The sequence below is a fragment of the Mesorhizobium sp. M0854 genome, assembly GCF_040319815.1.
Lineage (GTDB): Bacteria > Pseudomonadota > Alphaproteobacteria > Rhizobiales > Rhizobiaceae > Mesorhizobium.
This window is the reverse complement of record NZ_JAMYOL010000006.1, coordinates 170,370-222,898: the sequence shown is the minus strand read 5'-3', so window position 1 is coordinate 222,898 and position 52,529 is coordinate 170,370. Positions and strand designations below refer to the sequence as shown.

The 52,529-nt window shown below is 62.4% G+C and carries 64 protein-coding genes and 4 pseudogenes (1 of these 68 only partly in view); 37 read left to right on the top strand and 31 right to left on the bottom strand.

Annotation, left to right across the window (positions count from 1 at the left end):
* Positions 1-162 precede the first annotated feature (162 nt).
* The 3 genes and pseudogenes from NKH99_RS13305 to NKH99_RS32730 all read left to right on the top strand — a co-directional run.
* Positions 163-1,059: a LysR family transcriptional regulator gene (locus tag NKH99_RS13305; protein ID WP_352502130.1), complete on the top strand. Its 897-nt coding sequence runs from the start codon at positions 163-165 to the stop codon at positions 1,057-1,059.
* Between the two features lie 460 nt (positions 1,060-1,519).
* Positions 1,520-2,155 (top strand): NAD(P)H-dependent oxidoreductase, encoded by a 636-nt coding sequence (locus tag NKH99_RS13300; RefSeq protein ID WP_352617777.1) that lies wholly within the window; start codon positions 1,520-1,522, stop codon positions 2,153-2,155.
* Between the two features lie 96 nt (positions 2,156-2,251).
* Positions 2,252-2,416: pseudogene (locus NKH99_RS32730) on the top strand (GMP synthase (glutamine-hydrolyzing)); the annotation flags it as partial.
* Between the two features lie 429 nt (positions 2,417-2,845).
* Here the strand turns inward: NKH99_RS32730 and NKH99_RS13290 are convergent.
* Positions 2,846-3,073, bottom strand: a pseudogene (locus tag NKH99_RS13290) (hypothetical protein); the annotation flags it as partial.
* On the bottom strand, positions 3,069-3,719 hold the full coding sequence (locus NKH99_RS13285) for a TetR/AcrR family transcriptional regulator (RefSeq protein ID WP_353014365.1): 651 nt from the start codon (positions 3,717-3,719) through the stop codon (positions 3,069-3,071). The pseudogene NKH99_RS13290 and the gene NKH99_RS13285, both read right to left, overlap by 5 nt.
* A gap of 285 nt (positions 3,720-4,004) precedes the next feature.
* Between NKH99_RS13285 and NKH99_RS13280 the strand changes: the two genes are divergently transcribed.
* Positions 4,005-4,898: an NAD(P)/FAD-dependent oxidoreductase gene (locus NKH99_RS13280; protein ID WP_352612032.1), complete on the top strand. Its 894-nt coding sequence runs from the start codon at positions 4,005-4,007 to the stop codon at positions 4,896-4,898.
* A 731-nt stretch (positions 4,899-5,629) separates the two neighbouring features.
* On the opposite strand, the gene NKH99_RS13275 is transcribed toward NKH99_RS13280, so the two are convergent.
* The 4 genes and pseudogenes from NKH99_RS13275 to NKH99_RS13260 all read right to left on the bottom strand — a co-directional run bounded on the left by NKH99_RS13275 (position 5,630) and on the right by NKH99_RS13260 (position 8,775).
* Positions 5,630-6,175, bottom strand: coding sequence for a dihydrofolate reductase family protein (locus NKH99_RS13275; protein WP_353014364.1), 546 nt, complete (start codon positions 6,173-6,175; stop codon positions 5,630-5,632).
* Between the two features lie 281 nt (positions 6,176-6,456).
* A pseudogene (locus NKH99_RS13270) lies at positions 6,457-6,540 on the bottom strand (dihydrofolate reductase family protein); the annotation flags it as partial.
* Positions 6,541-6,707: 167 nt separating this feature from the next.
* The gene (locus NKH99_RS13265) at positions 6,708-7,169 is read right to left on the bottom strand and encodes a N,N-dimethylformamidase beta subunit family domain-containing protein (RefSeq protein ID WP_353014363.1); all 462 of its coding nucleotides are present in this window, start codon (positions 7,167-7,169) and stop codon (positions 6,708-6,710) included.
* Complete coding sequence (locus NKH99_RS13260; protein WP_353014362.1) at positions 7,132-8,775, bottom strand: N,N-dimethylformamidase beta subunit family domain-containing protein; 1,644 nt, start codon at positions 8,773-8,775, stop codon at positions 7,132-7,134. The genes NKH99_RS13265 and NKH99_RS13260 overlap by 38 nt, the downstream gene beginning before the upstream one ends.
* Positions 8,776-8,974: 199 nt before the next feature.
* Between NKH99_RS13260 and NKH99_RS13255 the strand changes: the two genes are divergently transcribed.
* The 9 genes from NKH99_RS13255 to NKH99_RS13215 all read left to right on the top strand — a co-directional run bounded on the left by NKH99_RS13255 (position 8,975) and on the right by NKH99_RS13215 (position 17,817).
* A complete protein-coding gene (locus tag NKH99_RS13255) occupies positions 8,975-9,748 on the top strand; it encodes an SDR family NAD(P)-dependent oxidoreductase (protein WP_352473450.1) in 774 nt (257 codons plus the stop codon).
* Between the two features lie 80 nt (positions 9,749-9,828).
* Entirely contained in the window at positions 9,829-11,151 is a 1,323-nt protein-coding gene (gene hisD, locus NKH99_RS13250) for a histidinol dehydrogenase (RefSeq protein WP_352612040.1), read from the top strand.
* A gap of 15 nt (positions 11,152-11,166) precedes the next feature.
* The gene (locus NKH99_RS13245; RefSeq protein ID WP_352502217.1) at positions 11,167-12,189 is read left to right on the top strand and encodes a zinc-dependent alcohol dehydrogenase; all 1,023 of its coding nucleotides are present in this window, start codon (positions 11,167-11,169) and stop codon (positions 12,187-12,189) included.
* Positions 12,190-12,220: 31 nt separating this feature from the next.
* The gene (gene hutC, locus NKH99_RS13240) at positions 12,221-12,952 is read left to right on the top strand and encodes a histidine utilization transcriptional repressor HutC (RefSeq protein ID WP_352502138.1); all 732 of its coding nucleotides are present in this window, start codon (positions 12,221-12,223) and stop codon (positions 12,950-12,952) included.
* Between the two features lie 226 nt (positions 12,953-13,178).
* The gene (locus tag NKH99_RS13235) at positions 13,179-14,180 is read left to right on the top strand and encodes an ABC transporter substrate-binding protein (protein WP_502893732.1); all 1,002 of its coding nucleotides are present in this window, start codon (positions 13,179-13,181) and stop codon (positions 14,178-14,180) included.
* A 97-nt stretch (positions 14,181-14,277) separates the two neighbouring features.
* On the top strand, positions 14,278-15,075 hold the full coding sequence (locus tag NKH99_RS13230; protein WP_502900042.1) for an ABC transporter permease: 798 nt from the start codon (positions 14,278-14,280) through the stop codon (positions 15,073-15,075).
* Positions 15,076-15,085: 10 nt separating this feature from the next.
* On the top strand, positions 15,086-15,868 hold the full coding sequence (locus tag NKH99_RS13225; protein ID WP_352451005.1) for an ABC transporter ATP-binding protein: 783 nt from the start codon (positions 15,086-15,088) through the stop codon (positions 15,866-15,868).
* Positions 15,869-16,072: 204 nt separating this feature from the next.
* The gene (locus tag NKH99_RS13220; RefSeq protein WP_051406115.1) at positions 16,073-16,474 is read left to right on the top strand and encodes a YciI family protein; all 402 of its coding nucleotides are present in this window, start codon (positions 16,073-16,075) and stop codon (positions 16,472-16,474) included.
* A gap of 86 nt (positions 16,475-16,560) precedes the next feature.
* The gene (locus tag NKH99_RS13215) at positions 16,561-17,817 is read left to right on the top strand and encodes an RNA polymerase sigma factor (RefSeq protein WP_353014361.1); all 1,257 of its coding nucleotides are present in this window, start codon (positions 16,561-16,563) and stop codon (positions 17,815-17,817) included.
* 282 nt (positions 17,818-18,099) lie between these two features.
* Here the strand turns inward: NKH99_RS13215 and NKH99_RS13210 are convergent, their stop codons facing one another.
* Both NKH99_RS13210 and NKH99_RS13205 read right to left on the bottom strand, forming a co-directional pair.
* Positions 18,100-18,528 carry a type II toxin-antitoxin system VapC family toxin gene (locus tag NKH99_RS13210; protein WP_353014360.1) on the bottom strand — a complete coding sequence of 143 codons (429 nt, stop codon included), beginning with the start codon at positions 18,526-18,528 and terminating at the stop codon, positions 18,100-18,102.
* Positions 18,525-18,767 (bottom strand): type II toxin-antitoxin system Phd/YefM family antitoxin, encoded by a 243-nt coding sequence (locus NKH99_RS13205; RefSeq protein WP_352502143.1) that lies wholly within the window; start codon positions 18,765-18,767, stop codon positions 18,525-18,527. Before NKH99_RS13205 ends, NKH99_RS13210 begins: the two co-directional genes overlap by 4 nt.
* A gap of 194 nt (positions 18,768-18,961) precedes the next feature.
* Here NKH99_RS13205 and NKH99_RS13200 point away from each other — a divergent pair, with 194 nt between their 5' ends.
* The 6 genes from NKH99_RS13200 (at position 18,962) to NKH99_RS13175 (ending at position 21,430) form a co-directional block, all read left to right on the top strand.
* On the top strand, positions 18,962-19,285 hold the full coding sequence (locus tag NKH99_RS13200; RefSeq protein ID WP_023716560.1) for an ArsR/SmtB family transcription factor: 324 nt from the start codon (positions 18,962-18,964) through the stop codon (positions 19,283-19,285).
* The gene (locus tag NKH99_RS13195) at positions 19,282-19,692 is read left to right on the top strand and encodes an SRPBCC family protein (RefSeq protein WP_352473443.1); all 411 of its coding nucleotides are present in this window, start codon (positions 19,282-19,284) and stop codon (positions 19,690-19,692) included. Before NKH99_RS13200 ends, NKH99_RS13195 begins: the two co-directional genes overlap by 4 nt.
* A gap of 71 nt (positions 19,693-19,763) precedes the next feature.
* Positions 19,764-20,156 carry a VOC family protein gene (locus NKH99_RS13190; protein ID WP_352502145.1) on the top strand — a complete coding sequence of 131 codons (393 nt, stop codon included), beginning with the start codon at positions 19,764-19,766 and terminating at the stop codon, positions 20,154-20,156.
* Positions 20,157-20,243: 87 nt separating this feature from the next.
* A complete protein-coding gene (locus tag NKH99_RS13185) occupies positions 20,244-20,474 on the top strand; it encodes a hypothetical protein (protein WP_352612050.1) in 231 nt (76 codons plus the stop codon).
* Positions 20,475-20,478: 4 nt separating this feature from the next.
* The gene (locus NKH99_RS13180) at positions 20,479-20,940 is read left to right on the top strand and encodes a DUF1801 domain-containing protein (RefSeq protein WP_353014359.1); all 462 of its coding nucleotides are present in this window, start codon (positions 20,479-20,481) and stop codon (positions 20,938-20,940) included.
* 109 nt (positions 20,941-21,049) lie between these two features.
* Positions 21,050-21,430, top strand: a complete 381-nt coding sequence (locus NKH99_RS13175) for a DUF1801 domain-containing protein (protein ID WP_352612052.1) — start codon at positions 21,050-21,052, stop codon at positions 21,428-21,430.
* Here NKH99_RS13175 and NKH99_RS13170 read toward each other — a convergent pair whose 3' ends face one another.
* Positions 21,431-22,339 carry a dihydrodipicolinate synthase family protein gene (locus NKH99_RS13170; RefSeq protein ID WP_352971145.1) on the bottom strand — a complete coding sequence of 303 codons (909 nt, stop codon included), beginning with the start codon at positions 22,337-22,339 and terminating at the stop codon, positions 21,431-21,433.
* 265 nt (positions 22,340-22,604) lie between these two features.
* On the opposite strand from NKH99_RS13170, the gene NKH99_RS13165 reads away from it, so the two are divergent.
* The 6 genes from NKH99_RS13165 (at position 22,605) to NKH99_RS13140 (ending at position 28,350) form a co-directional block, all read left to right on the top strand.
* Positions 22,605-23,702 carry a Gfo/Idh/MocA family protein gene (locus NKH99_RS13165; protein WP_352971143.1) on the top strand — a complete coding sequence of 366 codons (1,098 nt, stop codon included), beginning with the start codon at positions 22,605-22,607 and terminating at the stop codon, positions 23,700-23,702.
* Between the two features lie 11 nt (positions 23,703-23,713).
* A complete protein-coding gene (locus tag NKH99_RS13160; RefSeq protein ID WP_352971141.1) occupies positions 23,714-24,373 on the top strand; it encodes a ThuA domain-containing protein in 660 nt (219 codons plus the stop codon).
* Between the two features lie 153 nt (positions 24,374-24,526).
* Positions 24,527-25,726: a mannonate dehydratase gene (gene uxuA / locus NKH99_RS13155; RefSeq protein WP_352971139.1), complete on the top strand. Its 1,200-nt coding sequence runs from the start codon at positions 24,527-24,529 to the stop codon at positions 25,724-25,726.
* Entirely contained in the window at positions 25,723-26,637 is a 915-nt protein-coding gene (locus NKH99_RS13150; protein WP_353014358.1) for a PfkB family carbohydrate kinase, read from the top strand. The genes uxuA and NKH99_RS13150 overlap by 4 nt, the downstream gene beginning before the upstream one ends.
* Before the next feature lie 98 nt (positions 26,638-26,735).
* Entirely contained in the window at positions 26,736-27,518 is a 783-nt protein-coding gene (locus tag NKH99_RS13145; RefSeq protein ID WP_352451506.1) for an SDR family NAD(P)-dependent oxidoreductase, read from the top strand.
* A gap of 70 nt (positions 27,519-27,588) precedes the next feature.
* On the top strand, positions 27,589-28,350 hold the full coding sequence (locus NKH99_RS13140) for a GntR family transcriptional regulator (RefSeq protein WP_352768239.1): 762 nt from the start codon (positions 27,589-27,591) through the stop codon (positions 28,348-28,350).
* On the opposite strand, the gene NKH99_RS13135 is transcribed toward NKH99_RS13140, so the two are convergent.
* Together NKH99_RS13135 and NKH99_RS13130 are read right to left on the bottom strand one after the other, a co-directional pair.
* Entirely contained in the window at positions 28,336-28,524 is a 189-nt protein-coding gene (locus tag NKH99_RS13135) for a hypothetical protein (RefSeq protein ID WP_352768241.1), read from the bottom strand. The two genes, NKH99_RS13140 and NKH99_RS13135, sit on opposite strands and share 15 nt — an antisense overlap.
* Before the next feature lie 142 nt (positions 28,525-28,666).
* A complete protein-coding gene (locus NKH99_RS13130) occupies positions 28,667-28,882 on the bottom strand; it encodes a DUF2934 domain-containing protein (RefSeq protein WP_352768244.1) in 216 nt (71 codons plus the stop codon).
* A 219-nt stretch (positions 28,883-29,101) separates the two neighbouring features.
* On the opposite strand from NKH99_RS13130, the gene NKH99_RS13125 reads away from it, so the two are divergent.
* From NKH99_RS13125 to NKH99_RS13100, 6 genes are read left to right on the top strand one after another with little or no spacing between them, the layout of a single operon-like run.
* Complete coding sequence (locus tag NKH99_RS13125; RefSeq protein ID WP_352768247.1) at positions 29,102-29,500, top strand: hypothetical protein; 399 nt, start codon at positions 29,102-29,104, stop codon at positions 29,498-29,500.
* Positions 29,497-30,717: an NRAMP family divalent metal transporter gene (locus tag NKH99_RS13120; RefSeq protein WP_352768250.1), complete on the top strand. Its 1,221-nt coding sequence runs from the start codon at positions 29,497-29,499 to the stop codon at positions 30,715-30,717. The genes NKH99_RS13125 and NKH99_RS13120 overlap by 4 nt, the downstream gene beginning before the upstream one ends.
* On the top strand, positions 30,717-31,079 hold the full coding sequence (locus tag NKH99_RS13115) for a hypothetical protein (RefSeq protein WP_352768253.1): 363 nt from the start codon (positions 30,717-30,719) through the stop codon (positions 31,077-31,079). Before NKH99_RS13120 ends, NKH99_RS13115 begins: the two co-directional genes overlap by 1 nt.
* Positions 31,079-31,417: a hypothetical protein gene (locus tag NKH99_RS13110; protein WP_352768255.1), complete on the top strand. Its 339-nt coding sequence runs from the start codon at positions 31,079-31,081 to the stop codon at positions 31,415-31,417. Before NKH99_RS13115 ends, NKH99_RS13110 begins: the two co-directional genes overlap by 1 nt.
* A gap of 34 nt (positions 31,418-31,451) precedes the next feature.
* On the top strand, positions 31,452-32,738 hold the full coding sequence (locus tag NKH99_RS13105) for an SDR family oxidoreductase (RefSeq protein WP_352768257.1): 1,287 nt from the start codon (positions 31,452-31,454) through the stop codon (positions 32,736-32,738).
* A complete protein-coding gene (locus NKH99_RS13100; RefSeq protein WP_352768258.1) occupies positions 32,738-33,211 on the top strand; it encodes a DUF2269 family protein in 474 nt (157 codons plus the stop codon). Before NKH99_RS13105 ends, NKH99_RS13100 begins: the two co-directional genes overlap by 1 nt.
* Positions 33,212-33,250: 39 nt before the next feature.
* Here NKH99_RS13100 and NKH99_RS13095 read toward each other — a convergent pair whose 3' ends face one another.
* Genes NKH99_RS13095 through NKH99_RS13055 form a run of 9 tightly spaced genes read right to left on the bottom strand, consistent with a single transcriptional unit; the run spans position 33,251 to position 41,785 of the window.
* Entirely contained in the window at positions 33,251-33,820 is a 570-nt protein-coding gene (locus NKH99_RS13095) for a c-type cytochrome (protein WP_352768260.1), read from the bottom strand.
* Positions 33,801-34,685, bottom strand: coding sequence for a cytochrome c oxidase assembly protein (locus tag NKH99_RS13090; protein WP_352768263.1), 885 nt, complete (start codon positions 34,683-34,685; stop codon positions 33,801-33,803). The genes NKH99_RS13095 and NKH99_RS13090 overlap by 20 nt, the downstream gene beginning before the upstream one ends.
* A complete protein-coding gene (locus tag NKH99_RS13085) occupies positions 34,682-35,023 on the bottom strand; it encodes a hypothetical protein (RefSeq protein WP_352457440.1) in 342 nt (113 codons plus the stop codon). Before NKH99_RS13085 ends, NKH99_RS13090 begins: the two co-directional genes overlap by 4 nt.
* Before the next feature lies 1 nt (position 35,024).
* Positions 35,025-35,630 (bottom strand): cytochrome c oxidase subunit 3, encoded by a 606-nt coding sequence (locus NKH99_RS13080; RefSeq protein ID WP_352457412.1) that lies wholly within the window; start codon positions 35,628-35,630, stop codon positions 35,025-35,027.
* A complete protein-coding gene (gene ctaD / locus NKH99_RS13075) occupies positions 35,627-37,603 on the bottom strand; it encodes a cytochrome c oxidase subunit I (protein ID WP_352768266.1) in 1,977 nt (658 codons plus the stop codon). Before ctaD ends, NKH99_RS13080 begins: the two co-directional genes overlap by 4 nt.
* Complete coding sequence (coxB, locus tag NKH99_RS13070; RefSeq protein ID WP_352768269.1) at positions 37,600-38,616, bottom strand: cytochrome c oxidase subunit II; 1,017 nt, start codon at positions 38,614-38,616, stop codon at positions 37,600-37,602. Before coxB ends, ctaD begins: the two co-directional genes overlap by 4 nt.
* A complete protein-coding gene (locus NKH99_RS13065; RefSeq protein WP_352768271.1) occupies positions 38,613-39,146 on the bottom strand; it encodes a c-type cytochrome in 534 nt (177 codons plus the stop codon). The genes coxB and NKH99_RS13065 overlap by 4 nt, the downstream gene beginning before the upstream one ends.
* Position 39,147: 1 nt before the next feature.
* Complete coding sequence (locus NKH99_RS13060) at positions 39,148-40,011, bottom strand: substrate-binding domain-containing protein (protein ID WP_352451521.1); 864 nt, start codon at positions 40,009-40,011, stop codon at positions 39,148-39,150.
* Positions 39,992-41,785, bottom strand: a complete 1,794-nt coding sequence (locus NKH99_RS13055) for a methanol/ethanol family PQQ-dependent dehydrogenase (protein WP_353014384.1) — start codon at positions 41,783-41,785, stop codon at positions 39,992-39,994. Before NKH99_RS13055 ends, NKH99_RS13060 begins: the two co-directional genes overlap by 20 nt.
* Positions 41,786-42,091: 306 nt before the next feature.
* On the opposite strand from NKH99_RS13055, the gene NKH99_RS13050 reads away from it, so the two are divergent.
* From NKH99_RS13050 to NKH99_RS13035, 4 genes are all read left to right on the top strand, one after another.
* Positions 42,092-42,922, top strand: coding sequence for an SIR2 family NAD-dependent protein deacylase (locus tag NKH99_RS13050; RefSeq protein WP_502900039.1), 831 nt, complete (start codon positions 42,092-42,094; stop codon positions 42,920-42,922).
* Between the two features lie 84 nt (positions 42,923-43,006).
* Positions 43,007-43,192: a hypothetical protein gene (locus NKH99_RS13045; RefSeq protein ID WP_352971112.1), complete on the top strand. Its 186-nt coding sequence runs from the start codon at positions 43,007-43,009 to the stop codon at positions 43,190-43,192.
* Positions 43,193-43,196: 4 nt separating this feature from the next.
* Complete coding sequence (locus NKH99_RS13040) at positions 43,197-43,829, top strand: LysE family translocator (RefSeq protein WP_353014356.1); 633 nt, start codon at positions 43,197-43,199, stop codon at positions 43,827-43,829.
* An 84-nt stretch (positions 43,830-43,913) separates the two neighbouring features.
* Positions 43,914-44,411, top strand: a complete 498-nt coding sequence (locus NKH99_RS13035; protein ID WP_352768279.1) for a hypothetical protein — start codon at positions 43,914-43,916, stop codon at positions 44,409-44,411.
* Here NKH99_RS13035 and NKH99_RS13030 read toward each other — a convergent pair.
* From NKH99_RS13030 to NKH99_RS13020, 3 genes are all read right to left on the bottom strand, one after another.
* Positions 44,399-44,746, bottom strand: a complete 348-nt coding sequence (locus tag NKH99_RS13030; RefSeq protein ID WP_352818916.1) for a DUF982 domain-containing protein — start codon at positions 44,744-44,746, stop codon at positions 44,399-44,401. The genes NKH99_RS13035 and NKH99_RS13030 overlap by 13 nt on opposite strands.
* Positions 44,747-44,779: 33 nt before the next feature.
* On the bottom strand, positions 44,780-45,184 hold the full coding sequence (locus tag NKH99_RS13025) for a DUF982 domain-containing protein (RefSeq protein ID WP_353014355.1): 405 nt from the start codon (positions 45,182-45,184) through the stop codon (positions 44,780-44,782).
* Between the two features lie 61 nt (positions 45,185-45,245).
* Positions 45,246-45,449, bottom strand: coding sequence for a hypothetical protein (locus tag NKH99_RS13020; protein WP_292657608.1), 204 nt, complete (start codon positions 45,447-45,449; stop codon positions 45,246-45,248).
* A 316-nt stretch (positions 45,450-45,765) separates the two neighbouring features.
* Between NKH99_RS13020 and NKH99_RS13015 the strand changes: the two genes are divergently transcribed.
* Together NKH99_RS13015 and NKH99_RS13010 are read left to right on the top strand one after the other, a co-directional pair.
* The gene (locus tag NKH99_RS13015; RefSeq protein WP_352488584.1) at positions 45,766-46,329 is read left to right on the top strand and encodes a sigma-70 family RNA polymerase sigma factor; all 564 of its coding nucleotides are present in this window, start codon (positions 45,766-45,768) and stop codon (positions 46,327-46,329) included.
* 50 nt (positions 46,330-46,379) lie between these two features.
* Positions 46,380-46,508: a hypothetical protein gene (locus NKH99_RS13010; RefSeq protein WP_352451525.1), complete on the top strand. Its 129-nt coding sequence runs from the start codon at positions 46,380-46,382 to the stop codon at positions 46,506-46,508.
* A 188-nt stretch (positions 46,509-46,696) separates the two neighbouring features.
* Here the strand turns inward: NKH99_RS13010 and NKH99_RS13005 are convergent, their stop codons facing one another.
* From NKH99_RS13005 to NKH99_RS12970, 8 genes and pseudogenes are all read right to left on the bottom strand, one after another.
* A complete protein-coding gene (locus tag NKH99_RS13005; protein ID WP_023676213.1) occupies positions 46,697-46,915 on the bottom strand; it encodes a hypothetical protein in 219 nt (72 codons plus the stop codon).
* A gap of 225 nt (positions 46,916-47,140) precedes the next feature.
* Positions 47,141-47,842 (bottom strand): annotated as a pseudogene (locus tag NKH99_RS13000) (class I SAM-dependent methyltransferase); the annotation flags it as partial.
* Positions 47,843-47,901: 59 nt separating this feature from the next.
* Positions 47,902-48,891, bottom strand: a complete 990-nt coding sequence (locus tag NKH99_RS12995; protein WP_352971105.1) for a GNAT family N-acetyltransferase — start codon at positions 48,889-48,891, stop codon at positions 47,902-47,904.
* Positions 48,892-48,898: 7 nt separating this feature from the next.
* Positions 48,899-49,963 carry a glycosyltransferase family 4 protein gene (locus NKH99_RS12990; protein ID WP_353014354.1) on the bottom strand — a complete coding sequence of 355 codons (1,065 nt, stop codon included), beginning with the start codon at positions 49,961-49,963 and terminating at the stop codon, positions 48,899-48,901.
* A gap of 20 nt (positions 49,964-49,983) precedes the next feature.
* Positions 49,984-50,916, bottom strand: coding sequence for a glycoside hydrolase 5 family protein (locus NKH99_RS12985; protein WP_352768292.1), 933 nt, complete (start codon positions 50,914-50,916; stop codon positions 49,984-49,986).
* The gene (locus NKH99_RS12980) at positions 50,909-51,670 is read right to left on the bottom strand and encodes a TIGR04290 family methyltransferase (RefSeq protein ID WP_352768295.1); all 762 of its coding nucleotides are present in this window, start codon (positions 51,668-51,670) and stop codon (positions 50,909-50,911) included. The genes NKH99_RS12985 and NKH99_RS12980 overlap by 8 nt, the downstream gene beginning before the upstream one ends.
* Positions 51,671-51,672: 2 nt before the next feature.
* Positions 51,673-52,473 carry a nucleotidyltransferase family protein gene (locus tag NKH99_RS12975; RefSeq protein WP_353014353.1) on the bottom strand — a complete coding sequence of 267 codons (801 nt, stop codon included), beginning with the start codon at positions 52,471-52,473 and terminating at the stop codon, positions 51,673-51,675.
* On the bottom strand, positions 52,473-52,529 hold the 3' portion of the coding sequence (locus tag NKH99_RS12970; protein WP_352472875.1) for a CgeB family protein. Its footprint extends 1,047 nt past the window's final position; only the last 57 of its 1,104 coding nucleotides appear in the window; its start codon lies beyond the right edge, outside the window; its stop codon occupies positions 52,473-52,475. Before NKH99_RS12970 ends, NKH99_RS12975 begins: the two co-directional genes overlap by 1 nt.

Here is a 52,529-nt window from a genome sequence, read left to right as displayed (position 1 = left end):
AATCGATCCGGCTGGACGACTGACGCCAGCCGCGACGATCGGCGTCCGCCGTTCGGAATTGAGCCGCGCGCGTCGACATAGGCTATGATGACCGCCCGTACTGCTGTTCGATGTGTTAGATACGGGCTTTGGAAGGCGCACCGCGCGGTGCCGGATTGCACCATGATCGACTGGGATGACGTTCGCTACTTTCTTGCCGTCGCGCGCGGAGGCTCGGTGCGGGCCGCCGCCGAGCGCCTCGGTGTGAACCACTCGACCGTGCTGCGACGTGTCGCCCAGCTCGAGGAACGCCTCGGGGTGCACATGTTCGAAAAGCTGCCTTCGGGCTACCGCCTGACGACTGCGGGCGAGGAGGTCCTCGAGTTCGCGGACCAGATGGAAGTGTCGTCGCACCTGCTGGAGACGCGCGTCTTCGGGCGCGACCAGAGCGTGCGCGGGCTTCTGCGGGTGACGCTGGCACCGCCCCTCGCGACACACCTGCTCATGCCGGACTTCGCCGACTTCGCGCGTCTGCATCCGGACATCGAGATGGAAATCTTGTCGTCCGGCGAGCTGGCAAATCTGACCAACCGAGAGGCCGACGTCGCGATCCGCGTCGTCTACGACCGCAAAACCCTGCCGCTCAATCTTCACGGCCTGAAGGGACCGGAGCTGTTCGGCGGCGTCTATATGTCCTGCGATCGACTAGCCGCGTGGCGTGCGGGCGCACCTGATCCCATCCGGTGGATCGTCATAAGCATTCATGGAATTCCGGAATGGGCCAGCGAGGGTGAGGTTCGCACCACGGCGGTTCCCTTCAGGACCACGGACGCCGAGGCGCAGATCGTTGCTGTACGGCAAGGGCTCGGGATCACGACACTGCCCTGCTTCGTCGGCGATGCCGACCCCCTGCTGGCGAGGGTGCCGGGCACCGACCTGCACATGTACGGAACGCTCTGGCTTCTCACACAGGGGGAGACACGCAAGACGAAGCGCGTACGGCTCTTCACGGAGTTCGTATCCCGCAGGCTCGCCGCGTACGCGCCGCTTCTCGCGGGGCTGTCCATATCGCGCGACTGACGCCTGGCAGGTCGCCGATGGCGCTGTCTCGAGCGGTCGGCGGCCGTCAGAAAGAAATCGACCGATTGATACCGATAGTCGCCGAAACGAGCAAATCGTGGACCGTCGAAATTGGTGTTTGAAATCAAGAGCGCAAATTTCTGACGGATCGCAAGAGGGTTCTTCGTCATGCGCAAAGGATTTGCGATAGCCAAATCAGCGAGTTACCATAGCTATGAACCATCGAGTGGGAATGAGGGGGAGTCTTAGCGAGCTGCCGAGAGCAGAGTGGCGGAAGCGATAATACCCCGGCAGATGTAGGCGATTGTCCTTGCATGGTGGCCTCTAGTCCCTCAAGGCGACGAGAAGGGCCATTCTCGGCGTTGAAAAGCAATTGCTCTTTGAAGACTGTGGCGCGTACAGCTATTTCGAAATCCCATGATTGGTATGAGAAGCTTTGCCCGAGCACCGCGCCGCACGAATGATGACGCGCAGCGCAACCAAATTGGGGAGGATTCAAAATATTAGTATGCGATGTTTGATTGTCACGGCTCATCCACTCAATCCAAGCCTTTGCCAAACGCTTTCGAACGCAGCTATCGACACCCTGGTGGATGCGAAGCACCAGTGCCGACATGTTGATCTGTATCGATCTGGCTTCTTCCCGGCTCTTACACCGGCGGAGCGTGCGAGCTACTATTCCGGATTCGAGACCACAGAGGTAGCTAAAGAGATTGAGGATCTTCTCTGGGCCGAGACTATCGTCTTGATTTTTCCCACGTGGTGGTTCGGACCTCCAGCTATATTGAAGGGCTGGTTCGACAGGGTATGGGTGCCTGGTATTGCATACGATCACGCAGCCGATCTTGGTGCCATACAACCGCGACTTCACCAGTTAAGGAAGGTGGTTGCAATAACAACTTTGGGCTCACCTTGGTGGGTCGATTGGCTGATCCTCAGGCGGCCAATGCGGCGTGTTCTCAAGACAGCTATTCTGAATACCTGTGCTCCTCAAGCCTCGCTTACGTTCCTTTCATTTTACAAGGTTGAAAGTCTGCCTAGGCAAGGCGTCGATGCTGCGATAAATCGCATTAGATCAATGCTACAGCGTCTATAGCTAAGCCCCGTCACAATGCTCCTTTTCCTTGAAGGGCGCACGTAGAGCAATGCCCGTGGGGACAGCGCGGCTCGTGACCGCTGCCCTTATCGGTATGTACGCGCATCACCATCGGTAGATGGCAGCACCGCGGATATCTACCGTCACGAGATGGCATGCCTGGGCGCAGCCGCCACCGGCATCATCAACGAGGTGCGCGGCATCAACCGCGTCGTCTATGACGTGACGAGCAAACCGCCAGGCACAATCGAGTGGGAGTGAGGGAAACGGCGATGATAGGCGGCTCTAGCGTAGAATTTCGCAGAAAATACAATGATTTGCGGGCAGAGAAGACTGCTAGCCAGGGCACATTATCAATGGAATTGACAAACCTATCAAATCATTGAAATCGTTAAGTTTATCGGAGCGCCTGGCGCGGCTCGCAGCTTGTAGCAGATCACTCTGACGGTACTTTTGACGGTGTTTTTCGTATCCGACAGAGCATTCTAAAAAGTACCGTCATTCGTTTTTAGGGTTTGACGGTACTTTTTCTGTGTGTCAACGCTTTGAAATATATAACGAAAATGCCCCGTAGCATGACATTTCCGCGCTGACGGTACTTTAGTTATCGACATACATAGTTTCAGCTTTGGCTGCGGTACCGATCGATGTTCCGGACCCGATCGCATATCGTCGGATGGCACCGTCGCATCACCTATCAAATGTTGTCCCGACTGCTGCCGGATCTGCGATGGAGAGAAGCGTCGACCGCATCCAGGCGGGAGCTTGGACCGCGGTAGATGCGAGCGTCTTTTTATCGTTGGGAGAAAGATGAGGTGCCGCGATCTGTGCAAGCTCGGCCGCGCGCGCCGGCCCAATATGACGAAGCGCCTGGACGACGGTCCCGGCCAAGCTGCCCGGAGCAATCAAATGCTTATCCGCCCGCGTGGTCGTTGCCACCGTGCGCGGCGATGAACAGGGCGACGGCCGACCGGCAATAGGATTCGATTTCGTTGTCGTCCTCTGCTCTCGCCTCATCGAAGCGTGCGATAATCAGGAGATCGGATCCTTTGAAAAGCGCGGCAAACAAGCGGGCGGACCGGAGAGGATCGGGCACGTTCAGAACCGCCTTCGCGTGCAACTGACGCAACAGGGCCTCGATTTGGGCGATGACATGGGCGGGGCCGGCTTCGTAATGGAGCTTGCTTAACGACCTTTGATTCGTCTTGTCGGCCATGATCATGGCTTCGACACTGCGGACGTCCGAGCTCAACAGCGTGCGAAGCAGGGATGATCCCACCGCCATGAGCTGATCTTCGGCCGAACCGTCGACGCCTTCAAGAAGGGCCTGTGGTGCAAACAACTGATGGCAGCCGGCCGCGATGGCCGCGCTGAACAGCGCCTCCTTGTTCTCGAAGTGCCGATAGATGCTGAGCTTGGATATCTTCGCCCGCTGGGCGACCTTGTCCAATGTCGTCGCTTGAAAACCCAATTCCACAAAGAGTTCGCACGCGGCGTCGACTATCGTTTGGCCAAGCGCCTCGTTGGCGGGCCGGCCGCGCCGGCCCTGGCTGTTTACGGTCACGACAATTCCAGTACTTGACAGTATCCTAATTCTTGCATTACGATACCATGTAGTATCTGAAATGTGCAAGCCAATGGGTAGGTTTCAACCTGTCCTCCAAATCAAGTTTCCCGGGGCGCCCGGCGATATCGAATGCGGCATTGTCCGGCCGGTCAACACAGATGGGCGACTTTCTCGCAGAGGCCGAAGCCCTGCTAGCTGCCGGTGTCGAGCGCGTATCGCTGGACGATATTGCGCGCCAGGCCCAGCCCAACCCCCTCCATCGACAACACGGAGCTTATCACCATGGATGACGTCATCATCATCGGCGGCAGCTTTGCCGGTCTCGCCGGCGCCCTGCAGCTCGGCCGTGCCCGCCGCAAGGTCACAGTTCTCGATACCGGCCTGCCGCGCAATCGCTTCGCCGGCCACTCGCATGGCCTGCTCGGTCACGATCACAAGCCACCGCTGGACATCCTGGCCGAGGCGCGGCAGCAGCTGGCGCGTTATCCCACGATCAGGCTGGTCAGTGCCCGGGCCGACAGCGTCTCCGGCGCCATCGACGATTTCTCCGTCCTCACTGGCGATGGCGAAAGCCTTGGGGCGCGGCGCCTGATCCTGAGCTATGGCGTCGCCGACCAGATGCCTGATGTTCCGGGCTTTGCCGAAAGCTGGGGCACGTCCATCGTACCCTGCCCCTATTGCGACGGCTTTGAAGCCGCCGGCCAGCATTGGGGCCTCGTCTGGTCCGGCCCGCAGTCGCACAATTATGTCAGGCTGTACCACGATTGGACCGACACGTTGACGCTCTTCGCCGATGGTCACGACATTCCACCCGATATCCGGGCCGATCTGGCGCGCCGCAACATACCTGTCGTCGATGGCCGGATCACCGAGATCGCCCATCACGGGGGCCATATCGCCACCGTCAATCTCGATACCGGCCGCAATGTCGCGGTCGACATCCTGTTCGCCCATCCGCGCAACAAGCCGTCCGCAAGCCTGCATGAATCACTGGGCCTCGCCACGGTCGATACGCCCCTCGGCATCGCCCTCAAGGTCGACGAGCGCCGCGAAACTAGCATTCCCGGCATCTACGCCGCCGGCGACCTCGCCAACCCCCTCATGGCCTCGGTCACCCTGGCAACATCGCATGGCGCGACGGCGGGTATCTCCGCCCAGCAGTCGATGCTGGTTTGAGAGCACAGATTCCCTTCTCCGGTTGCCGCGGGCTATCATATTCTGAAGGTTGCGGGCCGGTGCCACGGAACGCGGGGCCCCTCTCCCCTGAGGGACGTCTTTGGCCGGTCAGCCGTCTCGAAGGGGCAGTTGAGCAAAACGATTCCTAGGCTCAGGCCGGTCCGCAAACGGTCCCAAAAAGACCCACAGGCTTTCCACAGGTTATTCAACCTCCCCCGGCCCCCTCCGGGAAGAAGTTCAGCAAGTGGAGGGCGCGACATTGCACCTTGAACCATGCTGTCGCGTCCTCGGAGCGGGTGGGTCTTGAGGTGTCCAGTTTATGCTGCCGGGAGTGCCCAGTTTGCACTGCCAGCGGTGTCCAGTTCACCTACAAACGGAGAGGGATGGCGCTTGGATGACGCTGCCGCGGCGGGTCGCGTTGTGGCGCGCTGTGCTATGAAAGTTAGTGACGGTACTTTCTTGGTTCGCTGTGAAACCCACCTGAGTTGCCCAAAGTGGGTCGGGAAAAGGCGATCGACTTCGATAGATGCCGAAACCGCACAAAAAATTTTCGTGCTATTTTTCCATTTGAAATCAAGACTGTAACGTTTTGACGGCCCATGGGTCGGCTTCTTGCGCGGCAACGAATAAAAAACCTAGCTATATCAATGGCCTAACTAGATTTGGAACAATCGAGTAGGAATGAGCTCAAATTCGGTCCGACGGACGTTAGGGTGTCGGGTGGGTTGTGATCAGGCGGGAACGTACGTCACTCTGATCGCGTCCTCGCCAACCCGGTCGCTGGCCACGAGACGCAGCGGCGGCCGCGGGCCGGCGAAGAATGGCTTGCCGCGACCAAGCACGATGGGACGGAAGTAGAGCCGGTACTCATCGACAAGGCCAAGCTCGGTCAGACTACCCGCAAGCTCCGGTCCGGCGACTTCGATCTCGCCCTCGTGTTCGGCTTTAAGCGCCCTAACGAACCCTTTGAGATCGTCGTCCACCAGCGTCGCGTTCGGCCCGACCGACTTCAGGGTGCGAGAGACGACCCATTTCGGCTGCGCCCGCCAGGCCGCCGCAAAGTCGCGCCCGACCTGGTCCTGTCCTGGCTGACCCTCGTCCCAATAGCGCATTACCTCGTACATGCGCCGGCCGTAGAGGCTGCCGGCGATCCCGCGCACATGGGCGTTGAAGTGGCGATGGAGCGCCACGCCCGGCATCGGCAGCCCGGGCTCGCCCTCGGCGCCAGCGACATAGCCGTCGAGCGACTGCATCATTCCGAACACAAGCTTCGCCATGCACAGGCTCCTATCGATCGACGACGATCCGAAGGGATCGCATTCATTTATACCTCGCCCTTACTTCGTCGGTTCGTTGGCTGCACACATTCTCTGACCTGTTCACGTTGGCCGGTAAATCTGCGCCACCGCGGCCCCCGGAAAGGCTTTCGAGCTCACCAGCTTGAGAGACATCGGCGCGGCGAGTTCGGAGAACAGCGGCAGGCCTTTGCCCAGCGCCACGGGGCCACCATCAGGGCGAGCTGGTCGACCAGTCCTTGGGCGACGAGACTGCGGGCGAAGCTCACTCCGCCGTGGGCGATGATCGGCTTGCCCTCTTGGGCTTTCAACTTCGCGACTTCCTCCGCCAAGTCACCGCTCGCCACATAGGCCTCCGCCCAACTTTCACCACCGGGCTGCAATTTCGCCGGCTGGTTGCGGCTGAGGCAACTGCCGTCCGCCAGGTGGCGAGAGGCATGTGAGACGAAGCCGGTGCACGCCGACTGATTTGATTTCCCAAGACCGGATACGGGTCTTTCCGTAACGGCGCCAATCAGCTTATCGATTTTTCTCGGCCTGGTTCTCCTTTCGTCGCACCGAGGCGGGTAAGCAGATTGAGCGTGATCCTGCCGACATCGTTCATGGCGCCTGCGGCTGGCAGCGCGCCGCACCAGGCAACCGAGCTTGCGGAAAAGATCAAGCCGCCTGCTGCGAGCTTTCGCAGGGTCATTTCGGCGCAGCGGCGGGCGATGCGTTGCTTATCCCCGCCCTCATACCAGCGCGTCGGATCCTGGAAGAAGCTGTCGGGAAATCCCGTCGCCCGCGCGATCACGACGGTGTCAGCGGAAGTGCCGAGGGCTGGATACGTCGCATCCACTTCGTAGCCCGCGGCACCGCCCAGCACCATGCCGTCGGTGCCGAAGGTCGCATTTTCAACGCCTTCGAACAGCCATGCGCATCCTGCTTCATGGCTTTCCTCAGTGCGCGTGAAGGGGCGTGCGCCATCGAAACCCATCAATGAGATTTGCACCGCCGATCAGCGAGAATTCGCCTCGGCCGCGGCAGCGGAGATAGCCGCCTGGTTCGTTGGTGATCGACAGCGCCTGTTCGGCGACAGGGCCGTCCCAGGTGCGGCCGGCCTCCAGCGGCGAGCGCCGCAACTCCATCAGGTCGTCCTTGAAAGCCACAGTGGCAGCAAAGCCGTTTCCGCCGAGATAGGCGATGCTGCCGCCTTCGGCTACAAACTGCCGCAGCGCCTGCTCCATCTCGATCGACATATATTCGGGATGACTGCCGGTGACGACGGCTTGATGTCGACGCAAACCGTCTATGCCGCATTCGTGCAAATCGTGATCGGTCATGACGTCAAACACGATTCCATTGTCGTGGCAGAATCGGAGGAAATGCAGATCGACCGGCAAATTGTGTGGGCAGCCGCAGAGCGGATAATCGTAATCGTCCCTGAGCGTCACTTTCGGCTTTTTGTAGGAGCAGATGGAAACACCGCTAAGGTCGGAATGGTAGTCGTAAAGGGATTTCAGATTGTTGGCGATCGCGAAGCGATGTCCCCGGTCGTCGCCTTTCCATTCATAAAGATGATCCGGGAGATATTCGTCCGCATAAGCGAGATAGGTGGCCGTCGGCACGAGATACAACAGCGGCGACGAAACCTGTGAAGAGGTGACGAAGAACACCACGCGTTCGTAGCCACCCTCCCATTCGGCCTGGAACGCGTAGACGCCTGGGTGTGCGTTTTCGGGGATCGTCACGCGGTGCGAGACCGGCCACTCAAGCGGGCCGATGTCGTCGTCGTGGCAATGGATAGCGTCGTAGTGCGACGGCACCAAGCGAGGCTCGAAGCTCGATCCGTCCCAGCGTGCCGAAGTCACGCAGAAGGCTGGCTGATTGATCACGTCGAGGAGCAACGGATCTGCTCCGCCCGACGTCAGGATCGCCTGCGTTGGTAACAGCGTCGGGAAATCCCAGGCAACAGTCCCCTGTGGGGTGTCGAGCCGGATCGCAGCAAATTTCGCGTTGAGGGTAGGTTCGTGGTTGGTGGCGCTTGCGCCGAAATGGATGCCTTGCGCCTGGAGGTTCCGCGCCGGGCCGGCAAAACCTTCATGGAGTTCGTAAGGCGCGAGACGGTCATGGGATTTGATGCGCAGACGCGATTGATCCTGCCGCAGATCCAACTCGACGGTGAGCCACACACCAGTTGGCGCCTTCTTCTCGACAAGGGTTTCGCCGCCGATTTCCACGACAAATGCGCCGTCGCGGAGGCGCAGCCCGAGGGCGCCTGCTTCCAGGATCGTGCGCGCACCTTCGTTGCGCGTGAGGAACAGCTCGAAACGAATGCCGTGGACGGCTTGTACTTTGGCCAGTTCGCCGGCTCGCACGAACAGGAACGACCCCTGGTCGAAATGCCGATGCCGTGCTTCACCTATCGTTTCGATGGGCCAGGCGAGAAATTCCGGAGCCGGCTTGTCGAGCCGGCAAATTCGTGTGGCCTTTATCGGCCGATCGCATGACAGGCTGAGGTTGATCCGCTGGCCTGCTTTGGCACTCCAGGGGGTGGTATAGCCGACCACGCTCATCGCGTCGTGGTCTACTGCGCGCTTCATCTATCCCCTCCCGATGAACTCCAGATGGGCTGGGGCGAACCGCGTAGACCGGTCCGATGTCGGTCAATGCGCTGCCGCTCTGACAAGCAAAGTTCCGCATGGCGCACTACAGCCATGATGTACATGCTTGTATAGATAAGCTGCATTCGGATAGTCTCGACGCGATCGGTCCAAGCGCGACATTACCAAGGAGGATGACATGCGCAACGCATCTCTCTTCGATCTGTCAGGCAGGAAGGCGCTTGTAACCGGCGCAAGCCGTGGCATCGGGCGCAGCATCGCCGAGGCGCTCAGCGCGGCCGGCGCCGACGTCGCGGTCGCGGCGCGCAGCGTGGCCTCGCTCGAGAAGACGATGGCCGCCATCCGCACCGCCGGCGGGGTCGCGCACGCCGTCGCCCTGGATGTCACCGATGTCGACCGCTGCCGGGCGGCGACAGCCGAGGCCGGCAGCCTGCTCGGAGGTCTCGATATTCTCGTCAACAATGCGGGGGTGGAAGAGGTCCGGCCTTCACTCGATGTCGACGAGGCCTTGTGGGACCGGATTGTCGATACGAATCTCAAAGGCGCCTTCTTCTGCGCCCAAGCCGCCGCGCGGCAGATGAGAGACGCCGGGCGGCCCGGCGTCATTATCAATCTCTGCTCGCTGACCTCCGAGGTTGGGGTTCCCACGGCGGTGCCGTACGGCTCGTCGAAATCAGGCCTCCTCGGCATGACGCGGGCGCTTGCTGCAGAGTGGGCCGATCTCGGGATCCGGGTCAACGCCATTGCGCCTGGCTATTTCAGAACAGCGATGACAGACGTGTTCTACAGCAACGAGGCATGGCAGCAATCGATGCTCGCCAAGATTCCGCAGCGCCGTTTTGGTGATCTCTCGGACCTGCACGGAATCGCGGTGTTCCTCGCTTCGGATGCGGCAGCCTACATAACCGGCCAGTCCATTCCCGTGGATGGAGGCTTTCTCGCATCGATTTGAAGGCTTCAGGGGCCGGAGACGTGTCCCAGAAGTGATCGACAAGCGCTAATCGTAATTGCGTTCTAACAAAAGGAGCCGCCATGTCTGACGTCAGCTTCCACCGCCTGTCATCCCTCAGTGTCGATCAGCGGGCCAGTTTACTGAAACGCGCCGAAGGAGATCTGTCTTCCTTCATCGAAAAGGTCCGTCCAATCATCCAGGCCGTCAAGGATGAAGGTGACGCGGCACTGCTCCGGTTTGCACGCGAACTCGACAAAGCCGATGTTGCCGACGGTGGACTGAAAGTTTCGGAAGCGGAGTTCGACGCGGCATTCGACAAGGTCGACAAGGACGTCGTGGAGAGTATCCGGTTCGGCATTGAGAACATCCGGCATTTCCACGAGGAGCAGCGCCCGGAAACGATGTGGCTCAAGGAAGTTCGGCCGGGCGCCTATGCGGGCGACCGATACACACCGATTGCTTCCGTTGCGCTTTATGTTCCGCGCGGCAAAGGCGCCTTTCCCTCGGTGACGATGATGACCTCGGTTCCGGCGGTGATTGCCGGGGTTCCCCAGATCGCGATCGTGACGCCTGCGACTTCGGATGGTTCCGTCGACGCCGCGACGCTGGTTGCTGCCCGCATCGCCGGCGTGGAGACCGTGTACAAGTGCGGCGGCGCCCATGCGGTCGCCGCCGTCGCCTATGGGACCGAGACTGTGAAGCCTGCCGTCAAGATCGTCGGGCCGGGGAGCCCCTGGGTGGTGGCGGCAAAGAGCGTGTTGTCCCCGATCATCAACACAGGTCTCCCCGCCGGTCCTTCCGAAGCGATCATTTTTGCCGATCACAGCGTCGACGGCGGCCTGGCTGCTCTTGACCTGTTGATCGAGGCCGAGCACGGGCCGGATTCCTCGGCCTACCTGGTGACGCACAGCCGCAAGGTCGCCGAAGCCGCATTGATTGCGATACCGGAACATTGGTCCCGGATGAGCGAACAGCGTGTGGAGTTCTCGCGCGCGGTGCTGACTGGAAGGCGCGGCGGCATCGTGCTGACCGAGTCGCTGGAGGACAGCTACCGGTTCATCAACGACTATGCGCCGGAGCACCTCGAGATTCTGTCAGCGGAGCCATTTGCGCATCTCGGACGTATCACGGAAGCTGCCGAGATCCTCATGGGTCCGCATACGCCGGTGACCCTCGCCAACTTCGTCCTGGGACCCAATGCGGTGCTGCCGACCAGCCGGTGGGCGCGAACCTTTGGACCGCTTTCCGTGACGGATTTCGTCAAGAGATCGTCGGTCGGCTATGTGACCTCGGCGGCCTATCCGGAACTCGCCCTGCATGCCCGCAGGCTCGCCCGCTACGAAGGATTCAGCTCGCATGAGAACGCGGTTTCGGAGATCCGCGATCGCTATCTCGCCGGCTGAGCGGAAACGATGACGATGAGGGCGGCGCGGCTCCATGGACCCGGCGACCTGCGCGTCGAGGATATCGCCGCGCCAGGCGCTCCCGAGCCAGGCTGGGTGAAGCTGAGGGTCGATGCCGCAGGCATTTGCGGTTCCGATCTCCACAACTTCCGCACGGGCCAATGGATAAGCCGATCGCCTTCCACGGCCGGCCATGAGCTGACAGGCACGGTGATTGCCATCGGCGAGGGCGTGGATACCGTCGGTGTTGGCGACCGAGTGGTCGCCGATTCCCGTTTCTGGTGCGGAGAATGCGCGCAATGCCATGCAGGCAAGCGGCATCTTTGCACGTCGCTGGGCTTTGTCGGCGAGATATGTGACGGCGGATTTGCCGAACAGGCGGTCCTGCCCGCACGCCTCCTGCACATCGTCGATGCCGTGCTTGACGAACGGGTCGCGGCGATGGCCGAGCCGCTGGCTGTAGCGTTGCACGCAGTGCGGCGTCTGCCGAAAACGGCCGGTTCCGTTCTTGTCGTCGGCTGCGGGACCATTGGCGGGCTTGCCGCACTGCTGCTTTCCCGGACATTCGCAGGTACCGTGCTCGTCGCCGACCGCAATCAGGGCCGCTGCGCCCGCGTGGCGCGGGTCACCGGCGCCAGCATCGTCGATTTGAACCGGAACGCCATCGCCGCCGCCACCGCGGATGCCCCCTTGCTCGCTGCCGTCGAAGCGACCGGCAGCATCGCAGCACTCGGCCAGTTGCTCGGCGTTCTCGACGCCGGCGGCACCGTTGCGATGGTCGGCATATTCCACGGCCGCCTCGATATCGATCCCAACATCCTGGTTGAACGCGAAATCGCATTGCTGGGATGCCACGCCTTTGCCGATGAGCTTCCCGACGCCATCCGGATGCTCGGCGAATTGACCGAGCCCATGGTCGAACTGATCGACCGGGAGATCGGCCTGGATGATGTTCCCGCAGCCTATAAGCGGTTGTTGGCGGGACAGGGCGATGGCTTGAAAACAATCATCCGGATGCGGTCTGCCGGGCGCGTGTGATTTCCGAACCTTGCCGGAAAGGATTTTTGTAATGATCACTTTGCCCGACACCGCCAGCCCTCTTTACGAGAAGGTCAAGGACTACATCCTGACGAATATCGGAACGGGGCGATGGAGCAAGGACCGCAAGCTGCCGTCCGAAAATGAATTCGTGGCGACACTCGGCGTGTCTCGGATGACGGTCCATCGTGCCTTGCGGGAGTTGACCTCTGCGGGTTTTCTGATCCGGCTCCAGGGCGTCGGCACATTCATCGCGCCGCCTCGACCGCAATCCGCACTGATCGAGATCAACAACATCGCGGCGGAAATTGTCGCGCGGGGAAACAGGCATCGCTCCGAGGTTATCGTCCTCGAAAAGATCACGCCGACAAAGGAGCTCGCGCTTTCGTTTGAGTTTGCAAAGCGCGTGTCGGTCTATCATTCCATCGTCGTCAACTTCGAGAACGACCTGCCTGTGCAACTGGAAGAGCGCTTCGTCAACCCGGGCCTGATACCCGACTATGACAAGCAGGATTTTTCCAAGACAGCGACCTACGACTACCTCATGCAGAAAACCCCCGTGACGGAGGTCGAGCACATCATCTCGGCGACCCCTGCCGATGCCGAGACGGCGCGGTATCTGGGCATCGACGTCGGTAGCTGCTGCCTGTTTCTGCATCGCCGGACATGGACGGGCGCCGTCGTTGCCACGATCAGCAAGCTGACTTACGTTGGCAGCCGCTACTCGCTTGGCAGTCGATATTCTCCATCCAAAAAAACCTGATCGCAGTGAAGCGAATCAGAGTCGGAAGGAGGGGGGCTAACTTGTATATGCATGTATGTATTTAGCCTTGACATCCGCTGTTGCTGACGTTGAAGTATCGTCGCACTTTCGTTGAACGGACAGCTAAGATGCCGAGGCACGGTGCCGCAAGAGCAGAAGCCCGCATTCTCACCAGGCCGGATGTTTGGTTCAAAAAAGCGGCCTGATCATCAAGGGGAACAAGATGATGCGTAACCTAGCAGGACAATTTCGGGCACTCGTTATGGCTGCTGCCGTCGGGTTTGCCCCGGCGGTCTACGCGGCCGACACGACAATTCCGGCGACGCCTGAGGCAGGAACATTCAAGATAGGCATCGAGCCATGGCTTGGCTACGGCCAGTGGCACGTCGCCGAAGCCAAGGGTCTGTTCAAGGCAAACGGGCTGTCCGACGTGCAGATCGTGAACTTCGCCGAGGACAAGGACATCAACGCCGCCCTGGCGAGCGGCCAGCTCGATGCCGCCAACATCGCGACCCACACGGCTATGGGCATGGTTGCGGCCGGCCTGCCGGTGAAGATCGTGCTTCTGCTCGACGTCAGCATGACGGCGGACGCCATGATCGCCGGCAAGGACATCGCCTCCGTCGCCGACCTCAAGGGCAAACAGGTGGCTTTCGAGGAAGGCACGACGAGCGACATCCTGCTCAAATACGCGCTCGCCAAGAACGGCATGTCCATCGCCGATGTCCAGCCGGTTCCAATGCCGGCGGCGGATGCCGGCAGTGCGTTGATCGCCGGCCAGGTCCCGGTCGCGGTTACCTATGAGCCCTATCTCACCGCGGCCAGGGCACAGAACAAGGACGTCAAGCTGCTCTTCACCGCAGGCGAAGATCCCGGCCTGATCAGTGACGTGTTGGTGGTGCGCGATGAGGTGATCAAGTCGCGTCCCGGCCAGGTGCTTGCCATGATCAAAACCTGGGATGCGGCCCTGAAGGCTTACAATGCCGACACGCCCGACGGCCGGGCGATCATCTCCAAGGCGGTTGGTTCGAGCGTCGAAGACCTCAACACCGCCTTTGATGGCGTGCGTTACTATACTCTCGCCGAAAACAAGGATGCGCTGACGGGCGAATTTTCCACCAAGACATTCGCCGATGTCGAGGCAGCCGCCAAGAACGCCGGGCTGCTTCAGGCGGACGTGACGCCGGAGCAGATGATCGACCCGTCATTCGTCAAGGCCGCGAAATGACGAGGGCCGGCTCGCGGTGGTGACGCAAATGTCCGAGCAGCGTGCGACCAAGCCAAGCCCGTCTCACGCAGCGCCGGGGCAGGTGATCAAACAGCCGATGCGCCGTCGCCTATCCTCCGGGTTGGGCGCGCCCATCGCACGCTCGCGCTTCCTGATGATAGCAGTGGCGGTTTTTGCCGGCCTCGGCCTCGCCTGGTGGGCGGCAACGGGGTTGGGGCTGGTAAAGCCGATTTTCCTGCCCTCGCCGGGGAGCGTGGTGACCCAGCTCGGCAAGCTCTCGGGTGACGGCACGCTGTGGCTGGATCTCAGGACCTCAATATACCGTATTTCTGTTGGCTTCCTCATCGCCTCGGCATTGGCGATTCCGATTGGCGTGCTGATCGGCAGCTTCAGGACTTGGGAAGCGGCGATCGAGCCGCTTGTGGATTTCATCCGCTACATGCCTGTGGTCGCTTTCGTGCCCCTTTCCATCCTGTGGTCGGGGACCGGCGATGCCCAGAAGTTCCTGATCATCTTCATCGGCACCTTCTTCCAGCAGGTGCTGATGATCATGGACAATGTGAAGCGGGTTCCCGCTGATTTCATCGGCCTTGGCAGGACGCTCGGCCTGCCGGATCGCAGGATCCTGACGCGCATCGTGGTTCCCAGCGCCTTGCCAGGCATCTGGGATACGTTGCGCATCAGTCTCGGCTGGGCATGGACCTGGCTGGTGTTGGCGGAACTTGTCGCGGCGACATCAGGGCTCGGCTACCGCATCACCGTGTCCCAGCGTTATTTCCAGACAAACACCATCATCGGCTACATCCTGCTGCTGGGCGTGCTTGGCCTCATTACCGACCAGGCTATGAAGGCACTGGGAAAAGTGCTGTTCCGGCAGGAGGGCCACGTGCAATGAGGCCGGGCCGATGAGTTTGCCCAAATTGCGGATCGAGGGTCTCCACAAGAGCTTCGGCACGGGCGCGCGGCGCACGGAAGTGCTGCGCGATATCAATCTCGATCTTGCCGACAACGAGTTCGTCTCGCTGGTGGGCACGTCGGGTTGCGGCAAGAGCACGCTGCTGTCGATCGTTGCCGGACTGCAGGATTTCGACGCGGGAGATCTTGCCATCGATGGCGCGCCGATCCTGCAGCCGGGCCTCGACCGCGGCGTCGTCTTCCAGTCCTACACCCTGCTTCCCTGGCTGACGGCGCAGCAGAACATCGAGTTCGCCCTCAAGGCCGCGGGTCATGATCGCGCGACCTGCCGCAGGATAGCACGCGAGCATCTCGATCTGGTCAAGCTCCCTCACAGCGCCAATCGTTATCCGTCTGAGCTTTCGGGCGGCATGAAGCAACGGGTGGCCATAGCGCGTGCTCTTTCCTATCGACCCAAAATGCTTCTGATGGACGAGCCCTTTGGCGCGCTCGATGCCTTGACCAGGCATCAGATGCAGGAACTCCTGACGCAGATCTGGGAGGAGCACAGGCTCACCGTGCTCTTCGTCACCCATGATGTGGAAGAAGCCGTCTACCTGTCGGACCGCATCGTCGTGATGGGGATCGGCCCGGGACGCATCATGCAGACCTTCAATGTCGATATCGAGCGCCCGCGCCGGGAAGAGGTCATGGAAACCCCGGCCTTCATGGATTTGCAGCGCAGCGTACACAAGGCGATCCGCGAGGCTTCAAAACGTCCCGAAATGGTTTAGGCGGGCCACTCAATTACTTACAATCGGCGACCAGCGTTGCGCCCAATCTCGATATCGCGCCATCGCGATTCCTGACCAGGGGAGCCGCGATCGGCGGCTTCTCCTCAACCTCGAAAAAAATTTGCAGGACAATGTCGATTTCCTAAACTCCGTTCGTCGTTTCGATGCCGGGCCGGTGAGTCCGGCTCAACAAGGAGACAGACGATGCGTGTGATGGTGCTCGTGAAGGCTACCGAGGACAGCGAAAAGGGCTTTGTCCCCACGCCCGAGGCGAAGGAGGCGATGGAGGCGATGGGCAGGTTTAACGACGAGCTGCGCAATGCCGGCATCTTGCTCGACGCCGATGGCCTCAAGCCCTCCTCGCAGGGCAAGCGCGTTGCCTTCGATGGCCCCCGCCGGACGGTCATCGACGGGCCTTTCGCCGAGACCCGCGAACTGGTCGCCGGCTTTTGGCTCTGGGAAGTCAAGGACATGGACGAGGCGGTCGCCTGGGTGAAGCGCTGCCCCAATCCCATGCCGGGACCGAGCGAGATTGAAATCCGGCCGCTGTACGAGATGGCTGATTGGCAATGGGAATCTGACGCCGGAGGTCACGGAAATCCATGACCGGACGCGCGAGAAGCTCAGCGGCAACTGAACCTGTCGGCCGCAACCTGCTTTGCCTTCGTTATGGCTTTGGCCGATAAGGCAGCATGACGGCAGGCGAGACGCAGCAGGCGATCGAGGCGATTTTTCGCATTGAACGGGCCCGGCTCATCGCGGGCCTGGCCCGCCTCGTGCGCAATGTCGATCTTGCAGAGGAACTGGTGCAGGACGCCCTCGTCATAGCCCTATCCGAATGGTCCAGGACCGGCGTTCCGGCCAATCCTGGCGCTTGGCTGATGACAGTCGCCAAACACCGCGCCATCGATGCGATCCGTCGCGACAAGATGCGCGAGCGCAAGCATGAGGAGATCGCGCGGGAGCTGGACGGCGAGTGCGACGGTACGGCCGAGGGAAACGAAATGGCCATGAACAACGATCTTGGCGACGAGCTGCTGGGTCTCATCTTCACAGCCTGCCACCCCATACTTTCGGCCGATGCCCGCGCGGCCCTCACGCTGCGTGTCATCGGCGGCCTGACGACGGACGAGATCGCCCGTGCTTTCCTGTCGAGCGAGGTGACGATCGCCCAGCGCATCGTCCGCGCAAAGAGGACGATCGGAAAGGCCGGGCTCAGCTTCGAAGTGCCGCGCGGCGCCGAGCGTGCGGCGCGTCTGTCCTCGGTGCTGGAGGTCATCTATCTCATCTTCAATGAAGGCTATGCTGCCACGGCAGGCGACGACCTTGTCCGGCCGAGCCTGTGCCTGGAGGCACAACGGCTCGGCCGCATGCTGGCGGGGTTGATGGCCGAGGATGCCGAGGTGTTCGGCCTGCTGGCTCTGATGGAAATCCAGGCATCGCGCCTGCCGGCACGCATCGGGCCGGACGGCGCCCTCTTGACCCTGACCGAGCAAAACCGCGCGCGCTGGGACCAGCTGCTGATCCGCCGAGGCCTTGACGCGCTGGCCCGTGCCGAAGCCCTCGGGGGCGATGGCCCCTATGTGTTGCAGGCCGCGCTTGCAGCCTGTCACGCGCGGGCGCGCACTCCGGCCGACACCGACTGGCTCCGCATCGCAGCGCTCTACGACCGGCTGCGTGCAGTGATGCCCTCGCCGGTGGTCGATCTCAATCGAGCGGTCGCCCACAGCATGGCCTTCGGGCCCGAAGCGGGCCTGCGGCTGGTAGACGAGATTGCCGACGCCGCCGCCTTGCGCAATTATGCGCCATTGCCGGCGGCGAGGGGCGATTTTCTGTTTCGGGCCGGCCGGCTGGCCGAGGCCCGCGCCGAATTCGAGGCTGCGGCCAAGCTCACCCGCAACGTGCGCGAAGCGGCCTTTCTCCTCGCCCGCGCAGACGCTTGTGGTTGACAGCATCGCTCTCCGTGCCCGACGCGCCGCTCGGCAACATCGAAAGCCGCCAGTTCGCTCCCGGCCAGCCCCCTTCAATGAGCGTGATCAGCTCGCAACGCGAAAGGGATTAACGATGCGCAAGCCTTCGTCGAGCGCCATTCCGTGCTGCATGTCCTCTGACCAGAGTGTATCGCAGCCAGCGTGAACCGCCGCGGAGGCGATCATCGCTTCATAGGTGGAAAGGCCGTACCGCTCGGCGAGCCTCAATCGGTTTATTCATTTTGGAGGAGAGGGCCTCGATCATGCCAGCAACTGCGTCGGCACGCCGAGAATCGGTCCTGCCTCGGCGAGCCGCTGGTCGAGGGTCCACACCGTGGCGCCATGCTCCGATGCCGTCGCGAGGTGCAGGGCGTCGCCAGCACGAAGCCCGAGGATATGCTGATCGGCGAATTTCGCGGCGACCCGAAAATGCCCGCCCGTCACCGGCAGCACGGTGAAGCTCTCAGCGACAAGCTTATTGAACATCGCGAGCGCTGCCGCGCGTTGATCCAGGTCGATCTGTCCGGTCCGAAGCTTGACCGCCATGGCGGAGGACATCTCGGTGATGGTCCAGTCGCTGATCACAAGTTGCGCAGGGTCCTGCTCCGCCAGCCAGCCCTGAACGCGCGCGGTCACGGCTTCGTTGGATAGCGCCGCGATGATCAGCGAAGTATCGAGATAGGACGTCAATAGCGATCGCCATCTCGCATCGATCGCACCAGATCGGTGGCAGCCTGAGCCTGCAGAGACATGGTTGCGGTCAGGGATTGGAGCAGGACGGCGTCGATCCGTTTGCGAGGGCGGGCCACGGCCGTGAGCCTGGCGACCGGCTTGCCACGCCGGGTTATGTCGATCGAGTCTCCAGCTTCAACCCGGTCGACGAGCTCACTCAGATGTGCCTTGGCGTCCGCCAGATTGACTGCATCCATGTCACGCTCCTGACCATGTAGATGGTCATGTAGCGCATAACGCGTGACAATTCCAGTGCAGAGCACGGCGAATAAGCAACTGGCTGCGTGAGCGAAGCAGGTGACCTGCAACGAGAATTATGCCGCTTCCCGCTTGACTCACACATATCCCGGCGGTTATACATCGATCAATAGCCGAAGAGTTATCGATCCCAATGCCAAACGCTCACGATGTACTCTTCAGAACGCTTGCCGATCCGACTCGGCGCGCTATTTTTGAGCGGCTGTGTCGCGAAGGAGAGCAGACGGTCGGGGCTCTGACGGCTCAGGCCGGAATTTCGCAACCGGCCGTGTCAAAACATCTCGGCGTTTTGAGGCAGGCCGGGCTCGTGCGCGACCGCCATGCAGGGCGACAGACCCATTATAGCGCGCAGCTTGCTGCGCTTGCCCCCCTGATCGACTGGACAAGCCAGATGACCGGGTTCTGGCAGAGCCGGTTCGACGACCTCGAAGACCTGCTCAAAAGGATGGACCAGTGAACCGAACGTCGACCGAAACGCTCTCCGTCGTTGTCGAACGGGAAATCGCTTATCCGCCCGAGAAGATCTGGCGCGCGCTCACGCAACCACACTTGATCGAGGAGTGGCTCATGAAAAATGACTTCAAACCTGTCGCGGACCACCGTTTCAATCTTCACGCAGACTGGGGCGCTGTCGAATGTCAGGTGCAGACGGTCGAGCCGAACAGAACACTGACTTACACGTGGGATACCAAGGATCTCAAGAGTGTCGTCTCCTGGACCCTCACCCCCACGAGCACCGGAGCCCGCTTGCGCATGGAACAGTCGGGCTTCCGGCCGGATCAGCAGCCTTACTTCCGGGGTGCCAAAGTCGGCTGGCCGAGGTTCTTTGACGATCTGGAGCAGGTTCTGGCGCGGACGGACTGAGATCCGCTGGGCTATCCAGGCAAGGGCTCTGTTACAGAGCGACATCACGAGGCGATAATGGAGGCAAGCCAATGAAGATCAAGTTGGCCAAAGTATACGTGGACGACCAGGAAAAGGCACTGGGCTTTTACACCGAAACGCTCGGCTTTACCAAGAAGGCCGATTTCAGCAATGGGCCGTTTCGCTGGCTGACCGTCGCATCACCCGACGAGCCGGACAGTGCCGAGCTGCAACTCGCGCTCAATGACAACCCCGCTGCAAAGACCTACCAGCAAGCCATTTTCCAGCAGGGCCAGCCCGCGGTCATGTTCTTCACCGATAACGTCAAGGGCGACTACGAGCGCATCAAAGCGCGCGGCGCCGAGTTCACGATGCCGCCGACCGAAGTAACCGGCTCGACCATCGCCCAGCTGAACGACAACTGCGGCAATCTCGTTCAAATCACCCAACTGGCGCGCTGGTAAAGCATGCGTTCAGTGGCGTGGCTGCCCGGCGGGAGTCGCCAAACGGGCTGCCCGATCCGCTTCGGTTCGTCTTCAGAGGAGGTCTCAATGGATTGGAACAAATGGGTTCGGCAGATCCACCGCTGGCTGTCGATCATCTTTGCGGCGGTCGTCGCCGCCATCTTCATCAGCCTGGGAGTAGGCAAGGAACCCGCCTACTGGGTATACCTCTTGCCGCTGTTTCCACTCTGCTTGCTCCTGCTTACCGGACTGTACATGTTCGTGCTGCCTTACGCTCCCAAGTGGCGCAACGCAGGGGGCACCGGCGCATTGGAGTGACCGCATGGCCAACAAGACGTCCATCAAGTCAGCGGCGGTCGCGAAGAAGCCCGCCGCCAAGCCTGCAACCGCCAAGCCGGTCCTCCTCGCAGGCGGCAACCCGCAGATCCCGAAGGGTGATGGTGACGCTCCTGTGCAGGCCTACATCGCGGCCATGCCGGGCTGGAAACGCGACGTCGGCCGCCGCCTCGACGCACTCATCGAACGCAACGTTCCCAACCTGCGCAAGGCCGTCAAATGGAACTCGCCCTTCTATGGCGTAGAGGGTCAAGGCTGGTTCCATTGCTTCACAAAGTACATCAAGCTGGCTTTCTTCCGCGGCACGTCGCTGCATCCTTTCCCTCCAGGCGAGTCCAAGCACAAGGACGTGCGCTACCTCGACATCCGCGAGGACGACCAGCTCGACGAAGCTCAACTCACCGACTGGGTAAAGCAAGCCAGCCAGTTGCCTGGCGAGCGAATGTGAGTGGAATGCCAGTCATTCCCGCAAACCCGGTGCCGACTAGCGGTATTCATGTGACGGGCGAGCGGCAACAACCCTAGGGAAAGCGACAATGGTGATGAAGAGTGGCTCTATGGAAGGAAATGCAGAGAGCTCCCCCTCGCAGCTGATAGATGCGAGGATCAGTGAGCTGGGCGATTGGCGAGGCAAGACGCTTTCCCATGTCCGCGCTCTCGTCAAGCAGGCTGACCCGGAAGTGGTCGAGGAGTGGAAGTGGCGAGGCGTTCCGGTGTGGTCGCACGCCGGAATAATCTGCACCGGCGAGACCTACAAGAACGTCGTGAAGGTGACCTTCGCAAAGGGCGCCGCCCTGCAGGATCCTTCAGGCCTGTTCAACTCCAGCCTCGAAGGCAACACCAGGCGCGCCATCGATATCCGTGAGGGCGAAGACATAGATGAGAATGCGTTCAAGGCGCTGATACGCGCCGCCGCCGCCCTGAACACGGCCCGATAGTCAGCTCCGGCCGATATGGTCGGCTAGCGGGCCGAGAGCGGCGAGCAAAGCTTCGCCGGTGGCTTGCGTCGCGTTCTCATGCGGTGCGCGCAGGTTCAGCCAGCGTCTGTCGCCGGACCGTACCGCCAGCACTGCCTTCATCGCGGAGATGAGGCCGGCGTCCTGGATGATTTTGCGGAACGCCTTGATGGCGGCATCCGCGTCAGTAATGTCCTCTCCCGCCAGCGCTGCGTCGTAGAGGGCCCGGATCGCTGCGGCATTCAGATTGACCGTCGCCGAGATGCACCCTGCAGCACCGTTGGCGAGGCCTTTCGTCAGCTGTGCTTCCGAGCTCGGGAACACCGCGACCCCTGGAGCTGCCGCAATGACCGCCGCGGTGTTGTTCCAATCGCCGGCGCTGTCCTTGTAAGCCACCACGACATCCGGAAACGCTTGGCTCAAGCGGGCGGTCAGCGCCGGGCTCACCGGTACGCCGGAATTCTGCGGGATGTGGTAGAGGATCATCCTCATCGCCGGGTTCGCCACCCGTTCGATCAGCTCGCCATAGTAGCGGACCTGTCCGTTGTCGCCGGCGGCCGTATAGAAGAACGACGGCAGCACCATCACCCCGGCACAGCCGAGCCCGACGGCATGCGCCGTCAGCTCGACGGTCTCGGCAAGTGCCGTGACACCGGTGCCGGGCATCAGATGGCTTGGCGAAATGCCGGCCTCGACCAGCCACTCCAGCGCTTGCATGCGCTCGCGCAACGAGACGGACAACGCCTCGCCCGTGGTGCCGAACGGCGACAGGAAATGCGCTCCCTGATCCAGCACCCACTTGGCGTGTGATATCCAGAGGTCGCGGGCAATGCGGCCGTCGTTTTCGAACGGCGTCAGGATCGGTGCGATGGTTCCTTGTGGGCGGATCATGTGCGTCCTTCTACCGGTGAAAATCTGTGCTGTGCTCAAAGCCGGCATCAAAAATGTCGAGCAAGCTACATGAAGCAATGTTGCTGAGTACCGGCCGTTCGACCTCGAAAGCAAGCGGCTCGCGCATAGGCGCGCGATTGTGATCGGGCGGCGGTTCTGAGGCTCTCGAGGTATATCCTTGTCACGGGATAACCTCGTCCGGCCGAAAGGGGGGTGACAAACGAGTTCTGCTGTTTCATCAATGCCGCCTTTTGAGGAGAAGCCCATGCGGAGGATCGGCGTCGGCATTATCGGCTGCGGCAACATTTCGGATGCCTATCTGAAGGCATCGCCACAATTCCCGGTGCTCGACATTGTCGGCGTCGCCGACATCAACCGGGCGGCAGCCGAGGCGAAAGCAGCGACCTACGGCCTGGCTGCCATGCCGGTCGACGCGCTGTTGGCCGATCCGCGCGTCGAGATCGTGCTCAACCTGACGACGCCGCAGCATCATGTGCCGGTCGGCCTGCAGGCTGTCGGGCAACGCAAGCACGTCTATTCCGAGAAGCCGCTGGCAACGACGCTCAGCGACGCCGAGCGGCTGGTCGCGGCCGCGCGCGAAAAGGGCGTGCGCGTCGGCTGTGCACCCGACACCTTTCTTGGCGGCTCCCACCAAACGGCGCGGCGGCTGGTCGATAAGGATACGGTCGGGACCATTGTCGCCGGCTCTGCCTTCATGCAGGTGCCCGGCCACGAGCTCTGGCATCCCAATCCGGATTTCTACTATCAGCCCGGCGGCGGGCCGATGCTCGACATGGGACCGTACTACCTGACCTGCCTGGTCAATCTCCTGGGTCCGGTAAAATCCGTGACCGGGCAGGCGAAGTCATCCTACGCCACCCGCACCATCGGTTCTGGACCGCGCCAGGGCGAGACCATCCGGGTCGAGGTGCCGACCCATATTTCCGGCCTGCTCGCATTCGAGAATGGCGCCGCGGTCTCGATCACCACCAGCTTCGACGTCTGGAAGCATGAACACAATCACATCGAACTTTACGGAACCACGGGCTCGATGATCGTCTCCGATCCCAACCAGTTCCAGGGCGACATCAGGACCAGCCAGCGCAAGGGCGACTGGACGGTGGCCGATCAGATCCATTCCTATGGCGACGGCAATTACCGGGGCCTCGGCCTTGCCGACATGGCGCAGGCGATCGTCTCGGGCAGGCAACACCGCGCCAGTCTCGACCTTTCCCTCCATGTCCTGGAAATCATGGAATCGATCATCTCTTCAGCAGACGTAGGGCAGCGTATCGATCTCAGATATGGCTGCGCCCGGCCGGCGCCGATGCGCGCCGATCTGCCTTTCGGAATTCTGGAATAGGGAACAATGCGATGAGCAAGACGGCACTGATTTTCTGGGGCGGCTGGGAAGGTCACACCCCGGCTCGAAGCGCCGAAATCGTCAAGGAGATGCTGGCCGGCAACGGCTTCGACGTGCAGCTGGAGCAGGGGACTTCGGCGCTTGCCGATCCGCAGCTGAGCAAGCTCGATCTCATCGTCCCGGTGATCACGATGTCGACGATCGAAAAGCCGGAGCTGCAAAACCTGACCAGCGCCGTCGGGGCCGGCACCGGCCTTGCGGGCTTTCACGGCACGATGTGCGACAGCTTCCGCAACGAGCCGGAATACCAGTTCATGACCGGCGGCCAGTGGGTCGCCCATCCCGGCAACATCATCGACTATCACGTCGATATCACCAGGCCAGACGATCCGGTCATGCAGGGCATCGACGGCTTCGCCTACCGTTCAGAGCAGTATTACATGCATGTCGATCCGACCAACGAGGTGCTGGCGACGACTACTTTCACCGGCGAGCATCTCGATTTCATCGCCGGCGTCGTCATGCCGGTCGTCTGGAAGCGCCGCTACGGCAAGGGCCGCGTCTTCTACAGCGCGCTCGGCCACACCGCCGACGAGTTCGCCGTGCCGCAAATGCGCACGATGTTCGAACGCGGCACGATTTGGGCCAGCCGAAACTCGGACCTTGCATAGCCGTTCAATCTGAACGCCACGTACAGTTGTAATCTCTCATAGGGGGCGGCCCGAACGCAGACACAGGCACTGGGCTGCGGCAAGCAAGGACTGCCATGGTAGTATCCAATACATCAGCGGTCCTCATCGAGAAATTCCGCAGCTGGAGGTCGAATGGAGCAGACGTGGCGATGGTTTGGGCCGAGCGACGCGGCAACGCTTGCCCATGCCAGGCAGGCCGGCGCGACCGGCATCGTGACGGCACTGCACGACATCCCTTACGGCGAAGTCTGGCCGATCGACGCTATTAGGCAGCGCCAGGCGCTTATCGAGGCGGATCCGGCGATGGGCCTGAAATGGAGCGTCGTCGAGAGTGTGCCCGTGCACGAGGACATCAAGCTCGGCCGCGGCGATCTCGACCGGCTCTACGACAATTTCAGGCAGACCTTACGCAATCTCGGCGCCTGCGGTGTGCGCACGGTCTGCTACAACTTCATGCTGATCCTCGACTGGACCCGGACCGACCTGGCTGCGCCGCTGCCGGGCGGCGGACGGGCGCTCCGCATGAACATGCACGAGCTTGCCGCGTTCGATTGCTACATGCTGCAGCGCAAGGGCTCGGAGCGCGACTATGCGCTCGATGTTCTCCAGCGGGCGAGCGAATGGTTCGAGACGACGCCGGATACGTCAAAAGAACGTCTGCTCGCCAACATCATGGCCGGCCTGCCGGGCGCCTTCAAGCGCTACGACATAGCAGAATTGCGCGAAGTGGTGGCCGAGCAGTCGGGCCTGTCGCACGACCGGCTGCGCGAGAACCTCGTCCGTTTTCTCGAAAACGTGCTGCCGGCGGCCGAAGAGGCGGGCGTCACGTTGGCGATCCACCCGGACGATCCGCCGCGCGATCTCGTCGGCCTGTGCCGGATCGTCAAGAACGCCGACGACATCGCCCTTATCCTGGACGCCGTGCCATCGGCCCATAGCGGCCTCACCTTGTGCACCGGGTCGCTGGGCGCCAACCCGGCCAATGACGTGCCCGCAATCGCCAGGCGCTTTGCGCACAAGATAAAGTTCGTGCATCTGCGCAATGTCAGCATGGACCCGGACGGCTCGTTCATGGAATCCGAGCATCTGAGCGGCGATGTCGACATGGTCTCGGTGGTCTCGATCTTGCTCGACGAGCAGCAACGCCGCCGCGATGCCGGTGAACCGGCGGCGCTGCTGCCGTTTCGCCCGGATCATGGCCACGAGCTGATTGATGACGCCGCGCGGCGCACCCATCCCGGCTACCCCGTGATCGGCCGTCTTCGCGGCCTTGCCGAATTGAGAGGCGTGATGACAGCGATTGCCCATCAGCGCGGCTACCGGCTGCGATGACGGCGCCCCGCCTGCTCTGCGTCGGCGCGCTCACCTACGACACGATCTTGCGCCTCGATGTCCTGCCCTCCGGCGCCGGCAAGTTCCTGCCGAGCGAGGCTATACAGATCGCGGCCGGGATGGCGGCAAGCGCCGCCGCGTCAGCCAGCCGCCAGGGCGGGCAGGTCTGGCTATGGGCAAGCGTCGGCGACGATGCTGTCGGCCGCGATGTCATCGGCCAGATGGAGGCGGAGCGGGTCGACTGTTCGCTGGTGCGCAGGGTTGAAGGTGGCCGCTCGGCCATTGCCACGATCCTGGTCGATGCCGCCGGCGAACGCATGATCGTGCCCTTCTACGATGCCGTCACGCAAGCCGATCCTGACCGTCTTCCGCCCGCGGATTTTTCCCGCTTCGACGTCGTGCTGGTTGATGTCCGCTGGCCTGGAGCCGCGGCCCTGGCGCTGGCGAAGGCTCGCGAGTGCGGCATCCCGGCGATCCTTGACGCCGATGTCGCGTCGCGACCGGTGCTCGACCGGCTGCTGCCGCTCGCCTCGCATGTCGTTGCTTCGCTGCCGGCGGCACGCATCCTTTGCGGTCCGGAGATATCCGCTGGTTCCGCCGTCGCCATTCTCGGCCAACGGACCGGCGCCTTCGTGGCGGTCACCGATGGCGCGAACGGCACCGTGTTCCAGCACCCGGGCGGCAATGATGTCCGTCATCTGCCGTCGCCGCGGGTCGAAGCCGTCGACACCCTGGCGACGGGCGACGTGTTTCACGGCACCTTCGCTCTCGGCCTGGCCGAAGGTTGGGACGAAGAGCGGGCGATAGCAGTGGCCAGCGCCGCCGCCGCGCTAAAGTGCCTGCGCTTTGGCGGACGGCTCGGCGCACCGACGCGCGCGGAAACGCTGGCTTTCATGCAAGGATCGACATGACGCCGAACACGCTTGGGCCGGTTCGGCAAAGAAGGCACGTCAAGTGGCGCCGATCGACTACCATGGTAGTCACTGCGCAACTGTTCGAGGGAGAATAAATGGCTGAGTTCAAAAAACGCGCACTGGTCACGGGAGCGGCCATGGGCATCGGCCGTGCTGTCGCCGAAAGACTGGCCGGGCAAGGCGTCGACCTGATTCTGTTCGACCGGGCGGGCGATCAGCTGGATGACGTCGCGGCGCAGCTTTCGGCGCGCGGCGTGACCGTGCACACCGTGCTTGGCTCGACCGCCGACACTGAAGCCTGTGGCCGCGCCGTCGAGCTTGCCCGGTCCGCGTTCGGCGGGCTCGACATGCTCTCCCACAATGCCGGCATCCAGCGTTACGGAACGGTGGAGACCACGGACGAGGCGCTTTGGGACGAGGTGATGAACGTCAACCTCAAGGCTGCCTACCTGCTCTCCCGCGCGGCGATGCCGCTGCTGCGGCAAAGCCGCGGCGCCATCGTCCATATGAGCTCGGTGCAGGGTCTGGCCAGCCAGGAAGGGGTTCTGGCCTACAGCACGGCCAAGCACGGCCTGATCGGGCTGGTCAAATCGATGGCCGTCGATTATGCGCCGCTCGGTGTGCGCGTCAATGCCGTCGCTCCGGGCGCGGTCGACACGCCGATGCTGCGGGATGCGGTCAAGCTCAACGATAAGCCCGACGAGATCCTGCGCATCCTCGACAACATGCATCCGCTCGGCCGTACCGCCCAGCCGCAAGAGATTGCCGCAGTCGTCGCCTTCCTGCTGTCCGACGATGCCTCCTTCGTCACCGGCGAGGTCGTACGCGTCGATGGCGGCCTGCTGGCGCGCATCGGCGGTTCTCCGCGCAAGGAATAACGTCGGCGCTGCTGCTTGCGCAGGCATTTCATGAACGGCTTGAAGCTGCAGAGCCTATAAGGGGTCGCCGATGGCACGGCTTTTGGGAACGCGGACCATCACCGAGGGGCGGCTCGACGAAACCGCCCCCGGCGCTTCAGTCGCGGCTAGGACGTTCGAGGTTTTGCTCGACCAGATCCTGACCTTCCGCCTGAAGCCGCACGAGCTGATTTCTGAAAAGGCGATGTCGGAAGCCCTCGGCGTGAGCCGCACGCCGGTCAGGGAGGCGCTCGCCCGGTTGGCCGGTCTTGGCTTGATCGACATTTATCCGCAGCGCGGCAGCATGGTGGCGCCGCTCCGAATTGCCGATCTCGAAAAATCGCAGTTTCTGCGCGAAGCGCTCGAAGTCGGCCTGATCAAGCGCGCGGTCGAGAGCCCGCGCCGTGCCGACCTGCTTGCCGTGCTCAAAGGCGAACTGGCCGTCCAGGAGACGTTCGCCTCCATCGCGGACGACAGGCGCTTCTTCAAGTCGGACGAGCTGTTCCACCAGCACATCGCCAGTCATGCCGGGTTTCCCGGAATCTGGGCCGACATCAGCGCGGCGAAGCTGCACATGGACCGCTTCCGCTTCCTGTCTTTTCCGCGCCTCGACAGCATGTCGGTGGTCCTCGGCCAGCATCGGCGGATTGTCGATGCGCTTGAGCAGGCCGACGCGTTTGCGGCGGAAGAGGCGATGCGAACGCATCTTCGCCGCATCTTCGAGGTGCTCGAAATCGTCCAGGAGCGCTATCCCTATTATTTCGAGGCAAACGGCAGTGTGAGCCCGCTTTCGGCCGGCTCAATCCAAGCCTGAGCCTTTCTTGCGCGCTTCCGAAGGTGTCTTGGTCTTGCTGCCGGATTTGTCGGGAGCTGGCTCGGCTTTGCGATCTTGACCCTCGCCGCCTTGCTCGTTGCGGAGCTGCTTTTCCACTATCGATCGCGATCCTTCCGCCGGGTCTTGTTCAGGATGAGTATCGGTTCCCGTCATGTCGGCTCCTATCCATTTTGATCAATTGCGTGCGGCGTGGGCTGACCTCCGCCGCCGGTTCTGTCGCGCCCGATCATAAGCCAGGCGGCGAACAGCACGACCAGTACGACCACGATCCAGGCGACGAAACGAGGCATCGGCCTCATGTCCCTCGCCGCCGCTTGCTGCCGCGTGCCTCCGGATCGGAGCCGGCCTCGACCGTTGGATCGGGCACGACCGGGCCGCGTTCGGCCTCGGAACCCTCAGCTTCGATCTCCTGCACGGCCTGATCCCAGTGCTCGCGCTCGCGTCCTTGCGGACGGCCTTCGCGCTCCCAGATCTCGTGGGCTCGCTGCTTGATACGCTCTTCCCTGTCCATGGCCTTTGCCTCCTCATCCCCTAATCCGGCGATCGCTGGTTTGTTCCGCGGTGCCAGCGCCGTTCATCACGGTTCAGTTGACCTGATCACCCAGCGCTCTAGATCAAACTTCGCGCCGAAGTCGCTTGGTGCGGGGAGAACAATCGTGTGGCAGCAACGCTACAAGCACGTATTGTAAATGCCGTTACAGCCGTCGGTCCTCGACCAGACCGCCTGTGCTTGCTGCTGGTAATATTTGTACTGACGGCATGCTCGCCTTCCGGCCAGGTCGAGCAGCAGTCGAAAACCGCGGCTTCCGCCGCACAGACCGCATCGCTGGTCCTGGAGAGCTGGATCGCTGGGGGAGCCCCGTCGGAATACACGTCGCGCACTTTGCAATCGGCCGGCAAGGCGCTCGCCGATGCCGGTGCGCAAATCCAGTCCGGCAAGTCGCCTGAGCCCGGCGGGCAAGCCGGTCTGACGATCGCGGTTGGACGGCTTTCGGCAGCGGTAATTCGCGCGGCCACGGCCGTGCAGAACGGCAACCGCTCGGAAGTGGAACACGCACAGCAGGATCTGCGGGCCGCCGCCGCCGACCTGAGCACGTCCTACGCGAAATATTTCGCGCCGAAATCATGAAGAAGCTGCTCGAAATATCGCTCGGCGTCGTCACCAGCGTTGGCGGCTTTCTTGAGGTCGGATCAATGGCGACCGCCGCTCAGGCCGGCGCCGCGTTCAGGTTTCAGCTGATATGGGCCGTCGTCCTGGGCACGATCTGCATCATCTTCCTGGTCGAAATGGCCGGACGCTTCGCCGCAGTTAGTCATCACACCATCGCCGACGGGATCCGGGAACGGTTTGGCTTCAACGCCTTTCTGTGGCCGTTGCTCGCCACTTTGCTGGTTAACTTCCTGGTCATGGCAGCCGAAATCGGCGGTGTTGCGATTGCGCTCGAGCTCGCCACCGGCATCGGCTTTCAGTGGTGGGCGCTGCCGGTCGCTTTTCTGGCATGGCTGTTCCTTTGGAAAGGCACGTTCGGACTCATCGAAAAAGGCGTCGCGATCCTCGGGCTGGTCACGCTGTGCTTCGTGGTTGGCGCCGTCATACTGAAGCCCGATTGGGGGCAGGTCGCGGCCGGGGCCGTGCCAACACTGCCGGATCACGACGCGGCCAACTACTGGTTCATGGCGGTCAGCATTCTTGGTGCGTCGATCTCGCCCTATCTGTTCATGTTCTATTCGTCGGGAGCGATCGAGGACGAGTGGGACAAGAGCTATCTCGGAGCCAATCGGGCGATTGCCGGCCTGGGCATGAGTTTTGGCGGCACAATCGCTATGGGTGTGCTGATTGTGGCGGCGCTCGTTCTGGCAGCACACGGCATAGTGCAGGTCGACGACTACCACCAACTGCCGCTGATGCTGATCCAGATCTTCGGTTTCTGGGGATTTGTCCTGTTCGTTGCGTCACTAGGCATTGCCTGTTTCGGCGCCGCGCTCGAAATCGGCCTGCAGCAAGCCTACCTTGTGGCGCAGGGTTTCGGCTGGACCTGGGGCGAGAACCTGAAACCGCGCGACGACCCGGGCTTCAGCGCCGCGTATACGGTCTCGCTGTTTCTCGCCGCCATTCCGATCGCACTGGGTCTCGATCCGCTGAAGCTCACCATCTTCTCCATGGCGCTGACGGCCGCCAGCCTGCCGCTAACCGTGGTGCCGTTCCTCTTCCTGCTGAACGACGAGCGTTATGTCGGCGAGCACCGCAATGGCATGATAGCGAATGCCGCGGTCATCTTCATCATCGCGCTCGGTTTCGTGCTCGCGATCGTGACCATTCCTTTGCAGATATTCGGAGGCACGTGATGGATTTGCTGCGCGACATCCTGGACAAGCAAGTGGTCGACCGCGAGCAGGTCAAGATCGGCAAGGTTGACGGGCTGGTGGCCGAACTCAGGCCAGGCAAGCCGCCAAAAATCATTGCGGTCGAGCTCGGCTCGATCACGCTGGCGCGCCGGCTTGGCCAGCGGCCCGGGCGCTGGATGGCGCGGCTTGCGGCAAGGCTCGGCGGCAAGCGCCATGCCGAGCCGCACCGCATCGCCTGGAACAAGGTGCGCGACATCGGCGTCGACATCGAGTTCGATATCGACGTCCGCGAAACGGCGATTTTCGACTGGCAGGACTGGCTGCGCGACCGTGTCATTGGGCGTATCCCGGGAGCTGGATGATGGCTACTATCAATCTCGAGCAATTGGCTGGCAGGAATGTGCTTTCGCAGCGCGGCAAAAGCATCGGTCATATCGAGGAGATACGCGCAGAATCGGATGGCGACGACCTGGTGATTGCCGAGTACCATGTCGGCATCTACGCGGCCTTCGAGCGTCTGTCCGCTTCGGCCATCGGCATTGCGGTCCTCAATGTCTTTGGACTGCGCAGTCGCGACAGCATGTACCGCATTCCTTGGGACAAGCTGGACATCTCCGATGCGGTGCGGCCGCGGTTGTTATGCACGACGGAAGAACTTTCCGGTATGAAGGGGAGTATCGAGGGCGATAAACCGGAATGAACGATACTTTCCCGCCGTCCGAGAATGGGGTCCAGTGAAAGTCCTGGTTACCGGCGCCACCGGCCTGATCGGTGCCTCGGTCGTGGCACGCCTTCTTTCCGAAGGACATGAGGTGATCGGATTGGTCCGCAGCCCCGGCGCAAACCGGACCGGCAATTATCAATTGCTGGTGCTGGACATGGCGGTGGCGCTGCAGCCCGAAGACTGGCTACCGCATCTCAGGGGCATAGACGCCGTCGTCAATTGTGCCGGCGTTCTGCAGGATAGCCCTCGTGAAAAGACGCGCGAAGTCCATTGCGATGCGGCGGCAGCACTCTTCCTCGCCTGTGCGCGGGCAGGGGTTGCCCGGGTGATCCACTTTTCGGCAATCGGCGTCGATCGGGCGCAGCCTTCGACGTTCTCGGCGACGAAACTGGCCGGCGACCAAGCGCTTATGGCGCTTGATCTGGATTGGGTGATCCTGCGCCCGTCCGTGGTGCTCGGCCGGCCGGTGTTTGGGGCCAGCGCATTGTTTAGGGGTCTCGCCTCGCTGCCGGTGCTGCCGTCCATGCCCGGCACCGGCCGGCTCCAGGTGGTGCTACTCGACGATGTGGTCTCAACAGTCGTCTTCCTTCTCGATCCCGACAGTCCGTCTCGCGTCGTGTTGGAACTTGTCGGTCCTGAACAACTGAGCATGGACGAGGTCGTCGGCAGCTATCGCCGATGGCTCGGCTGGGCTCCTGCAGCCAGGTTTGTCTTGCCGGCGGCTGTTGCAAGGCTTCTCTACCGCCTCGGCGACCTTGCCGCGATGTTCGGCTGGCGTCCACCGATGCGCACCAACGCGGCCAGAGAGATCGCCCGAGGAGCGGTTGGAGATCCCTCGGACTGGACCGCCACGACCGGCATACGCCCGCAAACCCTGGCGGGCTTCCTCGCGCTCAATCCGGCAACGGTGCAGGAAAAATGGTTTGCCCGGCTGTATTTCATCAAGCCTGCGATCTTCGTCGTCCTGCCCTTCTTCTGGATCGTGACGGGTATTGTGTCGCTGACCACCGGCTATAACGGTGGCGTCGAGCTGATGCAAAGCACGGGGGGTGGCATATTGTCGGTGCCGACCGTGATAGCCGGTGCTCTTGCCGACATCGCCGTCGGCGCGCTCCTAGCCTGGCGGCCGGCGGCGCGAAAAGGCCTCTATGGCGGCATCGCGCTCTCGCTCTTCTACCTGGTCGTCGGAAGCTTCCTGAGCCCCGAGCTGTGGAACGACCCGCTTGGGCCGTTCCTCAAGGTGTTGCCGATCCTGGTGCTGCACTTTGTGGCCTTGGCAGTGCTGGAGGAGCGTTGATGCTCTATTTCCTGCTGAGATTTCTGCATGTCATCGGCGCATCCGTGCTGCTTGGTACCGGCGTCGGTATCGCTTTCTTCATGCTGCTCGCCCACAGGACCGGCAATGCCGCGACGATTGCGGCGGTGGCGCGTATCGTCGTCGTCGCCGACTTCCTTTTCACCGCGACGGCCGTGGTCACGCAGCCTTTGACCGGAGCCGCGCTCGCCTGGCAGGCAGGCTACTCGCTGTTGGAGGGCTGGATCGTACTTTCGATCGCGCTCTATATCTTCACCGGAATGTTCTGGCTCCCGGTCGTCTGGATGCAAATGGAGATGCGCAAGCTGGCATCGCAAGCCGCCGCTGCAGGCGCGCCGTTGCCGCCGCGCTATCATCGGCTCTTCTGGCTGTGGTTCGCCTTCGGCTTCCCCGCCTTCGCTGCGGTACTCGGGATTTTCTGGCTAATGATCTCTCGGCCTGCGATCGACTGGTGAAGACAGGCCGCGTGCAGCTGCCGGGATGAGCGATGACATTCATTTCAGCGAATAGAGATAGGCCGCGATATCCCGCGCCTCCTGCTCGGAAATTCTGGTCGAAGGCATTGCCGTGTGCGGATTGACCTCCCTTGCGGCGCGTATCCAACGGACCATATTTCGCGGGTTGTTGGACAATACGCCGCCGATATAGATCCGGGTGGCCAAGCTGGCGTCGAGGCGTGGACCAACCAACCCTTGTGCGCTGGGAACGCCGGTGATCGTGTGGCATCCGGCACAGCCATTGGCCATGATGATTGGTATGGCGCGGGCGCCAACACCGCCGGTTGCATTGTCGGCCTTCTGCTCCACTCGACGGCTTTGCTCGAAGTACAACGCGATCCCGGCCAGGGCTGCAACAAGCACGACAATTGCCGCGGCGCCGAGGATGGGTCCGGACGGAGTGAAGCGCGATGTTGCGCGCACGCCGATGCTGCCAGGGGCATTGTCCGTCTTATGCGCGACCCTGGTGAGGCGCTCCGGCCACAACGTCAGCGCCGCCCAAGCTGCGGCCAGCACGGCAATTGCCGTCCCGGCACCAATGACCAGCTTAGACAGCCTGGAGCGCATGCAACGCCTCCCATCTTCTCTGTCCACTTGAGCGAATCCACAGACCGGCCAGCAGCAACGCGGCTCCGCCATAAATCAGGCCGGCCGGAACCCACATCACCAAGCCGGCGAGCTGCTGGTCCTCGAGCGGGCTAAGGCCCCACAATTCCGCGCCGGCTGCGTTTACCGGGTACCACAGCCTTGGCGAGACCAGCAGCAGCACCCCGAGCAGGCCGGTGTGCAGCGAGGTGAAAAAGAGGTGCATGACTGCGCTGCCGTAGGCTTGTTCGCCGCCTGAACGCGGCAGCAGCACCCACCAGAACAGCAGCCCCGTACCGAAGAAGCTGGCATGTTGCGCATAATGCAGGACACCCTGTGCAAGCGCCGCCTCGAACAGCGCCGGAACGTGCCACGCCCATATCGCGACGCCGTGCAGGAAGGTCGCGGCTAGAGGACGGCTGACAGCGGCCCAAACGGCTCGAAGCACCTTCGCCTGCCCGGCTGCGCCAAATGCCAGCCGCAGCTTGATCGGCAATGCCCACATCATCGCCGCCGCTGGACGGGAGGCGACCAGCAGGGGTGCCGCCACCGCCATCAACAGCTCGTGCTCGATCATGTGGGCGGTGAAAACGCGCTCACCGAATGCGTGGAGCGGGCTGACCAGTGCTGCCGCCAAAATGGCCCAGCCGGTCGCAAACAGCAGGGCTTGCCGCAACCGCAACGGGCGGCTGCGGGCACTCCGCCGCCACAGCCGAAAGGCGCCTGCCGCGTAAAGCAGTGCGACCATGGTTAGCGGCAGCGTGATCGGCAACGCCAGCGTCCAGCCGGCCTGCGAGGCACCGGCACCGTAGCAGATCGAGGTCGAGAAGAGCGCGTCGAAGCTCATCGTAGGCAGCCGTCAACAATGAGCGAGGCCGCGCCTTGCATGACGATTACCAGCGCAAACAGCACCGCGCTGAGAATGCCGATATTGGCGACGAAATGCTCGGTGCCGCGCGTACGATCCGGTTTAAAGGCGGCGCCACCTTGCTGTCGCGCCCGCCACGAAAGCACGCCGCCGAGCAAGGCCAGCACTGTCAGCACCAGCGCAATGACCGGTATGACGGGAATACCGTGGGCGCACTGCCACTCCACGAACGCATAATTCAGCTGCGTCGACACCGCCCAGGCCAAAGGCCCGGACAACAGCCCGCCCCATGATGTGCCCAAGCGAAGCGCACGCATCTCAGTCAAGCCTCGGCATCCAGTAGATCAACAGATAGATCGGGATCCAGGTCGCGACCACGAAATCCCAGTAGAAGACGTTGTCGCCAACGTCCCCGAAACGCCGGCCGCTATAGCCATGGCGCGTGAACATCAGGACCGTCAGCACCAGCGTGTCGCCGACGTCGGTAATCAGGTGCGTTGTGTGAAGGCCGAGCAGGACCCACAGCATCGAGCCGTACGCATTGGTATCCCAATAAATGTTGAGGGCCGGAAATTCGAACCACCGCACGACAAGCGGTGCGATACCGAGCAGCGACATGACGATCAGGCCGATGCGCACGGGCACCATGGCACAGGCTTCGGCGTAGCGGTTCAGTATGTGATTGGGCACCACGCTGGCGAGCAGCAACAGCGTGACGATGGTGCCCGGCCAATGGTTGGGCGGCGGCACGCCCAATGGCCATTTGGGCGATAGATAGGCGAGGTAAAGATAGGTGCCTGCGGCGAGCGCGAAGCCGGTGCCCTCCAGCGCCATGAAGGCGAGAGTGCCCCACCAGGTCGGGCTGCGCGGTCCGATCCCGAAGGTCGGGAGTTTGGAAAGATCGGCGGCAGGACGCTGTTTCATTCCTCATCCTCCGGATCGCCTTTCGGCCAGAACCAACCGATCAAAGTGATGGCGATCGGCCCGGCTCCCCAGACCACCGCCCACGGGCTGAAGATCGAATATAGAAAGGTGGCGCCGACGGCGAGCGCGGCGAACAATGGCCAGATCGACGGCGTCGCCGACTTCTCGCGCACATCTGGATGCGCCTCTGCCACGGTCGAAATGACAAGTTCGCGCGCGTCGACGCGAAGCCCGGTCGCGACAGGCAGCGTGTCACGTTCGGCCCAGAGCGGCTCGGCGTGGGTAACCACCGGGATCCGAGCGAAATTATAGCTCGGCGGTGGAGAGATCGTCGCCCATTCCAGCGTGCCGGCATTCCAGGGATTGTCCCCCGCCGGGGCGCCCCTCGAGGCGCTGTACACCAGGTTTATAGTGAACAGAACGAAGCTTAGGAACAGGATGACCGCGCCGGCTGTGATGAACAGGTTGATGTTGCCCCAGCCGAGTTCCACCGGATAGGTGTAGACCCGCCGCGGCATACCCCACAGGCCGACAATGTGCATCGGAAAGAACGCCGCATTGAAGCCTAGGAAGGCAAGCCAGAAGTGCCAGCGTCCGAGACGTTCGCTCATCATCCGGCCGGTGATCTTGGGGAACCAGAAATAGGTCGCGCCGAGCAGCGGGAACACCGACCCGCCGATCAGCACGTAATGGAAATGCGCGACCACGAAATAGGTGTCGTGCACTTGCAGGTCCAATGGCACCGACGCCAGCATCACCCCGGTCAGGCCGCCCGCGACGAACGTGAAGAAGAAGCCGAACATGAACAGCAGCGGCGTCCTGATTATCGGGCGTCCGTCCCACAATGTCGCCAGCCAGCAGAAGATCTGCAGCCCGTTCGGGATGGCGATCAGCATGCTCGAGGCGGTGAAGAAGCTCGCGCCGAGCTTGGGCAGACCGGTTGCGAACATGTGGTGAACCCACAGGCCGAACGACAGAAAGCCGACTGCGATCAAGGCCAGTACCATGCCCAGATAGCCGAATACCGGACGCCGGGCGAAAGCGGCGATGATCGAGGACACCATGCCGGTAGCCGGCAGGAATATGATGTAGACTTCGGGGTGGCCGAAGAACCAGAACAGGTGCTGGAACAGCAATACGTCGCCGCCCTCGGCGGGATTGAAGATATGGGTGCCGACCAGCCGGTCGAGGATCAGGAACGTCGACGTGATCATGACCGCCGGCATGGCGAACACGATCACGAAGGAGGTGACCAGCATCGCCCAGACATAGAGCGGAATCTTGTCCAGCGACATGCCCGGCGCGCGTTGCTTCAGCACGGTGACGATGGTGGCAACCGCAACCGCCAACGATGACACTTCGGTATAGGTGATCATCTGCGCCCACACGTCGGAACGCTTGCCTGGCCCGAATTCAGGACCGGACAGCGGCACGTAGGAGAACCAGCCGACGTCGGGCGCCATGTCGAGTGCAAACGACACCCAGGCGAAGAGGCCACCGGAGAGATAAATCCAGAAGCTGAATGCATTGAGGCGCGGAAAGGCGATGTTGCGGGTGCCGACCATCAGCGGCACGAGGTAGATGCCGGTCGCCTGGACGATCGGCACCGCAAACAGGAACATCATCGTCACGCCATGCATGGTGAACAGCTGGTTGTAGCGGTCGGGCCCGATCAGCCCGCGCTCCGGCCCCGACAGTTGGATGCGCATGGCAACGGCGCTGAGGCCACCGAGGCACAGGAAGGCGAAAGCGGTGATCAGGTAGCGCCGCGCGACAATCTTGTGGTCGACGCTCGAGAGCGCACCGATGATGCCCGGTGCCGTCTGCCATGTCCGCGCCAGCCAGCGGTCAAGGCTGAAGTCGGCGAGGCCGGTGTCGCGAGGACCGTCGCGCTCGGGGGCCAGGTCTCCTTTGCCGGCCGCTGCACGCTCGCCGGCAAGCCGACGCTCACGGGCCACGTCGGCGCTGCTCATTTCAGGCCCTCGAGATAGGCGACGATCGCATTCAGTTCGTCCCCGTCCAGTCGCACCACCGGCATGTGGGCGCCTGGCTTGATCCCCTGCGGATTGGCTATCCAGGCTGCGAGATTGCCGCGGCTCATTGTCAGCGTGCCGGCAGCGAGCGTTTGCCGGCTTGCGATATGCGTGAGGTTTGGGGCGACCGTGCCGCCGGCGATGGTGCCGCCGATCTTGTGGCACATCACGCATGGCCGTTTGAGGAACAGGTCGTGACCGGTTTTGGCCTCGGCCGACACGGGGGCGGCCGCCGGCCGCAGCTGATCGTTCAGCCAGGCATCGAAGACGGGCCGAGGTTCGGCGATGATGAAGGTGATCATATTGGCATGCTGCGCGCCGCAGAACTCGGCGCATTGCCCGCGATAGACGCCGGGCTTGTCCGCCTTCAGATCGAGAACGTTCTCGTGGCCGGGGATAAGGTCCAGCTTGCCCGAGAGGTTCGGCACCCAGAAGGAATGGATAACGTCGGTCGAGGTCACTACAAGCCGCACCGGCTCGCCCGCCGGAATGTGGATTTCATTGGCGGTCGTCAGGATGCGGTTCGGCTGATCGTTTTCGTAGCGCACCTCCCACCACCATTGATGCCCGGTCACCCGGATCGTCAGCGCCGCATCCGAGCCGATGGCGGCGAGCGTCCGGTTAGCGAAGTAGCTCAGCAGCGTCAGGCCGACCAGGATCAGAGCGGTAGCGGCGAGTGCGGCGACGACAATTCGCATCTTGCTGCGCTCGGCGGCAGCGTCGAGGACAAGCGGATCGCCGACCGGCGCCGGGCGCCGGGCCAATGGCACGATCAGCACGGCCATCACCAGAAGCCAGACCACCGTGCAGAGTGCTGTGAAGAACCAGATCAGCCATGCGAGTTCGCCCGCGGCCGGGCCCTTTGGGTCGAGCGCGGATTGCCAGCCGCTGCACCCTGCAAGGAGCAGGATGCAGGCCGTGCACCCGCCCACCGTCCAGACACCGCGGCTCACGGCGACTTCCCCAGCGTCGTGGCGTCCGGCAGGCGATTCTCGGATGGATGGGGCATCATGTCGTCGTCGCGGCCCGGCGCGGTGGAGGACGGTGCGTTGCCGCTCAGTGCCCGGACGAAGGCAGCAAGCTCCCAGATCTGGTCATCCGGGATCGTGTCGCGGAAGCTCGGCATGCCGTTTGGCCGGCCGTCCCTGATCGTGGCGTGGATGCTTTCGATCGAGCTGCCATAGAGCCACTTCTGGTCCATGAGCGCCGGGCCCATGCCGCCGCCGCCATTGGCATGGCAGCCGGAACAGTTGAACCAGTTGAACAGACGCTTGCCCTCGCTGAGGTGGAAGGCGTTGGCCTCGAACACGCCGGCCTTGCTGTCGGACGAGGTCGGCCGTTGGCCGCCCGGCTCGAGGGCAGTCACGGCTGCCGGTTGATCGCCCGAGCCGAGCGCCGATTGTGGACGCGTGTCGCGTTCCTCACGCTGGCAAGCGGCAACCGCGAGGATTGCGAACACCAGAAAGAGAAGACCTCGCTTCATTTCAAGGCGCTCCGACAGGATCGAGGCGGGGCACCTGGTAGGTCGCCAGGATCGCGTCGATCTCGGCGCGGCGTCTGGTCAGGGCGGCGTTCACCTCGCTGCGCAGCGTATCGTCGCCACGGCGCACTCCCATCGAGATGTCGAAGATCATCGGCAGTTGCGGGCCGTCCACGCGCGGCGAAACCGGCGTGATCCGCAGCGCCACCTTCTGCCTGGATGCAAAGTAGCCGGCCAACGGCCCCCAGACGACGGCCATATCGATGTCGCCATTCGCGACCGCCTCAATGATGCGCGCTGGCGGGTTCGGCGCCGAATAGTCCCCATAGACGGGGAAACCGATGAGATGGCCGACGATGCCACGACGGCCAAGCGCCTGGACGGGGGGCGAGTTGGCGCCATCGTCGCCGATCAGCTGGACGCCGATGTGCAGATCGCGCAGGCGAGGATCGTTGAAGGACGTGATTTCCGGCGCATCCTTGCGTGTCACGAACACATAGGAAGACCGGTAGTAGGGCGCGGTGGTGCGCAGCATCTCAAGATTGGCGGGCGCGCCGGGCACCAGATCGCATAGCCCGGCCTTCAGCGTGTTGCGGACGAAGCCACGGCGCTGTGCCCACCATGTGTAGGAAACAGTCGCGCCAAGCTCCGTCGCGACGAGTTCGGCGATCTTGTTTTCAAAGCCCTGCCTGGCGGCATTGGAGAACGGCATGTTGTTGGGATCAGCGCAGATCCTCAATTCGCGCGCATCGGCAACGGCGGCGACGAGCGAGAGCGCCAGTGCGCCGACCGCGGCGCCAACCCGCCGGGAAGATTTTCTCCGTGCGCGCGCAACTCGGCCGGTCGTCTCAAGGGAGCCGGAACACATACAGTGTACCTCCCGGCGTGGTTACATCCTTCAGATCCTTCATGACGTTGACAAAGCCGAGCGCGGCGGTGGCGTCGCGCGGATCGAGATCGCCGGATACGATCGCGCCGGCCCAGCCGCCGACACCCGAAAGGATCGCAACATATTGGTGCCCGTCCGGGCCGCGATAGGTGATCGGCTGGCCGATGATGCCGGACGACGTTTTGAACTGCCACAGCAGTTCGCCGGTCCTGGCGCTGACCGCCTTGAACCAGCCTTCCATGGTGCCATAGAACACGACGTTGCCGGCGGTGGCGACGGCGCCGCTCCACACCGGAAAGTTCTCCTTCAGGCTCCACGCCGGCTTGGCGGCGGCGACATCCCAGGCGGTGAAAGCACCGCGATTGCCGCCCGGCCCGGGGATCATGCGCACGTTCATGCCGACGTAGGGCGTGCCGGCGATGTAATTCACCTCGACGCCCTCTTCGTCCATGCAGAGATTGTTGTGCGGGATGTAGAGCAGACCGGTCTTGGGCGAGAATGCCGAAGGCTGCCAGTCCTTGAGGCCCGATGCGGTCGGACAGATGTCGCGGATGACCTTGCCGGTGCCGGTCTTCTTGTCCGGATTTACAATCAGCCGGCCGGTCTTGAGGTCGACGCCCGTGCTGGAATTGACGGGCCCGAAGGGGACTGCCGAGAGGACCTCGCCTGTGGTGCGATCCAACAGATAGACGTAGCCGTTGCGTTCCGGTCGGACCAGCACCTTGCGGGGCTTGCCCTGCCAGGTCATGTCGAGCAGCACCTGCTCGTTGATGCCGTCGTAATCGTGCAAATCGTGCGGGGTCCACTGATAGAACCATTTGGCTGCGCCGGTGTCGGGATCGCGGGCAAAGATGCCGGCGGTCCATTTGTTGTCGCCGGGCCGCAGATCCGGATTCCAGGGACCGGGATTTCCGGTGCCATGGAAGATCAGGTTTAGGTCCGGGTCATAGGAGATCCAGCCCCACACATTGCCGCCGCCGATCTTCCAGGCGTCGGGCGGCCACGACGTCACGCCGAGATCCTTGCCCTTGTCCATGTCGTAATGCGGCTTGAAATCGGGGCCGATCAGCACCTCGGCGTCCGGGCCGGTATTGTAGGCCGTCCAGACGACGTGCCCGTCACCGGCGTCGAGCGCCTTGATCCAGCCGCGTACGCCCATTTCGCCGCCGGAATTGCCGACCAGTACCTTCCCCTTCACCACCAGCGGCGCCATGGTGATGGTCTCGCCGATATTGATGTTGCCGATATGAGTGTTCCAGACCGGTTTGCCGGTGGCCGCATCGACGGCGATCGTGTGGCCATCGAGCGTGTTGAAATAGATGTGCCCTTCGAAGAAGGCTGCACCGCGGTTGACCACGTCGCAACAGGCAACGCCCTGCGCCGCAGGCTCGGGATTGGGCTCGAACTTCCACTTCATTGGCGCGCCGGGCTTGGTAAGGTCAAGCGCGTAGAGGATGTTGGGAAACGGTGTCACGATGTACATCGTGTTGCCGACCACCAGGGGCGCAGCCTCCTGACCCTTGTTGACGCCGATCGAGAAGGTGAAGGCCACTTGCAGGTTTTTGACGTTGGCTTCGGTGATCTCCGCAAGTTCGCTGTAACGGGTCGAGGCGTAGTTCTTTGCCGGCATCGCCCATTGGCCGTCGTCGGGCGGAGCAGCTGCGGCAGGCGGATTTATCGCAAAGCTTGACGTTGACTGAGCAACCGCCGCGGTAGTCAGCGCGAAGCCTGCCAGCAGCGTCCATCCCAGCATCGCAGCCAATGGCCTCTTTCCCCTTTTGCCAGGCACCCTATTTTTCGCCGCCACCAGTCGCGCTTGCCTCATTGGCGCAGAGCTCCATTAGCTGCAGCTGCGCCGTGTTTGTTGAACACTCTCCAACGCGTGAGCGGCGCAGAAGTGCCAGATGCAACGAAATAAATGTCGGATTCGGTTGGCCAAAGTCGGCGGCCGGGCGCTCGGCACAGCCGATCCGAATGTTAGCACTCAAGTCGGAAGTAAATCTATTCCCGGTGGTCCGGCTCGGCTGGAACGGAGCGGCACCTATCGCAGTTGTGTCGAATGCAGTCGGCAGTCGAGCAACTGGCTCAATCGGTGAAAGAGCGACGAGCTATCTTGTTCGTTGGAGCCGGGGTGTCGATGAGCGTCGGCTTGCCGTCCTGGCAAAAGCTCATCGAACACATGCAAAAAGAGCTCGGTCTGGACGAGGATACGATCGGTGCGCCGGAGGCCAGCTATCAGGCGCTTGCCGAATACTACCGGCTGAAGCAGGGGAGCCTCGGCCCTTTGCGCAGCTGGATGGATCGCGAATGGAGCGTATCGCGGGAAGAAGTGCAGCGGTCGGCAATCCACAAGCTGATCGTATCGCTCGATTTTCCGATCATCTACACCACCAATTATGATCGCAACCTCGAGGTTGCCTTCGAGATCCATGGCCGGCCCTTTGTAAAAGTGGCCAATGCAAAGGACTTGCCCAAAACAACAGGCGAGGTCACCCAGATCATCAAATTCCACGGCGATTTCGACGACGACAAGTCGCTGGTCCTGGCGGAAACCGACTATTTCGACCGGCTTTCGTTCGATTCGCCGCTCGACGTGAAGTTTCGCGCTGACGCGCTCGGGCGCACCATCCTGTTCATCGGCTACAGCATGTCCGATATGAACATCCGTCTGCTGTTGCACAGGCTTTGGCAGACCTGGCGGCGGTCGGGCTACGAGAAGAGCCGTCCGAAATCCTTCATCTTCATGTCGCAGCCGAGCATCGTCCAGGAGGCTGTTCTCGGCCGCTGGGGCATCGATATGCTGACCGAAGAGGCCGACGATCCTGAGGACGCGCTGCTCGCGTTCCTGAACGAACTCAAGGATAGGGTGGGCCGGCCCGACGGCGCCTGAAAAGCCTGCGCAGCGACGAAGCAGTGGGGAACCGGTTGGCCCAATGTGAGTTGGGGAGGCTAAGTCTCACGGGATCAAGCCTGTATGAGCGGGGGCAAACACAAGCGCAGAGTGCATGCCAAAGAGGGCCTGTCGGCCGAGCAGGCCTATGAGGTCATTTTCTTTGCCCGCAGGTGCGGCCTGACCAGGGACGAGGCGCTCAAGATGATGCGAGATGCCGGTCGGTTGAAGGACGGCGCGAAGGCCTCCTACGAAACCGGGGCGAAGTAGCGGCATGGATCCTGCCTCGTGGGCGGCCTTTCTCGGGACGGTCATTCTGATGCAGATGCCGCCGGGGCCTGACAGTCTGCTGGTGATGGCGCGTGGCATCGGGCAGGGCCGTGACGTTGCCCTGTTCACCGTCCTGGGAATGACCATCGGCGCCGGCATGGTCCAGTTGCCACTCCTTGCCCTCGGCATATCGTCGCTGCTCCAGGCATCGCCCCTTGCCTTTGCCATGCTTCGATGGATGGGCGCAGCCTATCTCGTTTGGCTTGGATCGCGTCTGGTGCTGCTGCCGTCGGCCGGCGTCGCCGTCGAGGAGCCCCGCAGTGTCGGGCCGCTTGTGGCCGCACGCGAAGGAATGATCGCCAATCTGATAAATCCCTGGCCGATAACCTTCATGGTGGCATTCCTTCCACAGTTCGTCGATCCCGCGCGCGGATCGGTCACACTGCAATTGCTGCTGCTCGGTGGCACCCAGAAAATGACCGGTGTGCTGGTGCTGGGCACATATGCACTCGCATCCGGCACGCTCGGGACCTGGGTCATGAAACGCCCGAAGGTAAGGCTCTGGCAGCAGCGCGTGGCAGGCTGCTTCGTCGTCTGTCTCGGTATCCGCATGGCAATCGGTGGCGCGCACCGCTGAGGATCAAGCGATGCACCGGCCACCGCCGATGGAACATCCGCCGACAATTTTCGTTGACATGCTCCACAAGGCGAGAGGTCGAACATGTCGAAGTTCCAAGCCGCTACCCCGGAGCGTTTGCAGCAGCTCAGGCTTGAGGCGACGGCGCATTTTGCGCCACTCATACTGCGCGAGGCGCTGGTACGTCTCTGCCGGGCCTGCGGAAACGATAATCTCGACCGGTTCGAGAAGACGATGGTCGACCAAATCGAGGCATCGCGTGACGAAAAAGCCGATTTTGATGCGATGAAGGAATTTGCCATCGAACAGCTCTACGGCTGGATTCGAGAGGTCAAGTCTTCACCGGACATGAAGCAGCCGCTGGAGAACGTAGATACCAGAAGGACCCCCGGCCGGTCTGAAGAGCCGCAAACGCTGGAAGACCAGTTGCAGGCGGGTCTGGAGGATTCTTTCCCGGCAAGCGACCCACCGGCTGTTGTGTCCACCGCGATTCCCGGCGGATCGAAGAAGCTGGTCGGAACCGACGAGGTCCTCAGGCAGCAGCGCGAGAAAAAGGCCGAGAACGCCAATCATTCGCGATAAACCAAGCTTTGGACGGAACTGCCGGGAAGCAGCGTGCACCCGCTGTCCGACATGAAGGCTGTCAGGCCACGCGCGTCATGCGGCTCGCCTTCGGCAAGAATGTTCGCCTCCCAAGCGGCGTCGACAAATGCTTGCCGCGCTTTGGCGGCCGTAATTTCACCGGTCCGGGCGCGATTCAATACATCAGCGGCCGCCTGCGCCAGCGGAGCATTGCGCGCCGGCCATTTCTCGCTTTTCAGGCAATGTACTGCTTCGAAAACGGAACTGACCAATCGCGATCGCCCAGGCTTGCCGAAATAGATGCAAACAGGGGTATCGAACTCTGTTCTCAGCACCGTATTCCTCCCGGTTCAACCAAGGTGGTCGCTTCAAGCAAGCTGGGCGTCTTCAGGGTCTACACGGCCGTCCGATGGGCGTTTCAGCCAAGCGTCGTGGGCCTTCGCAGCTGTTGTGGGGCGTGCTGGTGTTTCGGCTGCGATATCGTAGGCCAGAATGCCCGCCTTGCGGGCGAATGTATCGAACGCCGCGCGCACCGCCTCGACGTCGACCTCGTCAGCCAGCCCGGCGCGACAGGCGTCGAACGCCGCCTTGTGCGCCGGACCGCGGCTCGGCCATTCGTTTAAGACGTCATAGGCCTGCCAGATATTCTCGACATGGCGAGGGAAACCAAGGCCGACGAGAATTGGAACGGGGCGGCCAAACGATTTTTTTGTCATCTGTGTCTCCGCGAAAGAGCCTGTCGCATCAACGTCCGGGGCGGACACGAGGCTCATGCTCTTTAACGCGGGATTGCTGCACGGGTTGCAGCAGGTTTGTTCGATCGTGCGCAGCCGGTCACTTGTTGGTCCGCATCTTTTGCCGGGGATTGATACCGCCTTGCGGCGTGGTGTCGTTCTCGACATCGCCTTCGAACGTATTGTTGCCCTGATCGAGCCGGTCGCCCTCCTTGATCGTGCCCCTGGAACTGCCGATGCCGGGATCGTTGGCAAGATCGCTATCGGCCGGCGTTTTGCCTTTGGCGTGCTTGTTTCCTGTCATGGACTCCTCCTGTTTCTTGAGGTGGCGGGCCGCCCTTGAGGTCGCAGCCAAGGCTCGCTGCGAGATCGCATTTCGACGCGCCAAATGTCGGCGCGCGAATTTGTCGGACGACCTTGATTTTGAACTCCGCGATCCCGATGGTTGTTCCGTCAAAAATATCGCCGTCGCCGGGATTGCTCAGCCAAGTCCTCTCCGGTGTCTGGAGCCGGGTGCTTTCGCCAACCGGAACGATCTTTCGCCCAATGCATTTAACTGGTCTGCGCTCACGAACTCATTCTGGACGGGAGCTGGACCATTGCCACCTACAGCCTACGCCTTGGCGACTCGCGAAACCGAAGAAGTTTCCATCGTCGACCTCATACCCGCTTTGAGGGCTTTCGCCCGCACCTTCTGCCGCACCCCCGATGATGCCGACGACCTGGTCCAGGAGACGCTGACCAAGGGCTTGGCTAACATTGACAAGTTCGAAGCTGGAACGCGCATGAAGTCATGGCTCTTCACGATCATGCGCAACACCTACTACACGCGTGTCAGGGCCGCGGTGAGGGAAGCGCCCGGCCTGCTCGACTGCGCTTCGCTGCGGCCGATCTCGGAAGCGACGCAGGAATGGTCCGTGCAGGGCAAGGAGGTCCACCAGGCCATCCAGAGCCTTCCTGAGCACCAGCGCGAGGTTCTGATGTTGATAGGCGTTCTGGGCGTCAGCTATGAGGAAACGGCCGAAATATGCGGTTGCGCGGTGGGAACCGTGAAGAGCCGGCTCAACAGGGCACGCGCCGGCGTGCTGGAATACCTTGGCGAAAGTTCCTCGCAAACCCTGATGGAAAGGCGCAGCTATCTGTCCGAAGGACAACTGGACTTCGAAGCCGAGAGGCGCCGCTAATACACGTCACGTTAGTTGCTGGTCTCGCGCAAGCGCCTTTCGACAAGCGCATGCTGCAACTCGATCGCAAGTTTGGTCAGCCGGTCAGGAACCCTTTCCTGCTCGATGGCCGCAAGCAAGGAAGCGATTTCCCGGTCTATCGTCAGATCGGCACGCGTGCTGACGGAATCTTCCCTTGAGCGAGACATCGCGTTCTCTTGGCAAATGTTGGTCCCTTCACCTCACTCTGGTGGCAACAGTGCGAGTTTGCAAGAATTTGCAGGGCGTCCATGCGACCGGCTTCGGTCCTTGCACAGCTTCGTCAGCGGTTGGGTTCTCGCGGTGTTTCAATTGCTCGCCGGCCGCAAGCCACATGCTGCCGCAACGATCAGTCTTCAGGCCGCCGATCCGCTGAATGATCCTGGTACTGCTCGGACTTGACCCGATTGCCGTCGAGCCCACGCTCCTTGGTGTGCTGCTTCTTGTCTCTGTTGGACAGAACGGCGTTCTCTCCGATCTTGTCCTTGGGAAGATCGGTCATCGCGCCAGCGCCAGCGCCTTTGCCGTGACTGCCGCGACCGATGTGCTTCTTGCTGCCGGACGCCATCTTGTTCTCCTTCATACTGTCGAATAGCGGCTTTTCCCGTTCGGCATCCGAACCATCGTTGGGCCGCAATGTTCCGCCGGAAATCGTAAGCAGGAAGGCATCGCCGTCCCAGTGCCGGAACGGCTTTTCGCCGTCGACGAGGACTTGCATGCCATTGGCATTGGCGAAGTTATGGACATCGGCGCGATCCAGCGCCGGCGATCCGCGATATGAATAATTCAAAAGCGCGGCCATGCCCGGCCTCTTCAGCACGCGCGCGATTTCCACGAAATGTCGCTCCGCAAGGCCGGCCAGCACCAGATAGGGAAAGCTGTCGACGGCCAGCACGCGGTCGAAGCTGGCATCGCAAAAATCGGCAAGATCGAAACCGCGCGTAGGGCGGAATTCTACGTTGCCGAGCCCGGCGCATCGCCGGCGGGCGATCGAGATCATCGCTGGGGATATATCGCTGCCGACGAGCCGGTGCGATAGAGCGGAGAGCGCGCTTTCGAAGCGACCGATACCACAGCCGATATCCAGTATGTCGTAGTCGGTACCGGTAAAGCCTCGCCTCTCCAGCCATGCAACGATCTCAGCCGTAGCGGCAGAGAGCTTTTCCTCATTGCCCAGCGATGACAGCTGGACGCTCGCCGCCGGGGAGATCGCCGCCGCCGCGTCAAACCCGGCCGCCAGCCGCTTGACGACCGCATCGTCGGTCTCGTCCTCGCCACGCTCGTGCCGAACGGCACCACCTGTTTTGCGCAGCGTGGCGAAGATCTCGGGCCTGCGCCGAAGCAGGTCGGCAATCCGTTGCAGTTTTGCCGTGTTTCGCGGGTCAGCCGAGTGCGTGTTTTGCGCAATCTTCGCCAATTCTGCAGCATCGATTCCTGTCTCGAAACGGAGAGCCAGCCTGGCGATGACGGCTTCGACGCCGGCACCGTCTGCCATGCAATCCTCCAGCACCCGCCTTGCTGATATCGACCGCCGAGATCCTGGCTGCGTCGCGCTCATCGCCCTTTGCTCCGCGTCCAGATCTTGCGCATCGTCCACCGGTCGACGGCGCCCCAGCTGTACTTGTAGGCCTCTTGTCCGCGCAGAAAATCGAACTCTTCCGCGCCTTCGCAGATCGCCTGCCTTATCGCCTGGCCGATGAGCAGCGCGCCAGGACTTTCCTCGGCATAGGCCGGATCGAAGCCACCGAGGTAAGCGCAAGCGCGGCCACGATGATGGAACCCGTAATAGGCGCCCACGATCGCGTTACCGATCGTGATGAGCCAGCATCGGGCAAGCACCTGTGCGACCAGCTGCGGCAGCGCCTGACGGTGGAATGCTTCAACGCGGGAATCGGACAGAACGCCGTCGCCGTGTCCGGCCCAGCGCGCGCGGTGAAGGCGGATCAGGTGGTCGATGAATGTCTGCGGATCGGACAAAGCGGGTTCGATGGAGACACTGCCGCGTCTCGACGCGGCCCTGTGGGCGCGCCGCAATTGGCGCCTCCGCCGTGCCGGAACGCAGCCTTGAAGCGTCTGGTCGCCGGCGAGGGCGAGCACCGGGCAAGCGGCGTGACCGACGGGTTGGCACGATTCGAGCGCGGCATGCCTGATGGCAAGGCCGGCGCCGCCGGGAGGCAGATCCTGCAAGATCCACTGTGACCAGCCGACGGAAAGAACGGCGCCACCGATGACTGCGCCGACCGGTTCGGCCATCTCGGGAAGACAAAGGACATCCAGATAGTCGCTCAACGAAATGCCGAGCGGAAGCAATCGCGCGCCGGCGTCGTGGCGTTCCAGATAGAGTGGCGCCAGGCCGACCAGATCGTCGCCACGCCAGACGGCGACCGTCGCCAGCTCGCCGGGAGCAAATGTCCGCCACCATGGCAGCAACCATGCGGGAGACTGGAACGGCGTCGCCGAGGGACTGCGCGACCAGAGTTCCCACCAGTGCGGCTCGAGGGCTTCGAGGTCCGCCGGATCGTCGATGATCTGACTGCGGAGCATGTCCTGCTCACCTCGCCGTCGCGAGCTGCCCGCTGTCTGTGCCGAGCCGTGCCAGCGCCCGATAGGCGTCCATGTAGGAGGAAACCATGCGGTCGAGTGAAAAGCGCCGCCGCGCCTCGGCTCGGCAGGTCTCGGGGTCCAGGCTGGGTGCGGCAGCGATGGCTTCGGCCATCTCGTCGACATCCCCGACCAGATACCCGGTCTTGCCGTGCTCGACCACATCCGGCAGTGCGCCATTCGGGAAGGCCACCACGGGGGTGCCGCAGGCGAGCGCCTCCATTGCGACGAGCGAACTGGTCTCCGCGGCAAGGCTCGGGATGACTAGGCAGCGGGCTGTATTCAGCAGGCGCCGCTTGGCGACAAAGCCGAGCGGACCAAGGAAGCGGCGCCGGTCGTCCAGCCGGGGTTCGACCTCGTCGCGAAAATACGCTGTGTGAGTTTCATAGGGGTAGACCTTGCCACCGATGACCAGCGGCACGCTGGCCTTCTTGGCTGCGTCGAGCGCCAGATGGATGCCCTTTTCCGGGCAGACGCGGCTGAGCACGAGCGCAAAGTCGTGTTTGGCCTGCGGCTCGCTCAGCGCGTCGACGTCCACTCCGTTGGGAATCGGCCCAATCAGCCTGGCTCCCGGCGGCGCGGTTCTTTGCTGAGCCGCCGATACCGCATGCAGCCACAGATCCTCCCGCGCCGGATTGAGAGCGTCGGCCGGATACCAGTCGAGCGGCAAATGCAGGGTCACCAATGTCGGCCCGTCGCCCGGCAGATAGGCATCGAAATCGATACCGTGCAAATGGACCACGTCGATTGGCCAGCGAGCGCGTGCGGTAGCAATTGCGGCGCAATGAGCACGCTGCGCCCGGCGCTTCGCCGCTTCATCGAGCACGCCCGGTTCGGCCGGCGTCTCGATGAGGACACCCGCAGCGGTCGAGCCCTGGCAGCCGATCACGATCGAGCGGTGTCCGGCCTGTACGAGCGCCTGGTCGAGCATCGACAGCACCTGCTCGGCACCACCGACCGCATCCGGCCCGACCGGGGCGAGGGGATAGGCGACGTTGAGGATGGTGAGCGTCATGGCTGGAGAGCCGAAGCTCCTCACGCTGCGGAGGCGCGCAGCCTGCCGACCGAAGGGGCAGCGATGCTGCCGGCATATCGGCGCGTCATTGCCGCGCAGAAGTCGGCGAATTCCTCCGGCACCAGCGGCGGACTGCTGTGGTGCGGCATCATTCCGCGGTGTTCCGGCGTGAAGCAGAAAGTAACCGTCACGTCGAAGTCGGCCAAAGCTTCCATCTGCCGGTCGAACCAGTCAAGTGCGTTCGGCCTGAAGCTGTCGGCCCAGGAAAGCCCGGTGCGCAGATTGGTGACGCCGAGGCGTTTCATCCAGGCAACGGCATCGTCCAGCCGGTGATCTTCGAAATGGAACCACTGCACCAGTCCCATTGCCGGCGTGTGGTGCAGGAACTCCTCGAGCGCGGGCTTTGGCGTGCCGTCCTGGCGGAGCAGGCCCATGTAGAAATGGCGGTAGTAAGACGAGCCTTCCGCCTCGCGATGGCGCGTCGTCGCTTCCCACTCGCGCGGCAGGTCGTAGAGGCTGTACCATTGGATGCGCGGTGCGTTGCCGATCAGCAATTCCGCGGTCCGGCGCAGGCCCCAGACCTGTACCTCCTCGGCGCCGAAGGTCGACACGCCGACCTCGCTGACCCATACCGGAAGATCGGTGACAGCCGAAATCTCGCCGATCTTCTGCGGCCATTCGTGGATCTGCCAGAGGTTCCAGTCGAGCGGAAAGCCGTGCACGGCGACTGCGTCGACATGATCGAGCACGCCGAATTCCTTCATCCGTGTCATGAAGCCGGCATCGATCGGCGAGATGCCGCCAAGGACCTTGGTCAAGGCCGGATTCTCCAACGCGATCGCGTCGGCGGCCAGGATTGCCGTAGCGGCGAAGCGACTCCAGTCGGGGTCGAGCTCGGGATCCCAGTGGGATTTGTTGTTGGGCTCGTTCCAGATCATGGCGGCTTCAATCATTTATCTGTCCTTTCGACGGGTAGACGGCGGCGCCGCCGGCAGGCACGTCGCCGGTGCGGCAGAAATAGACCTCCTGCTCCGGTTGCAGCACGATCTCGAAGCCGGCGCTGCGCAGCATGGCTTCGGTGCAGGCGCGATTGGGAATCCACCAGTTGGTCGGGTCGTCGGCATAGCGATGCTCGATGAAATGCAGCTTTGGGAACTCCGGCCGGTCGAACAGGTCGTGGGTCCAGAAATGATAATTCTGCTCGAGCGCCGGCACGTTGGTGCTGCCGCGCTGCATCGACTGGAAGATCATCAGGTCCCGGGCGACGTGCTCCCGGATCAGATCGAGTGCGAGCAAGGGATGGCGCAAATGGTAGAGCACGCCCATGAACAGCACGATGTCGAACCGCTCATGCAGGGCGCCAACGTCGTAGACCGAGAGCTGCCGGAATTCGATGTCGCAGTCTGCTACCTCGGCGGCAAAGCGCGCCTGCGCCAGGTAAGCCTCATCGAAATCGATGCCAAGCACGCGGCCGGCGCCGCGGCGTTTCATCTCGATCGAATAGAAACCCGCATTGCAGCCTATGTCGAGCACCGCCTTGCCGGAAAGATCGGCGGGAATGGCGTCGGCGAATTTGCGCCATTTGATCAGCGGATAGTTGCCAAGGAAATGGTCGGGAGCGGTTTCGATGCCGGCCAGTTCCATATTGTGGAACCATGGGCCGAGCGCATCGATACGGCGGCGGATTTCGGCATCGGAATGCAGCATGGCTAGCCTCTTTCGCCTGCGAGGACAGGGACGTGCTGGTGGCTGGCCAGCGTAATGTCGACTTGATCGTCCCTGGTACCGGCGGCGCTTTCAAGCAGGCGAAGTGCGGTGCGGTAGCCGTTGAAGGTGCCGACGTCGACATAGGCGGTGCCAGCCTTGATGCCACAGGCATCACCTCCGGCGGCGAGATAGGCATTGACCAGCGTGCCGATATATTCGTCGCACCGGTCCCGTTCCCGCCACAGCGCGGCGAGCTGGTGAAGGGTGCGGCCGGGCATCTTGAACGCACCCCAGATCCAGTTCGATTGGGCATTCTGCTGCTTGACCTGGATTTGCTTCACCCGGCCGTCCTGGTCGACAACGACGGCATCGAAGAACTCCGGCTGGTCCACCGGAAACAGCAGGAAGGACAGGCCGTCGTCCGGGAGGGCCAGGAAGCCGTCTTCGGGAAACCAGATCGTATCGGGCAACCCGACCAGAACGGTCTCATCGGCTGTGACGAGCGGTGCGGCACGGAAGATGGCGTCGCAAAGGCCGACCGGAGAGGGCTGCACCACAAACAGCGCAGTCGCGTCGGCATAGCCGGCAGAATAATATTCGAGGATATCCGACTTACCCGAGCCGATGACGAAGCAGATCTTGTCGGCCCCCGCGCGCACCATGCGGCGCACCAGGTATTCGCTGACCGCGCAAGGCCGCTCGGTGTTGCCGTCGATGCGGCTGCCGACCGGCAGAAGCTCCTTCGAAAAGCCGAGCGGCTGGATGCGGCTTCCCCGTCCGGCTGCGGGCACGATGCCCAACATCAAACTGCCTCCTTCAACGGCTCGCCATGCGTGGAGCCGTGCAGTGCATCGGACAG

Bases quoted from the DNA above. Each gene is read 5' to 3' on its own strand.
- NKH99_RS12980 (WP_352768295.1), bottom strand. From the start codon at position 51,670: ATGCTGCATTCCGATGCCGAAATCCGCCGCCGTATCGATGCGCTCGGC.
- uxuA (WP_352971139.1), top strand. From the start codon at position 24,527: ATGGAGCAGACGTGGCGATGGTTTGGGCCGAGCGACGCGGCAACGCTT.
- NKH99_RS13245 (WP_352502217.1), top strand. From the start codon at position 11,167: ATGAGGGCGGCGCGGCTCCATGGACCCGGCGACCTGCGCGTCGAGGAT.
- NKH99_RS13215 (WP_353014361.1), top strand. From the start codon at position 16,561: ATGACGGCAGGCGAGACGCAGCAGGCGATCGAGGCGATTTTTCGCATT.
- NKH99_RS13050 (WP_502900039.1), top strand. From the start codon at position 42,092: ATGCAGTCGGCAGTCGAGCAACTGGCTCAATCGGTGAAAGAGCGACGA.
- NKH99_RS13255 (WP_352473450.1), top strand. From the start codon at position 8,975: ATGCGCAACGCATCTCTCTTCGATCTGTCAGGCAGGAAGGCGCTTGTA.
- NKH99_RS13150 (WP_353014358.1), top strand. From the start codon at position 25,723: ATGACGGCGCCCCGCCTGCTCTGCGTCGGCGCGCTCACCTACGACACG.
- NKH99_RS13120 (WP_352768250.1), top strand. From the start codon at position 29,497: ATGAAGAAGCTGCTCGAAATATCGCTCGGCGTCGTCACCAGCGTTGGC.
- NKH99_RS13130 (WP_352768244.1), bottom strand. From the start codon at position 28,882: ATGGACAGGGAAGAGCGTATCAAGCAGCGAGCCCACGAGATCTGGGAG.
- ctaD (WP_352768266.1), bottom strand. From the start codon at position 37,603: ATGAGCAGCGCCGACGTGGCCCGTGAGCGTCGGCTTGCCGGCGAGCGT.
- NKH99_RS13055 (WP_353014384.1), bottom strand. From the start codon at position 41,785: ATGCTGGGATGGACGCTGCTGGCAGGCTTCGCGCTGACTACCGCGGCG.
- NKH99_RS13170 (WP_352971145.1), bottom strand. From the start codon at position 22,339: ATGATCCGCCCACAAGGAACCATCGCACCGATCCTGACGCCGTTCGAA.
- NKH99_RS13100 (WP_352768258.1), top strand. From the start codon at position 32,738: ATGCTCTATTTCCTGCTGAGATTTCTGCATGTCATCGGCGCATCCGTG.
- NKH99_RS13190 (WP_352502145.1), top strand. From the start codon at position 19,764: ATGAAGATCAAGTTGGCCAAAGTATACGTGGACGACCAGGAAAAGGCA.
- NKH99_RS13135 (WP_352768241.1), bottom strand. From the start codon at position 28,524: ATGACGGGAACCGATACTCATCCTGAACAAGACCCGGCGGAAGGATCG.
- NKH99_RS13185 (WP_352612050.1), top strand. From the start codon at position 20,244: ATGGATTGGAACAAATGGGTTCGGCAGATCCACCGCTGGCTGTCGATC.
- NKH99_RS13095 (WP_352768260.1), bottom strand. From the start codon at position 33,820: ATGCGCTCCAGGCTGTCTAAGCTGGTCATTGGTGCCGGGACGGCAATT.
- NKH99_RS13115 (WP_352768253.1), top strand. From the start codon at position 30,717: ATGGATTTGCTGCGCGACATCCTGGACAAGCAAGTGGTCGACCGCGAG.
- NKH99_RS13280 (WP_352612032.1), top strand. From the start codon at position 4,005: ATGGATGACGTCATCATCATCGGCGGCAGCTTTGCCGGTCTCGCCGGC.
- NKH99_RS13045 (WP_352971112.1), top strand. From the start codon at position 43,007: ATGAGCGGGGGCAAACACAAGCGCAGAGTGCATGCCAAAGAGGGCCTG.
- NKH99_RS13220 (WP_051406115.1), top strand. From the start codon at position 16,073: ATGCGTGTGATGGTGCTCGTGAAGGCTACCGAGGACAGCGAAAAGGGC.
- NKH99_RS13065 (WP_352768271.1), bottom strand. From the start codon at position 39,146: ATGAAGCGAGGTCTTCTCTTTCTGGTGTTCGCAATCCTCGCGGTTGCC.
- NKH99_RS13020 (WP_292657608.1), bottom strand. From the start codon at position 45,449: ATGACAGGAAACAAGCACGCCAAAGGCAAAACGCCGGCCGATAGCGAT.
- NKH99_RS12975 (WP_353014353.1), bottom strand. From the start codon at position 52,473: ATGTTGGGCATCGTGCCCGCAGCCGGACGGGGAAGCCGCATCCAGCCG.
- NKH99_RS12990 (WP_353014354.1), bottom strand. From the start codon at position 49,963: ATGACGCTCACCATCCTCAACGTCGCCTATCCCCTCGCCCCGGTCGGG.
- NKH99_RS13180 (WP_353014359.1), top strand. From the start codon at position 20,479: ATGGCCAACAAGACGTCCATCAAGTCAGCGGCGGTCGCGAAGAAGCCC.
- hutC (WP_352502138.1), top strand. From the start codon at position 12,221: ATGATCACTTTGCCCGACACCGCCAGCCCTCTTTACGAGAAGGTCAAG.
- NKH99_RS13305 (WP_352502130.1), top strand. From the start codon at position 163: ATGATCGACTGGGATGACGTTCGCTACTTTCTTGCCGTCGCGCGCGGA.
- NKH99_RS13040 (WP_353014356.1), top strand. From the start codon at position 43,197: ATGGATCCTGCCTCGTGGGCGGCCTTTCTCGGGACGGTCATTCTGATG.
- NKH99_RS13035 (WP_352768279.1), top strand. From the start codon at position 43,914: ATGTCGAAGTTCCAAGCCGCTACCCCGGAGCGTTTGCAGCAGCTCAGG.
- NKH99_RS13275 (WP_353014364.1), bottom strand. From the start codon at position 6,175: ATGGCGAAGCTTGTGTTCGGAATGATGCAGTCGCTCGACGGCTATGTC.
- NKH99_RS13225 (WP_352451005.1), top strand. From the start codon at position 15,086: ATGAGTTTGCCCAAATTGCGGATCGAGGGTCTCCACAAGAGCTTCGGC.
- NKH99_RS13010 (WP_352451525.1), top strand. From the start codon at position 46,380: ATGCTGCAACTCGATCGCAAGTTTGGTCAGCCGGTCAGGAACCCTTTC.
- NKH99_RS13165 (WP_352971143.1), top strand. From the start codon at position 22,605: ATGCGGAGGATCGGCGTCGGCATTATCGGCTGCGGCAACATTTCGGAT.
- NKH99_RS13265 (WP_353014363.1), bottom strand. From the start codon at position 7,169: ATGGGTTTCGATGGCGCACGCCCCTTCACGCGCACTGAGGAAAGCCAT.
- NKH99_RS13235 (WP_502893732.1), top strand. From the start codon at position 13,179: ATGCGTAACCTAGCAGGACAATTTCGGGCACTCGTTATGGCTGCTGCC.
- NKH99_RS13005 (WP_023676213.1), bottom strand. From the start codon at position 46,915: ATGGCGTCCGGCAGCAAGAAGCACATCGGTCGCGGCAGTCACGGCAAA.
- NKH99_RS13145 (WP_352451506.1), top strand. From the start codon at position 26,736: ATGGCTGAGTTCAAAAAACGCGCACTGGTCACGGGAGCGGCCATGGGC.
- NKH99_RS13260 (WP_353014362.1), bottom strand. From the start codon at position 8,775: ATGAAGCGCGCAGTAGACCACGACGCGATGAGCGTGGTCGGCTATACC.
- NKH99_RS13300 (WP_352617777.1), top strand. From the start codon at position 1,520: ATGATGACGCGCAGCGCAACCAAATTGGGGAGGATTCAAAATATTAGT.
- NKH99_RS13025 (WP_353014355.1), bottom strand. From the start codon at position 45,184: ATGAGCCTCGTGTCCGCCCCGGACGTTGATGCGACAGGCTCTTTCGCG.
- NKH99_RS13110 (WP_352768255.1), top strand. From the start codon at position 31,079: ATGGCTACTATCAATCTCGAGCAATTGGCTGGCAGGAATGTGCTTTCG.
- NKH99_RS13175 (WP_352612052.1), top strand. From the start codon at position 21,050: ATGGAAGGAAATGCAGAGAGCTCCCCCTCGCAGCTGATAGATGCGAGG.
- NKH99_RS13140 (WP_352768239.1), top strand. From the start codon at position 27,589: ATGGCACGGCTTTTGGGAACGCGGACCATCACCGAGGGGCGGCTCGAC.
- NKH99_RS13160 (WP_352971141.1), top strand. From the start codon at position 23,714: ATGAGCAAGACGGCACTGATTTTCTGGGGCGGCTGGGAAGGTCACACC.
- NKH99_RS12995 (WP_352971105.1), bottom strand. From the start codon at position 48,891: ATGCTCCGCAGTCAGATCATCGACGATCCGGCGGACCTCGAAGCCCTC.
- NKH99_RS13080 (WP_352457412.1), bottom strand. From the start codon at position 35,630: ATGAAACAGCGTCCTGCCGCCGATCTTTCCAAACTCCCGACCTTCGGG.
- NKH99_RS13230 (WP_502900042.1), top strand. From the start codon at position 14,278: ATGCGCCGTCGCCTATCCTCCGGGTTGGGCGCGCCCATCGCACGCTCG.
- NKH99_RS12985 (WP_352768292.1), bottom strand. From the start codon at position 50,916: ATGATTGAAGCCGCCATGATCTGGAACGAGCCCAACAACAAATCCCAC.
- NKH99_RS13085 (WP_352457440.1), bottom strand. From the start codon at position 35,023: ATGCGTGCGCTTCGCTTGGGCACATCATGGGGCGGGCTGTTGTCCGGG.
- hisD (WP_352612040.1), top strand. From the start codon at position 9,829: ATGTCTGACGTCAGCTTCCACCGCCTGTCATCCCTCAGTGTCGATCAG.
- NKH99_RS13200 (WP_023716560.1), top strand. From the start codon at position 18,962: ATGCCAAACGCTCACGATGTACTCTTCAGAACGCTTGCCGATCCGACT.
- NKH99_RS13090 (WP_352768263.1), bottom strand. From the start codon at position 34,685: ATGAGCTTCGACGCGCTCTTCTCGACCTCGATCTGCTACGGTGCCGGT.
- NKH99_RS13205 (WP_352502143.1), bottom strand. From the start codon at position 18,767: ATGGATGCAGTCAATCTGGCGGACGCCAAGGCACATCTGAGTGAGCTC.
- NKH99_RS13060 (WP_352451521.1), bottom strand. From the start codon at position 40,011: ATGTGTTCCGGCTCCCTTGAGACGACCGGCCGAGTTGCGCGCGCACGG.